Below are 57152 nucleotides of genomic sequence, written 5' to 3'. Positions count from 1 at the left end.
TAGCGTCACGTTTTCGACTCGGGAACTCAACGACGGGGATCATCGTGGCCTTCGCGAGTGGCAGGATGCACTGGGCATCACGTTTTCGGACAGCCCGCTTGGTACGGCCCGACTTGGCTACAACGCTGACGATCATGAGATGCATGAGCCCGGCCAGTGGTGGGCATCGTTCCATGTGCCCGCAAGCAGCATGCAGGGCCTCATCGAAGGCATCGACGCTGCGCGACTCACAGACGTCAAACTCGCGTTATCAATGAAGCGTCTTTATTCAATAACGCCGGAAGTCGCGGTTGCGCAGGGTAACCCTTGCGTGTTTCTCCGGCCAGACAGCGTCAATGAAACCGGCTTGCCCGAAGTCGCGACCGGATACGTGACCCATATGGCTTTTGAGCAGGCCAGGATCAGGCTTTCCGATGCTGATGGCGTACATCTACGTGACGACAATGCCCTCCCCGAGCGCATTGGCATTCAGAAGGCCGACGCAGTTCGCGCGCTTGATGAGAAAGTGGGAAGTCTGATCGTTCTGGTGAAATGGCTTGCCGCACTTATCGCTGTGCTGCTGGTTGTTTTGGCAGTCGCACGACATTGACTGTGGGGCTGCCGCCTGCCGCCGTCTGTGGGTCACGGGTGCCACCCGTGACGATCATAGATAGACCAACGGTGAAAAACAGCCACCAGGGCTTGCCTTGGTGGCTGTTTTTTTGAGGCTAATAGTCGTGTCTGCCGACACCACGTAACGTGAGGGACGCTCGCCGTTTTGCCTGAAGCGGATAGCGCTACGTGTGCAGCAATTCGCTTACACCGCCATTTCCGGAGGCGCCTGGCGGAAGCAGCGCGTGATCCAGCCAAGGTACACGAGGCCCAGCACGAACCAGATCACACCGAGCACGATCGCCGTCTTTTCGAGGCTGCACAGCAGCCAGACATCGGTCACGGCGCCGATCAGCGGGAACACCAGGCCGCCGAGGACGCCGAAGCCGCGCGTGCCTGCCGCGCCGCTGAAGTACTGGCGAATCACGCACAGGTTCACTGAAGTGAACGCGAGGAACGCGCCGAAGTTGATGAACGAAGTGGACGTGGCCACATCGAGCTTCAGCGCGATCAAACCGACGACACCGGCAATCGCGATGTTGATCGCAGGCGTGCGAAAGCGCGGGTGAATGTAGCCGAAAATCGACTTCGGCAGCACTTCATCGCGGCCCATCGCATAGAGCAGACGCCCAACGCTCGCCTGCGCCGAGATGCCCGAGGCGAACTGCGCGAGGATCAGACCCGCGAGGAAGATCGTCACGAAGATGTCGCCGCCCACCTTGCGCGCGATTTCGAACGCGGCCGAATCGGGGTCCTTGAACACGGCGCCCGGATGCGCGAGTTGCAGCGTGTACGCGGCGATCACGAAGATCGCACCGCCCACCAGCGCGATCAGCACGATAGCGCGCGGAATGTTCTTTTCGGGCTCGATGGTTTCCTCGGTGAGCGTCGAAACGGCGTCGAAGCCGAGGTACGAATACGCGGCGATCGCAGCGCCCGCCATCGTGGCCGAGAGCGGCACGTGCGGCTGGAAGAACGGCTGCGCTGCAATGAGTCCGCCCGGACCCGCTGCCGCGGCGGCGTAGTGCAAACACAGGACTACGAACATTGCCGTGATGCCGAGCTGCACAATCATCAGCACGATGTTGAAGCGCGCCGCGAGTTCGATGCCGACGATATTCAGCGCGCTCGTGAACACGATGAACGCGACGATCCAGATCCACGTCGGCACGCTCGGGAACGCAGCGCCAAGATACGCCGCGCCGATCAGCCAGATCACCATCGGCAGGAAGAAGTAATCGAGCAGGGTGGCCCAGCCGATCATGAAGCCCAGGTGTGAATTGAAGCTTTTGCGCGTATACGTATAGGCCGAACCTGCGACCGGGAAAAGGCGCGCGAGCTTGCCGTAGCTGAGCGCCGTGAACACGATCGCGATGAGCGCGATGAGATAGGCGAGGGCGGCGGTGTCCTGGCTCGCGCCGGCGAGCACGCCATAGGTGCCGTAGACGATCAGCGGCGCCATGTAGGCGAGGCCAAACAGGAGCACGGACGGCAGGCCGAGCGTGCGCTTCAGGTGAGGTTCTTGAGTGCCGCGTTCATGCGACGGCGAAGCAGGCTTCATGCAGGTGTCTCCTGGGTGCAGCGGTTTTTGGCGGACGTGTCGGGGCCTGGCGAGCCGCAGGGGCGGCTTGCCGGATCGCTTGTTACACGGGACGGCTTACTGCGTTGCGCCTTTAACGCGAGCGCGGGCGAATATTGAGCGAGCGGCGGCCTTGCGCGTCGTTCTCGTCCACGAGATTGAGCGCAACGCGTGCGTCGTGCAGATAGCTGTAGTGCTCGCGGCTTTGCGCGAGGAGCGCGCGATCCATCTTCGCGTGCAGCACCGCGTCTTCGTTCTTCAACTCGCAAAGCACGTCGCCGAACGGGCTCACGAGCGCCGTTTCGCCGGGGAACGTGAGGTTGTCGTCGCCGTCACCGGTGCGGTTCACGAGCGCCGCGAACATCTGGTTCTCCATGGCGCGCGCGACGATCGCGCGGCGATGCACGGGGCCGAATGGATCCATATTGCCGTTCGTGACGACCAGCATTTCCGCACCGAGCGAGGCCACGGCGCGCGCCGTTTCGGGAAACTCGATGTCGTAGCAGATCAGCAGACCAACGGTCGTGCCCTTGTATTCGCACACTTCATAACGGTCGCCGGGCGTGAACACGCCCACGTCCGTAGCCCACAGGTGCGTCTTGCGATAACGCAGCGCGATGTCGCCGCGTTCGTCGATCAGAACGGTCGTGTTGTAGAAGCGATCGCCTTCGCGCTCGGCAAGGCCCACGGCCACGCCGATATTGGCCGCGTGTGCGGCGTCGCGCACTTTGGAGAGCGACGGACCTTCGAGCGTCTCGGCCACGTCGCGCACGTTCTGCCGCGTGGGAAAGCCCGTGAGCGTGGCTTCGGGAAAGACGATGAGATCGCTGCCTTCGCGGCGCTTGACGATCGCGTCGAGTACGCGGCCCAGGTTGGGAGCGACTGCGCCGTCCACGACCGGGATCTGCGCGAGTTCGAGTTGCATGCCTGTCTCCTTCCTTATGTATTACGTAAAGCACCGCGTGGGCGTCAGGAGCGGCTATTATCTCCACGTTATTTTTGTCGAGAAATTACCCTGCAGGGGTACCCCTGATCGGAGAAGCCATGGAACCGCTCATGGAACTGGACTGGCAGGACCGCGCGTTCCATCACCATATCGCGACGCTGATCGACGCTCTCGACGGACCCGATTTCTGGACCCGCATGACGCGTGTGATCGAGCGTTTCGTCGCGTTCGACAACTGGGTGGCGCTCGTCTTCCGGCGCGATCGCGCGCCACTCGTGTGCGCCGAATCGCCCATGCCCGACGGCACCGTGGATCTCTTGTTCCGCGCGTATCTGGAGGGCATGTACCTGCTCGATCCGTTCTATCTCAACGCCAGCGAAAAGCCGCGCGCGGGGCTCGTTACGCTCGCCGAAGTCGCGCCCGATAACTTCCGCATGACGGACTATTACCAGCGCTACTTCAAGAGCAACATCATCGGCGACGAAGTGCAGTTCAACTTGCCTGTGGATGACGAGCGCACACTGATTTTCTCGCTGGGCGCAAAGCACCATTACACGGAGCGCGATATTGCGTTGTTCGCGATGTTCGCGCCGTGGGTGGTGGCGCTCATGAAGCAGCGGCTTGCGTATGAGACGTTTGCCGAGGGCGTTGCCGAGGCGGTCGCGTCGGACCCGGCTGAAGCCGAAAGCACCGCGCAGCAAGGGCATTTGAGCGAGGCGGGCTTCGCGAGCCGAATCGAGGCGGTCACGCAGCAAAGCGGACGCGTGGCGCTCACCGCGCGCGAGATCGAAGTGGTGCGTTTGAGCCTGAGCGGCTTTTCCACGCGCGCCATTGCAGAGCGGCTCGAAATCTCGTTCGAGACCGTGCGTGCGCACAAGAAACATATTTACGCGAAGCTCGGCGTGAGTTCGCAGTCGGAGTTGTTTGCGCTCTTCTACGAGCCGCTCGGGCGCGTGGGCGTGTGAACGCCGCGCACGGTTAGCGGCGCGCGTGAGTTAGAACTCGACGAGCGCGAAGTCTTCCTTGCCCACGTCGCAGAGCGGGCAGCGCCAGTCGTCGGGCACGTCGGCCCAGCGGGTGCCGGGGGCGAGGCCGTCATCGGGGGCGCCTGCCGCTTCGTCGTACACCCAGCCGCAGATCACGCAGACCCATTGCTTGAGGCCGTCGTCGGCGCCGGCCGTTGCCGTTGAGGCGCTTGCGGGCGCATCGAGCGCGGCTGTTTCGTGCGGGGTATCGAGCGCGACGACGAGCGGTGCTGCGGTGCTTTCGCGTGCTGCGAGCTTTGTTTGCAGCGTCGCGAGCAGCGCGGCGGCTTCGTCGGCGGTGAGGTCGATCCAGTACGGGTCGCCTGCGCCGTCATTCAGGCGTTCGGGAGGGAACTGGATTTCGAGGGCGACGCCTTTCTTGTACATAAGCGAAAACGGTTGGCTTGATGCCCCGGACGCGCTGCGCTTACAGGAAGTAGCGGAACAGCAGCGAGGCCGCGATGCCGCCAGCGCCGATCAGCGCGAGCAATTGCAGGAGCGTGATGGACTTGCTGGACTTGGCGTTCGAAGCGGCGGGGCGGGTGGTGGTGTTCATAGGGTGATATTGCGGCGGCGTGGGTTGCGTTCTCGATTGCGCCCCTTAATGCCGTCATGATCGGCATGACGGCGGCAGAGCGCGGCGGGGGAGTTTCGCACGATTTCGAGTCGACAGGGGCATTTGCGCGGCGACTGCGCGCACGCGCCGCAGATTTCTCGCCTGGCAACTAACGCCGCACAGCGGCAGCAATTATCGCCGCAATTGCGGGCCGGATTCCGGAGCGCCCGGAGATGGATTATTTCGTGTGCGTTGAGAGACGGCGCTTACGCATGCAGCCAGCGCTGCTCGATATACGAGAACAGCCAGGACACCGGCACCGCGCAAGCCATGCCGATGGCGACTTGCGCCACGCGAAAGAGCGCAACGTCCCACACCGGCCCGTTCATCGGCACGAGGAGCACGATGGTCGTGGTGATCGCGCCTAGCCGCGCGGCCGTACTCACGCTCAGACACCAGCAGCCGATGATCACCACGCTCACCGCTACGAGGTACGCCGCGAGATTTTCCGGGAGGAACGCCGCCGTTGCGAGGCCCACTGCGCCGCCCGCAATCGCGCCGATGAACTGGTCGCGCGACTGCGCGAGCGTATCGGCGTAATCGTGCTGGGTGACGGCAATCGCCGTGATCGCGGCCCAGAACGCCTGTTCGGTGTGGAGCGCGCGGCCGATGCTGTACGCAAGACCTGCGGCGCATACGGCGCGCAACGCCATGAGCGTGCCTTGCGCGGCGCGGCTCTTGAGCGGCAGGCGCTTGAGCGCACTCAGCGCCGATTGCTGGAGCGAAGTGAGGTACGCGTAGAGGTTGTCTTGTGGGTCGTGCATCGCGCGTTATGGATCGTAAGGAGAACGTGAGGATAAGCGGGTGCGCTGCCAAGCATATCAAGCCGTGTCCATGATGTGCGGATCAGATCCACGAGCGGCCTCGAGCGATAGCGCATGAGATGGAAGGCCTGGTTGGCGTCGAGGAGCACAAAAAAGGCGCAATGCCATCAAGCATCGCGCCTTTCTGCAGCCCGGAAAACCTGTGCGCTACTTCCTGTCGATCGAGATCCGTCCCGGACCCGTCACCGCGAGGGCGAGCAAGCCGCCGGCGATGCTGATGTTCTTGTAGAAGTTGATCATGTTCGCCATTTGATCGGCGCCGGTCATGGTCCAGAAGTGATGGCCGATGAAGGCCGTCGCAACGGTATAGATCGCGAGCAGCACGGCGAGCGGCCGCGTGTAGAAGCCCACGAGCAACAGAATGCCAACCGCGAATTCCATGACCACGGCGATCACGGCCGACAGCATCGGCACGGGCGCGCCAACGTGCGCCATGTAATCGACGGTGCCCGAAAAGCCCGTGATCTTGGACCAGCCGAACAGGATGAACAGCGAAGTCAGCAGAACGCGGGAGACCAGCAGCACGACGTCGTTGCCCGGCCCGAACAGGTTGTATCGCATGGTTTTTCTCCGATGAAGAATTAAGCAGTTCACTACGTATCAGTTCGCGCTTTGCCGGGCGGGGGCCCGCTTTCAGTGTGCGGGCCGCCGCGCGCCGGACTGCGCAAGCATAAGTTAAGACCAGAGCTCCGACACTTCGATATTACGCAGATCGAACACCAGGACCTCTGCATCGTGTCCGTCGCTGAAGCTCAACTCGCGCTCGGAGCGGATGCGCGCGCCGTCGCCTTCGCCCAGTTCCACGCCGTTGAGCTTCACACTGCCGCGCGCCACGTGAACGTAAGCGTAGCGGTCGGCGCCCACTTCGACCTTCGCCGTTTCCGTGCCGTCCAGGCGGCCTGCATACACGCGTGTGTCCTGGCGCAGGAGCAGCGAGTCTTCGGCGCCGTCCGGCGAGAGGATCAGGCGGAACCTGCCGCGCTTTTCCTCGTCGGCGATGTTCTTCTGCTGGTAGCGCGGCTGCGCGCCCTTCACGTTCGGTGCAATCCAGATCTGCAGGAAGTGCACGCCATCGTCGGCCGAGTGGTTGAACTCGCTGTGCGCGACGCCGGTTCCGGCGCTCATCAGCTGCACGTCGCCGGGGACGATCACCGAGCCGGTGCCCATCGAGTCCTTGTGCTCGAGCGCGCCTTCCAGCACGTACGAGAAGATTTCCATGTCGCGGTGCGGGTGCTTGCCGAAGCCGCGCGCCGGGGCCACGCGGTCGTCGTTGATCACCAGCAGGTCCGAAAAGCCCACTTGCTTCGGATCGTAGTAGTTGGCAAAGGAAAACGTATGACGCGAGCTGAGCCAGCCATGTTCACCGCGGCCGCGTTGGTCTGCCTTGCGAAGTTCGATCATTTTGTTTCTCCGTGTGAATCGTTTCGATTCGGTTGTTTGGTTGCGATGGAAGAATTCTAGGTCAATCAAATCGAATCGAATGACCGTAAAATACGACTCACTGTCACATTTAAGTGGACAATTGGAATGCAACTCGACGACATGCGGATCTTCATGAACACCGTGGATGCCGGCAATTTCACGGCGGCGGCCCACCGGCTGCGGCTTTCCAAGCAGTTCGTGAGCCGGCGCGTGGCGGCGCTGGAGGCGGATCTGGGCGCTCGCCTGCTCGTGCGCAACACACGCAAGCTGGCGGTCACGGACCTCGGCCAGGACTTCTACGAGCGCGCGAAGCGCATTCTCGCGGACGTGTCCGAGGCCGAGCAGGCCATGTCGGACCGGCGCAGCGAGCCGCGCGGCCTCCTGAAAGTGAGCGCTCCGATGTCGTTCGGCATGGCGCACCTTTCGCCGCTCGTCGCCGAATTTCTGCGCGAGCATCCGGACGTGCACTTCGACATGGATCTGAGCGACCGCAATGTCGACGTGATCGGAGAGGGTTTCGACATGGCGTTGCGCATTGGCCGGCTGGCGGATTCCACGCTGGTGGCGCAAAAGCTTGTCGACGTGCGCATGATCGCCTGCTGCAGCCCCGGCTACCGGCGCCGCCGCCGCGAGCCGCAAACGCCCGCCGAACTCGCGCAGCACGCCTGCCTGCCATACGGGCAGCAGGGCCGCGCGCCATGGGAATTCATCGTCGATGGCGTGCGCACGCCTTTCGAGGTGCACGGGCCGCTGCGCGCGAACAACGGCGAAGTGATCCGGGACGCGGCCATTGCCGGGCTCGGCATCTGCTATCTGCCGGACTTCATCGTGGCGGGATCGGTGGATGCGGGTTTGCTCGTCGAGGTGCTGGAGCCGTTCATGCCGCCGCCCAACGCGCTGCATGCGCTGTACCCGCAGCATCGTGAAGCTTCCGTGACGATCCGCGCGTTCACGCAATATCTGCGCGAGCGGCTCGCGGCGCGTGCGGCAACCGCGCGTGGCGGGGCGCTTTGACGCAGCAAGCCTGCGGCCCTTGCAGAAAGGCCGTTGCGCCTGCATCTAACGCGTAGAGCCTTGCGGATGCACCACGAAAGCGCAGGCACGTGAGGCGCATTGTCGCAGTTTCGTTGTATGCTCACCGCCCCGAGGGGTTGTTCGGGCCGCGTGATGCGGGCGCGGAACCCCATGCTGGCGGGCTTTGACGGACGCTATGGGGCCCGATAGGCAGGGTTAATACCTGCGATCAAAGCAACCAATTTTTCAAACGGACGCGGTTCCCGTAACCTTCGTCCATACCTTTTCCCAACCCAGAGCGAGGAAACAACGCATGTCTCTCATCAACACGCAAGTCAAGCCGTTCAAGGCGACCGCATACCACAACGGTAAGTTCGTTCCGGTCTCTGAAGAAAACCTGAAGGGCAAGTGGTCGGTTGTCGTGTTCTACCCAGCCGACTTCACTTTCGTGTGCCCGACGGAACTCGGCGACCTGGCTGACCAGTACGCTGAATTCCAGAAGCTGGGCGTTGAAGTCTACGGTGTGTCGACCGACACGCACTTCACCCACAAGGCATGGCACGACACGTCGGACACGATCGCCAAGATCAAGTACCCGCTGGTCGGCGACCCGACGGGCGCAATCACGCGCAACTTCGACGTCATGATCGAAGAAGAAGGCCTGGCACTGCGTGGCACGTTCGTGATCAACCCGGAAGGCGAGATCAAGCTGTGCGAAATCCACGACAACGGCATCGGCCGTGACGCCAAGGAACTGCTGCGCAAGGTGCAAGCGGCTCAGTACGTGGCAGCGCACCCGGGTGAAGTCTGCCCCGCCAAGTGGACGCCGGGCGCAGAAACGCTCAAGCCGTCGCTCGACCTCGTCGGCAAGATCTAAGCGTCGCTGTCTAAATGCGATCGCCCTGATCGCATGACGCTGACGTCTCACTAGCTGTATTTCCGGGCCGCGCCCACGCGGCTGCGGCCCGGACACCCTGCTCGCCTCGTAACGCCATAAGCGGAACGGCGAAATTGCCAGGCAATACTTAGAATTCCCCGCTTCTTCTCTAGCCGGAAAAAACGCCATGCTCGACGCCAACCTCAAAGATCAACTCAAAAGCTACCTCGAAAAAGTCACGCAGTCGATCGAGATCGTTGCGTACCTGGACGATGGCGAGAAGTCGCAAGAACTGCAGCAACTGCTGCAGGACATCGCATCGCTTTCGAATCGCATTGCCTACGAAGAACGCCGTGGCGCCGCAGCCGGCGACGCGCGTACCCCTTCGTTCGAGATCAAGCGCGCGAACTCCGACGTGAAGGTCACGTTCGCGGGCATTCCGATGGGCCACGAATTCACGTCGCTCGTGCTGGCGCTGCTGCAAGTGGGCGGCCACCCGGTCAAGCTCGAGAACGATACGATCGAACAGGTGAAGGCGCTCGACGGCGTGTTCTCGTTCGAAGTCTATATGTCGCTGTCGTGCCAGAACTGCCCGGAAGTCGTGCAGTCGATCAACGCAATGGCTGCGCTCAACCCGAACGTGCAGATCGTCACCATCGACGGCGCACTGTATCAGGACGAAGTCGAGAAGCGCCAGATCATGGCCGTGCCGACCATCTACCTGAACGGCGAAGTGTTCGGCCAGGGCCGCATGGGCGTGGAAGAGATTCTCGCGAAGCTCGACACCGGCGCATCGTCGCGTGCCGCCGAAAAACTGAACCAGAAGGATGTTTTCGACATGCTCATCGTCGGCGGCGGCCCCGCTGGCGCGGCTGCTGCGATCTACGCGGCGCGCAAGGGCATTCGGACCGGTGTGCTCGCGGAGCGCTTCGGCGGCCAGGTGCTCGACACCATGTCGATCGAGAACTTCGTCTCGGTCACGGAAACGGAAGGGCCGAAATTCGCCACGGCGCTGGAGCAGCACGTGCGCGCCTATGACGTCGACATCATGAATCTGCAGCGCGCCGAAGCGCTCGTGCCCTCGGGCAACGGCTTCGAAGTGCGCACGCAAAGCGGCGCGACGCTGCGCGCGAAGAGCGTGGTGCTCGCCACGGGCGCGCGCTGGCGCAATGTGGATGTGCCGGGCGAGCAGCAGTACAAGAACAAGGGCGTGGCCTACTGCCCGCACTGCGACGGCCCGCTCTTCAAGGGCAAGCGCGTAGCGGTGATCGGCGGCGGCAACTCGGGTGTGGAAGCGGCAATCGACCTGGCCGGTATCGTGAGCCATGTCACGCTGCTCGAATTCGGCGCGCAACTGCGTGCGGACGAAGTGCTGCAACGCAAGCTGCGCAGCCTGCCGAACGTCACGGTGCACGTGAACGCGCAAACCACGGAAATCGCCGGCGACGGCCAGAAGGTCACGGGTCTTGCGTATCTCGAACGCACGTCGGGCGAGAAGCATCATCTCGAACTCGAAGGCGTGTTCGTGCAGATCGGCCTCGTGCCGAACACCGAGTTCCTCAAGGGCACGGTGGCGCTGTCGAAGCACGGCGAGATCGAAGTGGATGCGAAGGGCCAGACGTCGGTGCCGGGCGTGTTCGCCGCGGGCGACGTGACGACCGTGCCGTTCAAGCAGATCGTAATCGCCGTGGGCGAAGGCGCGAAGGCTTCGCTGGGTGCATTCGACTACCTGATCCGCTCGTCGGTGGAGCAGGAAGAAGACGCAAAGGCGGCTCAAGTGGCCGCCTAAGCAAAAGGTTTAAAGCAGTCTCTCTTCACGCCGGCTTTCGCCGGCGTTTTTTTATGCCTTCGCGAGATGCGAGGGCTCAGTCCTGCACGAGAGGGCTGCCATACGGGAAGTCGGTTGCCGGTTCCGCATGCTTCTGGCGATGTGCGTTGCGCATTGGCTTGAGCACGAACACGGCGAGCAGCGCGGAGACCGCCGCCATGCCCGATGCCAGCATGAACACCGCGTGCCAGCTGCCGGTTGCCGCGGTGATCACACTCGTGAACGGCACGAGCAGCGCGGCCGTGCCCTTCGCGGTGTAGAGCAGGCCCGCGTTGGTCGCGGCGAACTTCGGCCCGAAAGTGTCGCCGCAGGTGGCGGGGAAGAGGCTGTAGATCTCGCCCCACGCGAAGAACACGATGCCCGTGAGCACGACGAACGCGGTCGGGCTGTGGCCGTATTGCGAGAGCAGCACGATGCCGATCGCCTCGATGCCGAACGCGATGAACATCGTGTTCTCGCGGCCAATGCGGTCCGACACCCAGCCGAAGAAAGGTCGCGTGAGACCGTTGAGCACGCGGTCGATGGTGAGCGCGAACGTGAGCGCGGGCAGCGTGAGGCCGAGGAGCGACACGGGCGAATCGTGCAGGCCGAAGTCCTTCGCGATCGGGCCGAGCTGCGCGGTCGCCATCAGACCGCCGGCGGCCATCATCACGAACATGGCGTACATCACCCAGAAGATGGGCGACGCAATCACCTCGCGCGGGCCCGCGTTGTAGACGGCGCTGGCACTCTGCGCGACTTGCTTCGCCGCATTTCCAATCGCGCGTTTCGCTGCGGCGACGCCATGCGAGGCGGGCGCGCTGAGCGCGAAGCCGAGCACGAGCACGACGATCCCTTGCCCAAGACCGAACCAGAGGAACGTGGACTCATAGCCGCTGCTCTTGATCATGTTGGCGATAGGCACGACAGTCGCCGCCGACCCCGCACCGAAACCCGCCGCTGTAATGCCGGCCGCGAGCCCGCGCCGGTTCGGAAACCACTTGAGCGCATTGCCGACGCAGGTGCCGTACACAGCCCCCGCACCGAGCCCGCCGATTGCCGCCGCGATATAGAGCACAGGCAGGGAAGCCGCGATCGAGTTGAGCACCCACGCAACACCGCACAAGAGTCCGCCGGCCACGACCACGGGACGCGGCCCGTACTTGTCGACGAGCCAGCCTTCCACGGGCACGAGCCAGGTTTCGGTGACGACGAAGATCGTGAACGCGACCTGAATCGCAGGGCGCCCCCAGTGGTACTTCTCGTTGATTGGATTGACGAACAGCGTCCAGCCGTACTGCATGTTGGCGATCATCGCCATGCAGATGACGCCTAACACGAGCTGTGTCCACGGCGACGCGAATCGCGACGCCCCTCCTTGCCGATGCTCCATGTGTGTCTCCGGTTTCTTCGAATGAATGGCCTTCTGCGAGGGGCGCTTTTTGCCCGAATCGCGGTCCGCTTATCCTGTCGTTTAGCTGACAGTCGTTTACACAATATGTAATATATCAACGGAGTCAAGCGAAAGCCATCTCGGTGTTTCCACTAGCACGGCGTATTGATGAGTATGGTTTTTGAAAGCTTTGGATCGATGCTGGGTGCGCTCAAAAAAAAGCCCGCCGGTTAGGCCAGGCGGGCTGAGGCATGCGCGAGATAGCGGAAATCGCGACATGTGATGTCGTTATAGTTGAAAGCTTTTGGTAATGTAAGGAGAATTTTTTCTGGAGCCTTTCATGTAGATTTTGATGAAAGGTTGGTCGGCATTCTTGCGCGCGACTGTCGGCCCGGCAGGAAGCGAGGGCGTGCATGGCCGTGACGCGCGTGCCAAACTGCCTGCTGACGGGTCGGCATCGTCGAACGAGGAGACGATTCATGCAGCGCGAAACATTCATCCGCGGCCTGGCCGATGAAGGCTTTCCCGAGCCCGTTGTCGTGACGCGCGAGGCCGGCGTCATGGAGGTCCACTCGCATCCGTTCGAAGCGAAGGCGCTGGTCATCGAGGGCGAGTTGCACATCCGCGTCGGCGACGAGGAGCGGCACTACAAGGCCGGCGACGTGTTCCATCTCGCCGCCAACCTGCCGCACGCCGAGCGTTACGGGCCGCAGGGCGTGCAGTATCTCGTGGGGAGGAAGTGAAGGCGGGCGCCTCACCCCCGCGCCGCAATCTCCTTCTTCCACCCCGCGATGATCTTTCCGGCCAGCGCGTTGTAGTCGCCGTCGAAGTGGTGATCGCCGTCCGTCTTGACGACGTCGATGCCGGTGTTGACGAGCGCTGGGCACAGCGTGTCTTTCTCGCCCGCGCCGTACACGCACTGCACGATCGAAGGCGGCACCTTCGCGAGTTCCGGGCGCACCTGCAGCGCCTTGTCGCTGGCGGGCATGCCGAGCCAGCCCGTCACGCGGATCTGGAAGTCGGCGTCCGGCGCGAAGCCGAGCAGCGACATGTACGACACCTTCGCGCGCAGCGGGTCGGGCAGACGGTTGTAGGCGAACGGCATCACGTCCGCGCCAAACGAGTAGCCCACGAGCGCGATGTGCTGCGCATGCCAGCGCGAGCCGTAGGTCTTCAGCACGCGGGCGAGATCGTGGCTCGTTTGCGCCGGCGTCTTTTCGCTCCAGAAGTAGCGCAGCGCGTCCCAGCCGATCACCGAAATACCCTGCTTTTGCAGCGCTTCCGCAATCGTCTTGTCGAGATCGCGCCAGCCGCCGTCACCCGAGATGACCACCGCGAGCATGTCGGTGGGATGCGCCGCGGGCAGTTCGACGAGCGGCAAGTCCGACACGTCCTCTTCGCTTTCCGTCGCGACGCGCAGATGATTCGATGTGAGCGCAACGATCTTGTCGGCATCGGCGACGCTGGGGGCGAAGGCGCGCGGCGTGCCGGAACGGGTTGCTTGCACATCTTTCGTCGTCACGCCCTGCTCGAAGAAGCCGGGCAGGCCATTGCCGCGCGAGAGCGTGGGATCGGCAGGGCAAGGTGCGAAGCGCGCATCGAGCTTCGCAGCCGGATCGAGCGACACGGCACCCGCCATCGTGTTGGCCGGCGCCTGCGAGAGCATGCGTTGCGCGATGAGCGCACCTTCACCGCTGCCGATGGCGATCGGCGCGTAGTACTCGCTGGACCCCTGTTGGCGTTCGAGTTGGTGGCTCAGCGCTTCGGCATCGCTGTAGAGCTTGTGGCAGGTTTCGTTCTTCACTGCCGCGAGGTTCGTTGCGTAGCGCTCCGTATCGACACCCACGACGAGCGCGCCATGCTGCGCGAGCGCGTCGGCGCGCGTCTGGTCTGCGGCGCTCCAGTGCTTGTCCGCCGAGAACAGCACGGTGAAGCCGCGCATCGCGCCACTCGGTTTCGTCACCGCGACTTCGCCATAACGGCCGCCGGAAACGTGCATCGTCGCGGCGGAAGCGGGCGTCGAAGCGGGATTCGAAGCCGCGTTGGCGTGAGCCGCGCAAAACGTGAGCGCAGCGGCGCCCACTGCCGTGCCTGCAATGCGCGGCAGCCTGGAAATACGGAATGTCATGAGCGCCAGCCTCCTGCCAGCAGCGATAGATCGGCGAGGGTGATGAACACGCTGATCGAGCCCGAAGCGGCCAGATAGCGCGGTTCCCAGCGCGGCGCGAACTTGTTCTTGAAGCCGCGCAGCCCCCGGAAGTTATAGAAGCGGCCGCCGAAGCGCCAGATGAAGCCCGCGAGCCGGTGCCACGACGAAGCGAGCGGCGAGGGGCCCATGCCCGAGAGCGGCGCCATGCCGAGCGAGAGCGACTGGTAGCCAGCGGCCTTCAGGTGCAGCGCGAGCTGCGTGAACAGATACTCCATCGCGTAGGGCGAGGCGCCCGGCAGATGGCGCATGACGCCCACCGTGGCGTCGGTATTCAGATCGGTCGTCATGAAGGTGACGAACGCAAGCGGCTCGCCGTTCTGGCGGATGACCAGCACCGACTGCGCGGCGAGATAGTCGTCGTCGAACGCGGCCACCGAGAAGCTCTTTTCGCGCGCTTCGCGGTCCTGCAGCCAGGCGTCGGAGATTGCGCGCAGCACCGGCAGGCTCGCGCCCATCTGCGTGGGCTCGATGTGTTCGATCGAAAAGCCGTCGCGTTCGCCGCGCTTGAGCGCGTAGCGCAGATGCGCGCGCTGCGGTCCCTTCAGGTCGAATTCCTGCAGCATCACGCGCGCTTCCTCGCCGAGCTTCATCAGCGTGAGGCCGGCGTCGAGATAGAGCGGCAGCGCGTCGGCGCGCACCTGGTAGAACGCCGCGCGGCCGTTGTGCGCGTGCGCGAGCGTGACGAATTCGCGGATCAGCGCCGGCCACTCTTCGCGCGGACCCACCGGATCGTGCAGCGCGGCCCAGGTGCGGCCGCGCTTCGCGTACATGAGGAAGGCCTTGCGCGAGGCGGAGAAGAGGAAGCTCTTGTCGCCCATCAGCGCGAGGCCCGCGTCGCTGCGCTCCTGCGCGCGCACGATGCGCCCGGCTTCTTCGAGGTCCTCGCTCGCGGGCATCACGAAGCGCCCGGCGGCGGGGCGCAGCAGTTGCCACAGCGCGAGCGCGGCGGCGAACACGCCCGCGCCGAGCGTGGCGCGCAGCGCGCGCGGGGCGCGGCTGTGGAAGGCGAATTGCCACCAGAGGCTTTGCGAGTACTGCACGTCGCGGAACGCGAACAGCAGCACCCACACGGCGAGCGCGATCACGCAGCCGACCGAGGCGAGCCAGGCCGGCGTAAAGCGCTCGCTGAACATCGACGAGTGGCGATTGAAGCGCTTGCGCGTACCGAGCAGCAGCACGATCAGCACGCACAGCACGCCCGCCTCGACGAAGGCGAGGCCTTTGGCGAGCGAGAGCGCCAGGTTGGCCACGGCGATCACGAGTGCGAGCCACCATGCGGCGTCCAGACGGCGCAGCAGACCGCGCGCGACGAAGAGGAGCAGCACGCCGAAGAGGCTGCCCATCAATTGCGAGCTTTCGAGCACCCAGAGCGGCAGGATGGTCTGCAGCAGCGCGATGCGCTTGGAGAACGCGGGCGTGGCGCCCGAGATCACGAGCATGCTGCCCGTCACGAACGTGACGATGGCAAGGAAGAGCGGCGCGAGTTGCGAGACGCCGTCGGCGCCGCGCTTTGCAAAGCGGGCGCTGAGCGGCGTCTTGAGCGCGCGGCCCTCGAATACGGCGAGCACGGCCGCCGCGAGCGCGAGCGGCGCGCCAAAGTAGATCGCGCGATAAGCGAGCAGCGCGGCCAGCACCTTGGAAGTCGGCACGCTCGGGCCGAGCGCGTAGACCATCGCGGCTTCGAATACGCCGATGCCGCCGGGCGTGTGGCCGATCAGGCCGAGCAGCATGGCGGCGCAGTAAACAGTGAGGAAATCGGCGAAGCCGAGGAGCGCGTGCGGCATGACCGACCAGAGCGCGAGACCGGCGCCGACCACGTCGAGCGCGGCCAGCAGCAACTGCGCAACGAGATCGCGCCGCGCCGGCACCGAAAAGCGCAGCCAGGCGCGTCCGAACGGCTCGATTTCGCGCGCGCGGGCGGGGCAGAGGATCACCAGCACCGCGCCGCAGCCGAGCACCACGCCGCCGATCAGGCGCAGCTCGTCGGGCGAGAGATGCAGCAGCCCGGAGAGCGTACCGGCGGCGCCCACCATGCCGAGCGCGGTCATGAGCACGAGCGCGAGGGCGAGCGTGACGCTCGTGAACACCGTCATGCGGCCGATCTGCGCGGCGGTAACGCCCGCGCCGCCGTACACGCGGCAGCGCACGGCACCGCCCGTGAGCGCGCCGAAGCCGGTGACGTTGCCGAGCGCCGAGCCGGCGATCGCGCCGGCCCAGAGCGCGCCGCGCGAGACGCGCGCGCCGAGGTAGCGCAAGCCCACGGCGTCGCGTCCGACCAGGGCGACGAAGCTCACGGCCGTGGCGGCGAGCGCGCCTGCCCATTGCGCGGGCGTGAGCGTCCAGAGCTGGCGGATCACCGAGTGGTAGTCGACCGTGCGCGAGAGGTGCTGGAACACGACCAGCAACAGCGCGCAGATGCCGAGCGCGAGCACCGGCGCGACAATGCGCTGCAGGTGCAGGGCTCCGGCACGGCGGCGCAGCGCCTCGAGGGCGCGCGCCGCGCGCGAAGAATGCGAGTAAGACATGGATCGGTCTGGTGGCTCTCTGCGATGTCGCCGTATCGACTGTTACAGCTTCCCCGGCGGTGACATCGCGTTTATTCGCGTTTTGCGCTTACGTTCTTCCGAGACCGGCTCTCGCGCACCTCGCGCCGCGAACCGGAAATTCGAGCCGAATCGTAATCGTTCGGAAAGGACTGGTTAAGCTCAGCAAACGCATAGGACTACCCGCCGGTTGACGCCCCGCTGCAAGAAACCGCTATTGGGTGCGGATCAACTGGGCGCAATGACGCGTCGTAACTAGCGGATTTAATTGGGGAATACTCTCCTGGCGATTAATGTTTGGAAAACCTGATTAACAGCTGCGTTGAACGGCAAGGCAATCGTTAAGTTATGAGTAATCGGTGCGTGTCGATGTGTGCACCGATATGGTCAGTTTGCCGAAAGCCTTGTGTGACCGGGGTTCAGGGCGGATGGACTGTGCATTGTTTCGCCGCGAGAGATAATGTTTCGGCAGTTAGCCAGGCGCTTCCTGAAATCGCTGTCACTAATTCGAGACAGCTTGTTTATTCCTTTTACAATGCGCGACGGGCGAGTTAGTCTGCCTTGGTCAAGAGTTGTTTTACTGCGCCGGGAGAATGACGTGAAAAGACTAGCCTTGACTTCCCTTTCGCTGGCCGCGCTCGGGGTTGCCGGCACCGCTCAGGCACAGAACAGCGTGACGCTGTACGGCACCATTGACACGTCGATCACCTACGTCAACCACGCCCAAGGCAGCAACAGCCTCTGGACGCTCGGCAACAGCAGTTACGGCAATCTCTCCGGCTCGCGATGGGGTTTGAAGGGCGCCGAAGATCTCGGCGGCGGCCTCAAGGCGATCTTCCAGTTGGAAAGCGGCTTCAACCCGTCGACGGGCTCGCTCGCGCAGGGCGGCAGGCTGTTCGGCCGACAGGCATATGTGGGTTTGACGTCCGAGCAGTACGGCTCGCTCACGTTGGGGCGGCAGTATGACCCGCTCATCGATCTCGTGCAGGGCATTACGGCCGACAACTATTTCGGCTCCGTGTTCGCAACGGCGGGCGACGTCGACAACTACGACAACAGCTTCCGCGTGAACAATGCCGTCAAGTACACGACGCCCGTGTGGAGCGGCCTGCAGGTCGCGGCGATGTACTCGTTCGGCGGCGTGGCGGGCTCGACGGGCGCCGAGCAGTCGTACTCGGCGGCGATCAACTACACCAACGGTCCGCTCGCGCTGGCAGGCGGCTACTTCTACGCGACGAACAGCCAGGCCGTGAACGGCATTCGCACCGACGGCTGGACGAGCACCTCGGACGGCACCTTCGACGGGCCGATCAACTCCGGCTATGTCACGGCGCACTCGCTCGCCATTGCGCGCGCGGCGGGACAGTACCAGTTCGGCAAGTTCACCTTCGGCCTCGGGTACAGCAACGCGCGCTACGCCCCGGATGGCAGCTCGGTGTTCCACGATACCCAGAAGTACAACACCGGCCAGGGCTTCCTGAACTATCAGTTGAGCCCGTCGCTGCTGCTCGGCCTCGGCTACAGCTATACGCACGCCAATGGCGATACGACGGCGAGTTACAACCAGGTGTCGCTCGGTGCGGATTACAGCCTCTCGAAGCGCACCGACCTCTACATGACGGCAGCCTGGCAGCATGCAAGCGGCGATACAGGCAACGGCACGGGCGGCTCGATGCCGGCCGAGGCTTCGGTCGGGTCGTATGGTTACGCGGGGACGTCGAACCAGACCATCGTGAACCTCGGGTTGCGGCATAAGTTCTGATTCAGCACTTTGCAGTTACGCGACGCCGGATGCGCCTGTTGGGCGGTGCATCCGGCGTTTTGGCGTGTGCGGCTTTGACTCCGGTTCAAAGCGCGTCGAGCGCCGGGGTTTTACGCTTCACGCCTCGCGCGAGCGCCGTAGCGTGAGTAACGCGAGCCACGCGGCGAGGCGCTCCATACAGCGCCGCACGCCTGCAAACGGCGGCTGCCATGCGCTCGTGATGCTCACGCGCGCCGGCAACGCGGCCTCAGTGCTGAGCCAGATGCGCTCGCCGCGCTCGAGCCGAAGCGTCTCGCCCGGTTGCAGCCAGTGGTCGTAGGGCGAGCGGGCGCGCGTGATCCACACCTGGGCTGCTTGAACACGCAGCGTGGCCGACGCATTCACGCGCCAGGTGAGCGTACGCATGGGCGGCACGGCGAAGTGGACCGATTGTGCGGGCAACGGATCGTCGAAGCGGTCGGTTGCGTCTGCAACGGCCGGTGCGAGGGGCTGTGAAGCGGTCAGTGAAGCTGCCTGAAAAGCGTCATCCATCGTTTTCTCCAGTTTTTGGAGCCGACGAACGGAGCGCTGTCACCCAGAAAAACAAAAAGCCCCGTCGATGCCGGCGGGGCTTGTGATTTGCGTGACGACAGACTGCTAGTACGCACACCATCCCCGTGGGTTACCCGTATGGGTTTTCCACGGATGATTCATCGTGTTCGCGATGATGAGGAGGGTGGAAGAGGTGTGCATGGATCGAGTGTGCGGGCCGCCTTGCGGCGCTGTCAACCTGAAATGCTTAAATGGCTTTGGAAGCCGCGGTTTGTGTTGCGTGCGAGTCTCGTTCGCCGCTTTGCATGACGCGATCGTGCCCTTCGATGGCATATCCCCTTGCGGGCGGTACCGGTTTCTCACTAGCATTGGTTGTTTTCACAGATATCCGGTTGGCCGTGCCCACAATGTGGGAGTGAGCCGCTGATAAGCCCCCAAAGCGTCGAACTGTTGTGTGGAAGCGACTGCATCTGATATATCACATACAGAATATTGATTTTTGTCGCGACGCAGCATATGATTGAGTCATTCGATTACTCAATCATGCGGAGCTTCAAATGGATTTCGTTTCTCTCGCACTTTTCAGTGCAGCGGTGGTGGGTTTGGGTGCAGCGGCTACGGTCATGATCGCCAGGTGGCTGCCGCAATCTGCTATTGAGCAGGCCGCACAGCATGGCCGGTACGCTGGTTTGGGCGAAGCGCCGCGCGTGAGAGCGGTTCGTCGTGCACAATTCGGTCCGCGAATCCGTCCGCAGGTCGGAAAAGAGGTAATCAATGTCGTCAGAACAAACTGAAGTTGTAGCAAGCCGGGAAGCGGCGCCCCTCAAGCTGGCGCTGCAGCCCATCAACGCAACACTGAGCCTGCGCGATCAGGCTTACGCCATGCTGCGCCAGGCCATTGCCGACGCCGACATCTACCAGTCGCGCGAGGAAATCCGGCTCGACGAGCGCGTGCTGAGCGAATCGCTCGGCGTGAGCCGCACACCGGTGCGCGAGGCCATGACGCTGCTCGAGCAGGAAGGCTTCCTGCGCATGGTGCCCCGCCGTGGCATCTATATCGTGCGCAAGAGCAAGCGCGAAATCGTGGAGATGATCCAGATGTGGGCCGCGCTCGAAAGCATGGCCGCACGCCTCGCCACGATCCACGCCACCGACGAGGACATCGCGCGTCTGCGCCACATGTTCGACGACTTCCGCGACAGCACGCCCGCCGAGCATATCGCCGAGTACTCGGACGCCAACATCGCGTTTCACCAGGCGATCGTCGAGCTCTCCCGGTCGCAAATCATCCTCGACACCATCAAGAACATCTTCGTGCATGTGCGCGCCATTCGCCGCATGACGATTTCGCAGAGCGACCGGGCTTCGCGCTCGATCGTCGACCATCTGCGCATTATCGAAGCGCTCGAGAAGCGCGACACCGAGTTGGCGGAAAAGCTCGTGCGGCAGCATTCGCTGGATCTCGCGATCTACGTCGAGAAGAACTGCGATTTCCTTGACTGAGACGGGCAGTCAGCGCCGCTAAATCCGGGAGAAACGGGAGACCTTTGGTCTCCCGTTTTGCGTTTACGCTCCTTCGCGACCCGTCGGCTGAGGGCCTCCGACGCCGACTTTATGCGCATCAACCCCTGGCATCCCTGACCAAATCGCGGTCTCTCACAGCCATCCTTCACACGGAATCTGGCATATCAGACACGGAAAATGCTCGGGGTTTTCCCTCGTGTGCGCCGCGTCAACGCCGTCGAATTTGCACCGAAGCCGTACTGGATAAGGCTTCGACGCGATTCTAGTGGCATTCCCGAAGAGCAATTCCCCTCTTGCTTCACGCTGATATATCACATACCGTATTGCTCAAGGACGCAGATGTCGCGCCATAGCGCGAAACGCCTCTGCCCACGCAACCCCACCGATTTTCGAAAACTCGCCCGGCCACGATTAGATAAGGAGACATGACATGGGCAAGGCATTAAACGGCGTGCGCATCCTCGATTTCACGCACGTGCAGTCGGGACCCACCTGCACGCAACTGCTCGCCTGGTTTGGCGCGGACGTGATCAAGATAGAGCGCACTGGCGCCGGCGACGTCACGCGCGATCAGCTGCGTGACCTGCCGGACGCGGACAGCCTCTACTTCACGATGCTCAACGGCAACAAGCGTTCGCTCACGCTCGACACGAAGAACCCGCAAGGCAAGCGCGTGCTGGAGCGGCTCATTCGCGACTGCGATGTGCTGGTCGAGAACTTCGCACCTGGTGCGCTCGAGCGCATGGGCTTCAGCTGGGAGCGTATACAGGAGCTGAACCCGCGCATGATCGTCGCCTCGGTGAAGGGCTTCGGCCCCGGCCCCTATGAGGACTGCAAGGTCTACGAGAACGTCGCGCAGTGCGTGGGCGGCGCGGCTTCGACGACGGGTTTCGACGACGGCCCGCCGGTCGTTTCCGGCGCGCAGATCGGCGACAGCGGCACGGGCCTGCATCTCGCGCTCGGCATCGTCACGGCGCTCTATCAGCGAACGCATACGGGACGCGGCCAGAAGGTGCTCGCGGCCATGCAGGACGGCGTGCTCAACCTGTGCCGCGTGAAGCTGCGCGACCAGCAGCGCCTCGAGCGCACCGGCGTCATGAAGGAGTACCCGCAGTACCCCAACGACGGCTTCGGCGAGGCCGTGCCGCGCGCCGGCAATGCGTCGGGCGGTGGCCAGCCGGGCTGGATTCTCAAGTGCAAGGGTTGGGAGACCGATCCGAACGCCTATATCTATTTCATCGCGCAGGCGCCTGTGTGGGACCGCATCTGCAAGCTGATCGGGCGCGAGGAGTGGATCGACGATCCGGACTACGCGACGGCGAACGCGCGCCTGCCGCGCCTGAAGGCGATCTTCGACGAGATCGAGCACTGGACCATGCATCGCACGAAGTTCGACGCGATGGCGGTGCTCAACCGCTACGACATTCCGTGCGGCCCGATTCTCTCGATGAAGGAGATCGCCAGCGACGAATCGCTGCGCGCGAGCGGCACGATCGTCGAGGTGGACCACCCGGTGCGCGGCAAGTACCTCACGGTGGGCAACCCGATCAAGCTCTCGGACAGCCCGACCGAAGTCACGCGTTCGCCGATGCTCGGCGAGCACACCGACGAGGTGCTCGCCGAATTCGGCTACACGAAGGACGAGATCCACTCACTGCGCGATGCTGGCGCGGTTTGAAACCAGGGAGCGAAACATGGAAACGTGGATGCGTTTGATGGCGAGCGACGGCAGCATTGTGTTCGGCCGCGTCGAAAACGGTTACTTGCACGAATACGAAGGGCTCGATCAGCCGGTGCCGACTGGCGCGGTGCTGTCGCTGCGCGCACTCACGCCGCTCGCGCCCTGTGCGCCCGGCAAGGTGGTCGCGCTCTGGAACAATTTTCACGCGCTCGCCGCGAAGCTGGAAAAGCCGGTGCCTTCGCACCCGCTCTTCCTCATCAAGCCGGCGGCATCGGTAATCGGCTCTTCGGAATTGATTCGGCGTCCTGCCCACTATGCGGGAAAAATCGTCTTCGAAGGCGAGCTCGGCATCGTGATCGGCAAGCGCTGCCGCGATGCGAGCGTCGAAGAGGCCGCTTCGGCGATCTTCGGCTACACGATCGTCAACGACGTCACGGCGGCGGGTCTTATTACCGAGAATCCGCACTTCCCGCAATGGTGCCGCGCCAAAGGTTTCGATACGTTCTGTTGTTTGGGCCCGGCGATCGTTTCCGGCTTCGACTGGCAGCGCGCGCGCGTCGTCACGAAACTCGACGGTGTGGAGCGGCAGAATTATCCGCTCGACGACATGGTGTTTTCGCCGGCGCAGCAGGTGAGCCTCATTTCGCAGGACCTGACGCTCGAGCCGGGCGACGTGATTGCATGCGGCACGTCACTCGGCGTAGGCTCGATCGTTGATGGCGCAACCGTCGAGGTCACCATCGAAGGGATCGGTACGTTGAGCAATACGCTGGGCGCCGTATGCGCGCAATCCGAGTCGCTCGCGGCCGTAGAGGGTGCGGCTTGATGACGTAAAACCAGAGACGCGCGCGGCAGCGATGCCGCGCGAGGAGGAGAGATGCCGGAGCAACTGGCTGGCGACCTGGCGTGGCTAGGCGCCGGCGTGCTGTTTGCATGGCTCGGCTGTGCATTTGCACAACTGGCGGCGCTCGCGCCGTTGCGTGCGTGGCCTTCGCCGCGTTCTCGCGCCGTGCCGCGCTGCGCGAGGCGTGCTGGTGCGCCGCACAAACATCGCATCGCCTTTGCCATTTCGTTCGCATTGCTACTGACCGTGCCGCCCGGCGTGATCGCTGCAGGCGGGATGCATGCGCCCGACGCGACGGTTGCCGTCGAAGCTGGCGTGTTGGCCGGTTTGTGCCTTGCGGGCCGACGTGACCTCACGCGGCGCGCGCGGACGGCGGCGCTGCTGGGTGGCGTGTCGGGCGCGAGTGTCTTGACCGGCGCGTTCATTGGCTACGTGTTGCAGCCGGAGCGTGGTCCGATCGAACGTGTCGCGCTGTTCGTCGCGGCGGCGACCGGCGCGCTGTTGATTGGCGGCGCGCTGAGTTTGTTCAGCCGTGGCGCGCGAGCGAGCGGCGCGGTGCGCAGGCGCGAGCCGTTCGGCCGCGGCGACCGCGTCATGCATGGGATGGCGCTGTTGCTAGGCGTGGCGCTCGGCTATGGGTTCCTGAGCGCGCATGCTTCCCCCGAATTCGAGATCTCCATACTGGTTGCAGCGAGCGTGCTCTGCGCGGCGCTGGGCGTGCGGCTCATGAGCGGCGCGCGGCTACCGCGGCTCGCGCGGACAGGCGCCGTCGAGACGTTGACGTCACACGAGCCCTTCGCCGCGACTTTCCACGCGAGCTTCGCGGGTGTGCCGGACGAACTGCTGGTCGCGGCGTGCGGCAGCGGTGCGTTCGAACCCGCCTGGCTAACCGCGAGCGACACGCCACACGGCGGCGGACGCGCGGGTCATCACGCCTCGCAGGATTTGCCGCGGCGGCGGCGCAGCCGGGGCGGCGCGTTGCGTCAGCGACAAGGGCCGCACTAAGGCCTTACTGAAATACCGTGCGCGCTGCCACCGGCGAAGGTGGCAACTGCACGAGACTATTTGCGGGACCCCACGGGGAAACAACAACAGAACGCGCAATACGACGCGAATGATTAGCCATGCCTGATGGTTTTTGCTGGCGTCATAAAACCTTACTTATGCAAACTCGCTTCTGACACTTTTGTAATGTTCTCGATGAGCGCCGCGCCTTCCTCCATGAGGAAGCGCTTGAACGCGAGCGCGACGGGCGGCAGACGCTTGTTTTTCCGGTGCACGACGTACCAGTTGAGCATGACCGGGAAGCCTTCCACGTCGAGCACCGTGAGGTGACCGACCTGCAATTCGAGGCTGATGGTGTGCGCCGAAAGAAAGGCGATACCCATGCCCGCGATCACGGCCTGCTTGATCGTCTCGGTGCTTTGAATCTCCATGGCGATCTTGAGGTTCGTGATCTTTCCGGCGAAACCTTCTTCCATCGAGTTCCAGGTGTCCGAGCCGCGTTCACGCACGATGAACGCCTCGTTGGCGAGCGTGCTGAGCTTGATGGCGCGCTTGTTCGCGAGCGGGTGCGAGGGCGCCGCCACGATCACGTACGGGTGGGGCGCAAACGGCTCGTTGATGGCGTCGGTCGCATGCGGCGGACGCACCATCACCGCGAGATCGGTCTGGTTGGTGGCGAGTTGCTGAAGCAGCTGCTCGCGGTTGTGCACGGAGAGATTGAGCGCGACGCCCTTGTAGCGGCGCGTGAACTCGGCCAGCAGCCGCGGAAAGAAGTAATCGCCCGCGCTAATGACGGCGACGTTGAGCTTGCCGCCCGAGACGCCCTTTAGCTGGCTCATCGCCTCGTCCACTTCGTGGAACTGCTGCATGATCGCGCGGCTGTAGTGAAGCATCTCCGTGCCCGCGGGCGTGAGATAGATCTTCTTGCCGAGCTGCTCGAAGAGCGGCAGGCCTGCGTGATCTTCGAGCTGCCGAACCTGCGTGGAGACGGCCGGCTGGGTGAGATGCAGTTCTTCCGCAGCACGCGAAAAACTGAGGTGGCGCGCCACGGTCTCGAAGACCTTGAGCTGGCGCAGCGTGGCGTTTCGCATCGTCATGGCCGAACCATAAAGGATACTGAATCCACATAATAACAAACTTTAATTGTGAGTAATTCAGCAATCACCCTAGCATAAGTTGAAAGGCATCCGAATGCCGCGCGATGCGCTCGAAGCTATGTTCGGGTTAACGCTCGGAAATACGATTTCATAAGGGACAACGCGTAGAAAGGCCCTTGTTTAACGGTGTTTTAAGGGACATGCAGCAACGTCAGGGTGAATGAGGATTGACGAATTTCTATTCGATTTTTTCATTCATTCCAAGAATAAAAACAGACGTAACGAAGCACAGAGCTAAAACCATAAGTTGGAATTTATGCACGCCCGTAATCACGCAGGCTGCAATGAATAGATAGCGGAGACAAGCGATATGAATGCAATCGGTCAGAGGAGCGAGAGCGGTCCGTTCTGGACGAACCGCTGGTTTCAATTGGTGGTGGGCATGCTATGCATGGCGCTCGTTGCCAACCTGCAATACGCATGGACGCTGTTCGTCGCACCGATGAACTCGCGCCACCATTGGGGCCAGGCAGAGATTCAACTGGCGTTCTCGATTTTCATCCTGACCGAAACCTGGCTCGTGCCGGTGGAAGGCTGGCTCGTCGACAAGTTCGGCCCGCGTCCGGTCGTGGCGGGCGGTGCGGTTTGCGCAGGCCTTGCCTGGGTGATCAACTCCTACGTCACGACGCTGCCGATGCTCTACGTTTCGGCCGTGATCGCAGGCATCGGCGCGGGCGGCGTGTACGGCACCTGCGTGGGTAACGCGCTCAAGTGGTTCCCGGACCGCCGCGGCCTCGCCGCGGGCCTCACGGCCGCGGGCTTCGGCGCCGGCGCCGCCGTGACGGTGATTCCGATTGCGAACATGATCACGCGCTCGGGCTACGAGCACACGTTCTTCGTGTTCGGCGTCATTCAGGGCGTATCGATTCTCGCGCTCTCGTTCCTGCTCGTAAAGCCGGTACCGCGCGCCGTAGCCGTGGCTGGCCGCCGACTCGTCTCGCGCGTCGACTACACGCCGGGCCAGATGATCAAGCAACCGGTGTTCTGGGTGATCTACATCTGCTTCGTCGCAGTGGCCGCTGGCGGCCTGATGGCAACGGCGCAGATCGGACCGATCGCCAAGGACTGGGGCCTCGCTCGCATCCCGATGACGGTGTTCGGCATGACGCTGCCGCTCCTCACGCTCACGCTCTCGATCGACAACATCTGCAACGGCTTCACGCGTCCGCTGTGCGGCTTCATCTCCGACAAGATCGGCCGTGAGAACGCGATGTTCCTGATCTTCGTGGGCGAAGGCCTCGCGCTGCTCGGCATGATGCAGTTCGGTACGAACCCGTATGCGTTCATGGTCTTCGCCGCACTCATCTTCCTGTTCTGGGGCGAGATTTTCTCGATCTTCCCGGCCATCTGCGCGGACACGTTCGGCAGCAAGTTCGCCGCATCGAACGCCGGCACGCTGTACACGGCCAAGGGCACCGCAGCGCTGCTCGTACCGGTGGCCTCCGTGCTGTCTGCTACGGGCGGCTGGAGCGCGGTGTTTATCGCTGCGGCGGTCATCACCATCGCAGCGGGCGTGAGCGCCAAGTTCTTCCTCGCACCGATGCGCAAGCGCCTGATCGAGCAGAGCAGCGAAGCGAGCAATGAAGCGAGCAACGAGCCCAACGTCACGCTGGCGACGAATACGGGCGCGGGATTGCAGCAGTGGTCCAACCAAAGCGGCGAATGAGGCACGCGGGCCCGCCATGTCGATGAACGTATCACTCCAGCAGCTCAAGGTGTTCGTCGCGGTGGCGCGGGCGCGCAGCTTCACGCGCGCCGCGCGCGAGTTCGGGCTCACGCAGTCGGCGGTGAGCCGCTGCGTGCGCGAACTGGAAGAAGCGGTCGAGCTCAAGCTCTTCGACCGCACCACGCGCCAGGTCGAGCTCACACTCGCGGGCAGCGGCTTCGAGCGGCGCATCGGCCGCCTGCTCGACGAGATCGAGATGGCGCTCAACGAGGGCCGCGACGCGCACCAGGCGCATAGCGGCGTGGTGCTGGTGGCAAGCAATCCGGTGCTCTCGTCGACGTGGGTGCCCGCCGCGCTCGCGCGCTGCCAGGCGGCTTTTCCTTCGCTCACGCTGCAACTGCAGGACTTGCCGCAGGCGGCCGTGCTGCAGGCGGTCGAGCAGGGCGAGGCCGACTTCGGCGTGATCGCGGAAAGCGTGCCGTTCGCGAGCGGCAACCTCGACGTGCAGCCGCTCTCGGCCACGCCGCTTTGCGCGCTGTTGCCTGCACACCATCCGCTTGCGCTACAGGGGGCGCTGCGATGGGACGATCTCGCGCGCGAACCGCTCGTCACGCTCAATCGCGATGCGGGCTGCCGCGGCGCGGTGATGCGCGCGCTGGACGGTCTGCGGCCCGAGGGGAGGCCGCTGCAGGAGTTCGCGCACGTGGCGGGCGTGGCGCGCATGGCGCAGCTCGGCATGGGCATTGGCGTGCTGCCAGTGTGCGTGGACGGCGCGCGCGGCGGGCTTGCGCATCGTGCAGGGGAGGTTGCGCACGCAACGTGTCACTGGCCCGCGCCCGCGGGGCCGCTCGTTACGCGCTTGCTGCATCCCGTCGTGAACGTGACGACGATGCTCGTGCGCCGTCGCCATCGTTCGTTGCGGCCTTGCGCTCAGGCGGCGTGGTCGCAATTTATGCCGGACGGGGCAGTCGCCGATAGCCCCGTCTCAGCGGATTCGGGTGTGGAGGACGCTCTGTCGCGGGACAACGAAGCGCTGCCGGAAACATCCATCGACGGCTCGCCTTTGCGTGGCACGAACGGCGCGCCGAAGCGCGTCGCATTGCGCGGCGCGGATGCACCGCCGCCGCTCCAGGTCACCCGCACACACGCCCGCATCGAATAGCGCGTGTTTCCTTCCGCTCCAAAACAAAACGGATCGCTCCAAGCGATCCGTTTTGTTTTTTCCAGCACCTGCGCCAGCCACCCGCATTGCCGCCGCAAAAAAAAGCGGCGCACGCGCCGCCTTTTCGCCGTGGCTTACGCCGCCTGCATCGCCATCCGCTCCCGCAACTTGACCAGCGCGAGCACGGTATCGATGGCCGGCGTCGGCTCGCCAATCAGCTTGCCCATTTCCTGCACGACAGTGATCAGCGGATCGATCTCCATTGGCCGGCCGGTTTCGAGGTCGACAAGCATCGAGGTCTTGTGCGCGCCAACCGCGCCTGCGCCGTCGATGCGACGCTCCACGTCCACGCGGAAGTTCACGCCGAACTGCTCGGCAATGCGCTTGCCTTCGAGCATCATCGTGCGCGCCACGGCGCGCGTGGCCGGGTCGCTCGTGATGACGTCGAGCGTGCCGTGCGTGAGCGCGCTGATCGGGTTGAAGCAGAGGTTGCCCCACAACTTGAGCCAGATTTCGTCGCGGATGTTCTCGCGGATCGGCGCGTCGAACCCCGCGGCCTGCATGGCTTCATGAAGCTGGACAATGCGCGGCGTGCGCTCGCCCGAAGGCTCGCCAATCGGAAACTTCTTGCCGTACACATGGCGGATCACGCCGGGCGCGTCGATTTCGGCGGCCGGGTAGAGCACGCAGCCGATCGCGCGTTCGGGCGTGAGACGGTTCCATTGCGCGCCGTCCGGGTCGATGCTTTCGAGCCGCGTGCCCGCGAACTTGCCGCCATGCTGGTAGAAGTACCAGTAGGGAATACCGTTGGTGCCCGTGACGATGGCCGTATGCTTGCCGAGGAGCGGCTGCATCGCGTCGATCACGCCGGCCACCGAATGCGCCTTGAGCGTGATGATGACGACGTCCTGCACACCCAGTTCGCGCGGGTCGGAGGTGCAACGCACCTTCGCCACGTACTCCTCACCGTCCATCAAGAGGCGTGCGCCATTCTCGCGCATGGCGGCCAGATGCGGGCCGCGAGCCACGAAGCTCACGTCGGCGCCCGCGCGCGCGAGCTGCACGCCCATCATGCCTCCAATGGCGCCCGCTCCAAAGATGCAGATCTTCATGTTGAAACCCCAATGACGTTGAAAACCGCTTGTCCGCAGGGTGTTTTCGCGAGCGTCGGGGAAAAGCTACCCGCTCGCCGCGACCCCGGACGATGGTTTGAGCATAGGGGGTGCTGTCGATTAACGACAGTTAAAGTTTCTCGCGAAAATCATCAAGAGAAGCTTATGGATTAAGAGTGCGCGAGAAGGGGATTCAGGCGCGCCGCACGAGCAGAAAACTCACGCCAATCAGGCCGAGAAACGCGCCGCAGGTGCGATTGAACCAGCGGCGCACGGCGGTGCGCGTGAGCCAACGTCCGAGGTACATGCCGGCGAGCGAATAGAGCGCGATGGCTACGCATTCGAGCACGAGAAAACTCGCGCCGAGCACGCCGAACTGCGGCGCGATGGGTTTGGCCACATCGACGAATTGCGGCAGGAAGGCCGTGAAAACGAGAATCGCCTTGGGGTTGCCCGCCGCCACGAGGCACTCGCGCCACGCGAGGCGCGCGAGCGAGGCGTCGCTATCCATGCTCTCGCCGATGGGATTGGCGTCGCTGCGCCAGAGCTGCACGGCAAGCCACACGAGGTAAGCGGCGCCCGCGAGCTTGATGACGAAGAAGACCGCCTCGGAAGCGCGCAGCACCACGGCAAGGCCCGTGGCCGCGAGCGCGATCATGGCCGCGAACGACACGAGCCGGCCCGTGCCGCCAAGGAACGCGCGCAGGAAACCGTGCCGCGCGGCCACGTTGATGGAGAGCAGATTGTTCGGCCCCGGCGCCATGTTGAGCGCGAAGCAGGCGGGCAGAAAGAAGAGCCAGGCGGTGAGGGACATGATGACGCTCGAAAGTAAGCGCCGTGCGCGGCGCGCCGTGAATCGCGCCATTCTAGCGCGCCTCGCGCACGGCCCCCTGCCGCTCAATGGAAAATCGGCAGCATGAGAAAGAGCTTGATGGTGATGGCGTTGGCAATGTCGATGAAGAACGCGGCCACCATCGGCACCACGAGAAACGCGAGATGCGAGTGGCCAAAACGCGCCGTGACCGCCTGCATGTTCGCAATCGCCGTGGGCGTCGCGCCGAGGCCAAAGCCACAGTGGCCCGCCGAAAGCACGACGGCGTCATAGTTAGCGCCCATCGCGCGGAACGTCACGAAGATCGCATAGACCACCATGAGCAGCGTTTGCGCGGCGAGGATCGTGAAGACGGGCAGCGCGAGCGACGCGAGGTCCCACAGGCGCAGCGTCATGAGCGCCATGGCGAGAAAGAGCGCGAGGCTCACGTTGCCGATCAGCGCGACGGCATGCTCGGCCACAGGGCGCCCGACGAGCGCGAGCCCATTGGCGAGCAGCACGGCCACGAACAGCACGCATACGAACGTCGGCAATTCGAATGCGGTGCCCGCGATCAGCCCGGAGAGGGCGTCGCCCAAGGCGAGGCTGATCGCGATGAGCGTGAGCGTATTGATGAACGCGCCCGGCGTGGTGGGCTGCTCGGCTTTCGGTTCTTCGAATGCGTAGGGATCGGGCGTTGCCGCTCCGGGAGCAACGTCTCCATCCTGCGCGCCGATGCGCTTCATGAGGTGCTGCGCAACCGGGCCGCCGAGAATGCCGCCCATGATCAGCCCGAACGTGGCGCACGCAATCGCCGCTTCGGTGGCGGACTGCAGCCCGTGATGCTCGGTGAACACCGCGCCCCACGCGGCGCCTGTGCCATGCCCGCCCGCGAGCGACACCGAACCGCCCAGCAGCCCGAACAGCGGATCGACACCGAACGCCATGGCGAGCGCGATGCCCAGCACGTTCTGCAGCACGAGCAGCGTGACCACCACGGCGAGAAAGCGCACGAGCACAGGGCCGCCGTGCTTCAGGTTGGCGAGGTTCGCGTTGAGCCCGATAGTGGCGAAAAACGCCTGCATGAGCGGCGCTTGCAGCGAGGTGTCGAAGACCACGTCCACGTGCGCGCCGCTGTGCAGGCCGAACACGATCAGCGCGGCGACGATGCCGCCCGCCACGGGCTCCGGGATCGTCCATTTGCGCAAGACCGGCACGGCGGCAACGAGCCACTGGCCGACCAGCAGCACGAGCGATGCGACGACGAGCGTTCCGTAGACTTTGACGTTCATGGCGGGTGTCCGGCGGGGCGGTGAGGGCGCAAGGCTGGCGGCGCATCTTTCGCGCACGGTACACCAGGCGTTCGCGCGTTGCGCGCATGGTGCGCAGCGATCCGCAGCCGAAGGCCGGTGCCGGCCACGTTGCTTGCACGAAACGGGGCCCCACGCTTAAATAGGCACGCGGTGCGACGCCGCGGCCACCGCGCGCGAGGCCGCCGCTCATGCAGGACGAATATCCGCCGCGTTTCCCCGTTTGTCATGATGGCGCGAGACCGTACAAGAACCGGAGAAGGTCATGAATGGGAGCACCATTGCTGAACGCGAGGCGGCCGGGCGTGCCGCGCGCGAGCGCTCGAAACGTTCGAGCCACAAGGAAACCGGCACCATCAAGCGCGATCCGCTCGCCTTGCTGCACGCGAGCAGCGAAGGCCGCGTGCCGAACCTCGTGCAATTGCGCTACGGGCGCATGATCGTCTCGCCCTTCACGTTCTTTCGCGGCAGCGCGATCCTCCAGGCGCACGATCTCGCGGGCGTGCCCAACACCGGCATGGCGATGGAGATTTGCGGCGACGCGCATCTGCTGAACTTCGGGGCCTTCGCCACGCCCGAACGCCAACTCGTGTTCGATCTGAACGACTTCGACGAAGTCGCGCCCGGCCCGTGGGAGTGGGACGTGAAGCGCCTCGTGGCGAGCTTCGTCGTGGCGGCGCGGCACATGCGCTACTCGCGCGGCGTGGCCGAGGAACTGGTGATGACGGCCGTGACCAGCTATCGCGATCGCCTGCGCCAGTACGCTGAGTACGGCGCGCTCGATCTCTGGTACGACAAAATCACCTTCGACCGCATGGTCGAGACCGCGCTCACGCCCGAAGGCCGCCGCCTGATCCGTCGCGGCATGGAGAAGGCCGCGAACCGCACGCACGAGAACCTGCTCGAAAAGCTCGCGGAGCGCGACGGCGAGCATTGGACGATTCGCGACGCCCCGCCCGCGCTTTTTCACGTGCACGGCGCGAACACGCTGTTCGAACCCGAAGACGACTGGTTCACGCTTGGCGACTGGCGCACGCTGATCGAGCCGATGTACCAGGATTACGCGAAGACCCTCGCGCCCGACCGGCGCGAACTGCTCGATCACTTCGCCATTCAGGATATGGTGTTCAAGGTGGTGGGCGTGGGCAGCGTGGGCACGCGCTGCCTCGTGATGCTGCTCGTCGATCATCACGAGAAGCCGCTCTTCCTGCAGGTGAAAGAGGCGCGGCGCTCGGTCATTTCGCAGTACTTCAAATCGCCTTCGATCAAGCACGAAGGCGCGCGCGTCGTGCACGGCCAGCGGCTCCTTCAGGCGGCGAGCGACATCTTCCTTGGCTGGACCACGGGGCCCGCAGGGCGTCACTTTTACGTGCGCCAGTTGCGCGACATGAAGCTCTCAGTCGATCTTCAGTTGCTCGACAGCACGCTGCTCTGCGGCTATGCACGTTTGTGCGGGTGGGCGCTCGCGCGCGCGCATGCGAAGTCGGGCAGCGCGGCCATCGAAATTGGTTCGTACATTGGCCGCAGCGACCAGTTCGCCGAGGCGCTTACGGGCTACGCGTTCGCCTATGCCGACCAGGTGGAGCGCGATTACGACGTGTTCATCAAAGCCGCGCGCAGCGGCGCGATCGTCGCGCGCAGCGACGAGGACATGGCGGCCGATTTCCGCGTTTGAGCGCGCTTGACTAGAGGCCGCATGCGAGGCGCGCAGCCGAACGCGCTATCCTTGCGCTTTTCTTTCGTCCCGCTGCGCATGTGCCTCGTCCACATGCCCGGCACGCGCCCCATGCGTCTACGTCATATCGAAGTCTTTCACGCGATCATGCGCACCGGCTCGCTTTCCAAAGCGGCCGAGCTGCTGTGCGTTTCGCAGCCCGCGGTCAGCAAGGTGCTCGCGCATGCGGAGCGCAGCGCGGGCCTCAAGCTCTTCAGCCGCGCGCACGGCCGCCTGCAGCCCACGCGCGAGGCCGAATTGCTGTTCGCCGAGACGCAGAAGCTGCAATCGAACCTCGACAGCATTCGCGATCTCGCGCGCAATCTCGCGCTGCGTCCGCAAGGGCTGTTGCGCATCGGCTGTCTCCCGAGCCTTGGCATGAGCCTGCTACCGGCTGCCGTGCAGACGTTTCGCGCGGGCTATCCCGAAGTGTCGCTCAAGATCCAGACGCGCCACACCGCGGAGCTGCTCAACGCGCTGCTTACGCGCGAACTCGATCTGGCCGTTGCGCTCAATCCGCCCGCGCGGCCGGGCATCGCCGCGGTCGAACTCGCACGCACGGCCGTGGTCTGCGTCGCGCCGCCCGATGACCCGACGCCGGAACATGCGCCGCTCGCGTTGCGCGATCTGGTCGACGGCGAGTGGATCAGCATTGGCAACGTCGATCCGCTTGGCGAGGCGATCGGCAACCTGCTCGAAGCCGAAGGCGTCGATGACCGGCTCGCGGTCGTCGAGGCACAGACGTGGCACGTCGCGCGCGCACTCGCTGCGCGCGGCATTGGGCGTGTGCTGCTCGACGAGCTCAGCGCGCGCGGGGCGGGCGAGCCGGTGGCGATCCGGCGCGTCGAACCGGCGCTCACGGTCGGCGTGTTCGCCATGTGGCGCGAAGGCGGCATGGACTCGCAGGCCGGCAACGCGTTCGTGGAAGTGCTGCGCGGCTGCCTCGCCGCTACGTGTACGGCGTGAGCGCGCGAGCGCCTGGACACGCGGCGTAATGTGAGCCGACAGGGGCCGCCGGTACAATCGCGCTCAGAGGGGAGCGCCGCTGTGCGCGCGCTTCGTGCGAACGAATGAGGGATTCAGGGGAGAAGGGGTTGAAGCGCGATTCAGAGCCATTGGGTTTCGCCGGAAAGCTGCGTGGCCGTGCGCTTCGCAGCCGCCTGGCACGCGCGCTCATGGCCATGGGTTACGTTGCGCTCGCCTGCGCCTGCACGTTTGCGGGCGCGGCGCATGCCGATGAACTGGAAAGCCCCACGCTGCGCAAGATTCGCGACACGGGCACGATCGTCATCGGCGTGCGCGAAGCGACCGTGCCATTCTCCTATATGGCCGGCGGCGAGCATGCAACGGGCTACTCGTACGAGATCACCCAGCGCATCGTCGAAAACGTGCGCGCGACGCTCAAGCTTCCCGCGCTGCGCGTGCGCGAACTCGTCGTCACGCCGCAAAACCGCATCACGCTCGTGCAGAACGGCACGATCGATCTCGAATGCAGCACCACGACGCACACGCGCGAGCGCGAGAACGACGTGGCGTTTTCCAACAGCATTTTCGAGTACGGCGTGCGCATGCTCGTGAAGCGCGGCTCGCCGGTGAAGGACTTCGGCGATCTTGCGGGCCGTACCGTGGTCACGACCGCGGGCACCTCGGAAGAGCGTTTGCTGCGCCGCTGGAACATGGAGCGCGAGATGAACATGCACATCATCGTCGCGAAGACTCACGGCGATTCCGTCGAAGCCGTGCGCTCGGGACGCGCCGTCGCCTTCGTCATGGACGAGCCGCTTCTGCACGCCGCGCTAGCGACCGGCTACATGGCGAGCGAAACGCCGGGTGCGCCCGTGGCGCAAAGCGCGCACGCCATGAGCGATGCGCACGCTTTCGCGATCGTAGGCAGCCCAGCCAGGGCGGAGGTGTACGGCTGTATGTTCCGGCGCGGCGACACCGCCTTCAAGCGTATTGCCGACGACACCATCGCGAAGATGCAGCGCTCGGGCGAAGCGCTCGCGCTTTACCGGCACTGGTTCGAGTCGCCCATTCCCCCCGCGGGCGTGAGCCTCGACTATCCGATGTCGGAGCAGATGAAGGCGCTTTTCGCGAATCCCAACGACCAGCCGCTCGATTGATGGCTCAACCGAAAGAAAGAGGCAACGATGAGTGACACGCAACAACGCAAAATTGCTCTGGTGACGGGCGCGGGCAGCGGCATTGGCCGCGCGTGCGCGCGCAAGCTGCTGGCCAACGGCTTCGCCGTCGTGCTGGCGGGGCGCCGGGCCGCGCCGCTCGAAGCGCTCGCCAATGAGGCCCGCACGCGCGGCGAAGAGGCGCTGGCGGCGCCCTGCGACGTGACCGACGCGGCGGCCGTCGAGGCGCTGTTCGAGACGATCCGCACGCGCTACGGCCGGCTCGATCTGCTCTTCAATAACGCGGGCCGCAACGCGCCCGCCGTGGACATCGACGAGCTTTCCGTGGACGACTGGCGCGCCGTGGTCGATACCAACCTCACCGGCGTATTCCTGTGCACGCGCGCGGCGTTCGGGCTCATGAAGCGGCAGACGCCGCGCGGCGGGCGCATCATCAACAACGGCTCGATTTCGGCGCACGCGCCGCGGCCGTTCAGCATTGCCTACACGGCGACCAAGCACGCTATCACCGGCCTGACGAAAACCGTTTCGCTCGATGGCCGCCGCTACGACATCGCGTGCGGGCAGATCGATATCGGCAACGCGGCCACGGAGATGGCCGAGCGCATGGCGCGCGGCGTGCCGCAGGCGAACGGCGAGATCGCCGTCGAGCCGCTGATGGATGTGGAACTCGTGGCCGACGCGCTGCTGCACATGGCGCAACTGCCGCTCGAAGCGAACGTGCAGTTCATGACGATCATGGCGACGAAGATGCCGTTCGTGGGGCGCGGCTGAGCACATCGGAAGGGCGCGGGCTGCCGGGCGCGTTCGCGCAGTGTCCCGTATACTGGCCGCTGAACCACCACGACGCCTGAGCGCCCATGTCTTTGCCCCCGCGTCCGGACGACGATCCGCGTCCCCAGCCGCCCGAACGTCCCGATGACAATGCCTGCTGCCAGAGCGGCTGCGACCCCTGCATCTTTGACCTCTACGCCGAAGAACTGGGCCTCTACCGAGCCGCACTGGCCGCCTGGGAATTGCGCGAAGCGGAGCGCCAGGCGCAGGTGAAAGCGCCTCGCAAGCAAGCCGCGAATCTGGCCTCGCATTCGGACTCAAAGCCGGCCGCGACAACGCGCGGCAAGTCCTCGCGCTGAATGGCACTGAACCGCCTTGCCCCTGCCGCCATGACCGAATCCATCCTCGTTCCCAACGCGCCCGCCCTCGAAACCGCAGCCCTCGACGCGCTGCAGGCGTTCGTCGAGCGTCATCCGCGCCTGTTCGTGCTGACTGGCGCGGGCATCAGCACGGATTCGGGCATTCCGGGCTATCGCGACGAGAACGGCGCCTGGAAGCGCTCGCCGCCCATCACGCTGCAGGAATTCCTGGGCTCCGAGAGCATGCGGCGTCGCTACTGGGCGCGCAGCCTGATCGGCTGGCCTACGGTTGGCCTCGCGCAGCCCAACGGCGCGCACCGCGCGCTCGCGCGCCTGGGTGCGGCGGGCTACGCGCGTACGCTCGTCACGCAGAACGTGGACGGCTTGCACCAGCGCGCGGGTAGCCGCGACGTGATCGAGTTGCACGGCAGCATCGCGCACGTGCATTGCCTCGATTGCGGCGCGCAGTATTCGCGCGCCTCGATCCAGCCGGAACTCGAGGCGCGCAATCCGGACATTGCGAGTGCGAGCGCGGAACCCGCCGCCGACGGCGACGCCCATCTCGACTTCGACGGCGCCAATGCCTTTCACGTGCCCGCGTGCGCGGCGTGCGGCGGCATGCTCAAGCCTTCGGTGGTGTTCTTCGGCGAGAACGTGCCGCGCGAGCGCGTGGCCAGCGCCTCGAACGCGCTCGACGAGGCCGATGCCGTGCTCGTGGTCGGCTCGTCGCTCATGGTGTATTCGGGCTACCGTTTCTGCGCCTGGGCGCAGCAGCGCGGCAAGCCTGTGGCCGCGATCAACATGGGCAAGACCCGCGCCGACCCGCTGCTCGCACTCAAACTCGAAGCCCCCTGCGCCACCGTGCTCGACGCACTGGGCGTGCGCCTCGTGCCCTGACACTCCACGACCCCACGGAACCGACGACATGCTGACCACGCTAGCCGACCTCGAAGCGCACTACGGCACGCCGCACGAACGCGCGCTGCGCAAGGAAATCGATCACGTCAACGCGGACTACCGGCGCTTCATCGAAAGCTCGCCGTTCGTCGTGCTCGCCACGGGCGGCCCGGAAGGCCTCGACTGTTCGCCGCGCGGCGACGCGCCCGGTTTCGTGCGTATTCTCGACGAGCACACGCTCGCGTTGCCCGACCGTCCCGGCAACAATCGCGTGGACAGCCTGCGCAACGTGGTCGCTTCGTCGCAGGTGGGGCTGCTGTTCATGGTGCCGGGCGTGGGCGAGATGCTGCGCGTGAACGGACGCGGACGTGTGAGCACGGACCCGGCGCTCGTCGAGAGCTTCGCCGTGGATGGCAAGCCGCCGCGCTCGGTGCTCGTGATCGACGTGGAAAGTGTGTATTTCCACTGCTCCAAGGCCATCGTGCGCTCGAAGCTGTGGGACCCATCGCACCACGTCGAACGCTCGCACCTGCCGAGCGCGGGTGAGATGCTGCGCCGCGTGAACGAGGAGGAATATGGCGAGACGTTCGACGCCGAAACCTATGAGGCAGGTCTCGCCGAACGCATCAAGACCACGCTGTACTGATCGAACCTTGATTGAACGCTGAAGAGAAACGCAAGACGATGAACGACCCGCAAGCTGCCCAACGCCTTTGCGCGCCCGCTGCCGAGCGCAATGCCGCGCCGATTCTGGAGGTGCTGCGCGGCGCACTGCCCGCGCGCGGCACGGTGCTCGAAATCGCGAGCGGCACCGGCCAGCATGCGGTGCATTTCGCGGCCGCATTTCCTGACCTCACGTGGCAGCCAAGCGATGCCGACGCGCGGGCCCGCGCCTCGATCGACGCCTGGCGCGAGCACACGGGTCTCGCCAACCTGCGCGCGCCGCTCGATCTCGACGTGCGCCGCGAGCCCTGGCCGATCGACGCGGTGGACGCCGTCGTCTGCATCAATATGATTCACATCGCGCCGTGGGAAGCGGCGCAGGCGCTCATGAAAGGTGCGGGCGCGCGCGTTGCTTCAGGGGGCGCGCTCGTGCTCTACGGGCCGTACCGGCGCGAAGGCGCGCACACGGCGCCGAGCAACGAGGCCTTCGACGCCGACTTGCGTTCGCGCGATCCGTCCTGGGGCGTGCGCGACATGGAAGCCGTGGAGGCGCTGGCGCAGGCCCAGGGCTTCGAGTGCGAGGCCCGCGTGGCGATGCCGGCGAACAATTTCAGTCTGGTGTTCAGAAAACAGTAAGCCAAGTCGGGAAACATGAGTCGCGATGCGCCCGTTAGCGCAGCGCCAGGGCGTTTCCCTTATGCTTGCACGGTTGGCGCCCCGTTGCGGCGCCGTCTATGAATGAAGTGGAGAAACAACATGAGCAAACAGCCAATCGGCGTGGTGGGTCTGGCCGTGATGGGTAGCAATCTGGCGCTCAACATCGAAAGCCGCGGCCATGCGGTCTCGGTGTTCAATCGCAGCCGCGCCAGAACCGACGAGCTGATCGCTGAGTATCCGGATCGCAAGCTCGTGCCGGCTTACACGCTCGAAGAGTTCGTGGATTCGCTGGAAAAGCCGCGCCGCATTCTGATGATGGTGAAGGCCGGCGCGCCCACCGACGACACCATCGCCGCACTCAAGCCGCTGCTGGAGAAGGGCGACATCCTGATCGACGGCGGCAACACGCACTTCACGGATACCATCCGCCGCAACCAGGAACTCGCGAAGTCGGGTCTGCATTTCATCGGCACGGGCGTGTCGGGCGGCGAGGAAGGCGCGCTCAAGGGCCCGTCGATCATGCCCGGCGGCCAGCGCGATGCTTACGATCTGGTTGCGCCGATCCTCACTGAAATCGCGGCGAAGGCGCCGGACGGCGCGCCCTGCGTGGCCTACATGGGCCCGGACGGCGCTGGCCATTTCGTGAAGATGGTGCACAACGGCATCGAGTACGGCGACATGCAGCTGATCGCCGAAAGCTACGCGGTGCTCAAGCAGGTGCTCGGCCTCTCGAACGAGGAGCTGGGCAAGGTCTACACCGAATGGAACGAAGGCGAGCTCGACAGCTACCTGATCGAAATCACCTCGAAGATCTTCGGCAAGAAGGACGAAGAAACGGGCAAGGATCTCGTCGACGTGATTCTCGACCGCGCCGCGCAAAAGGGCACCGGCAAGTGGACGAGCCAGAACGCACTGGATCTCGGCGCGCCGCTGCCGCTCATCACCGAAGCCGTGTTCGCGCGCGTGCTCTCGTCGCTCAAGACGCAGCGCGTGGCCGCGAGCAAGGTGCTCACCGGCCCGGATGCGAAGCCGTTCTCGGGCGACCGCAAGGCGTTCATCGAGGCGGTGCGCCGCGCGCTGTACTTCTCGAAGGTCATCTCGTACGCGCAAGGCTTCGCGCAACTGCGCGCCGCCTCCGACGAGTACAAGTGGGACCTCCAGTACGGCACGATCGCCAAGATCTTCCGCGCGGGCTGCATCATCCGCGCACGCTTCCTGCAGAAGATCATGGACGCCTACGCGAAGAACCCGCAGCTCGACAATCTGCTGCTCGACCCCTATTTCCGTGATATCGCGGCTAACTATCAGTCCGCGCTGCGCGACGTGGTGATCCAGGCGGTGAGCGCGGGCGTGCCGGTGCCGGCGTTCTCGTCGGCTGTCGCGTACTTCGACGGCTACCGCTCGGAGCGCGTGCCTGCCAATCTCGTGCAGGCGCAGCGCGACTTCTTCGGTGCGCACACGTTCGAGCGCATCGACAAGCCGGGCAGCTTCCACGCCGACTGGTCGTAAGGTAATGGAAAGACAAAAGGCCGCACTGTCGTTGCGGTCTTTGTTGGAATCGAAAGGTGAGTCCCGGGGACTCACCTTTTTTTATTGCTGAAATTGCAACGGTGTTTTGATGAATAAGGGTTTTCCCTAGCGAGGCCGGACGCCTACACTGTATTCAACGGCTGACGAACACGGTGTTCCGAAGCTGACATAAAACAGATGGAGGTCCGATCATGAACAAGCTTATCCCCGCAGTTGTCGTTGCCGCCGCTCTTGCCATTCCGGCAATCTCGTTCGCCCAGTCGAGCCAGCAAGGCCTGACTCGCGCTCAAGTGCGCGCCGAACTGGTCGAACTCGAGCACGCTGGCTACAACCCGTCGGCTGACCACGTGAACTACCCGGAAAACCTGCAGGCCGCGCAAGCTCGCGTGACCCAGGAAAAGCTCGCCGCCGGCGACACCAGCGGCTACGGCGCTCCGGCAGTGGGCACGTCGCAGTCGGGTGCAGCGGTGCAACCGGCGCAAGTCGCACCGAACCAGCGCATTTACTTCGGCCACTAAGCCCTGACCGAACGGAACCGCTTCAGGCGGTTCCGGCAAGCTACCCCCTGTAGTGAGTTGTCGCTGTACGTAGTGAGTTGGAAGTAGCAGAAGTTGCAGAAGTTGCAGTGCGAGTAGTTGCAGTCGCAGTACGCAGAGAGCAGAGAGTTGTTGCGGTAGAGGTTGCAGTCGTAGTTCGCAGAGAGAGGTTGCAGTAGAAGTGGCAGTGTGTAGTGAGTGGTTGCAGTGTGCAGTTGCAATACGCAGTACGCAGTGAGTTGTTGCAGTGAAGCAGTTGCAGTATGCAGAGAGAGCAGAAGGTAGTTGAAGTTGGCTGGCGCAGTGAGAGGTGCAGCCGTGCAGTAGCAGTAAGCAGTACGTTGTTGCCGTTGTCGCAGTAAGCAGTCCAGCGCGGGCCGGTTCTCCACCGGCCCGTACTTTTTTGTGCCGCGATTTGTCCATATCCAAGGACGCCTTACCAAACATTGACGGGTCCGGACGTCACTCCTATGATCGGGCGGCAGTTTCCATGACAGTTGCCCAGCTACAGGAGACGCCCCGCCATGACCCGCTCCACCCGCAAGCCCTTGCGCAGCCAGGCCTGGTTCGGCAAAGCCGACAAGGACGGCTTCATTCACCGCTCGTGGATGAAGAATCAGGGTATCCCTCACGACGCATTCGACGGCCGCCCGGTCATCGGCATCTGCAATACGTGGTCCGAACTGACACCTTGCAACGCGCATTTCCGCGAGCTGGCGGAGTACGTGAAAAAGGGCGTCTATGAGGCTGGCGGCCTGCCGCTCGAATTTCCGGTGATGTCGCTCGGCGAATCGAATTTGCGTCCCACCGCGATGCTGTTTCGCAACCTCGCTTCGATGGACGTCGAGGAGTCGATCCGCGGCAATCCGATCGACGGCACGATTTTGCTCGTCGGCTGCGACAAGACCACGCCCGCCTTGCTGATGGGCGCGGCGTCGTGCAACTTGCCCGCGCTCGCCGTCTCGGGCGGCCCGATGCTCAACGGACGCTTCCGGGGCCATGAGATCGGCTCGGGCACGGGCGTGTGGCAAATGTCCGAGGAAGTGCGCGCTGGCACGATGTCCCAGGCCGAATTCGTCGAGGCGGAGTCGTGCATGAACCGCTCGCGCGGCCACTGCATGACCATGGGCACGGCGTCCACGATGGCCTCGATGGTCGAATCGCTGGGCATGGGGCTGCCGCACAACGCGGCCATTCCGGCTGTCGATGCGCGCCGCCAGGTGCTTGCGCAACTGGCCGGGCGGCGCATCGTCGAGATGGTGCGCGAGGACCTCACGATGTCGAAGATCCTCACGCGCGCGGCGTTCGAGAACGCGATCCGCACCAACGCGGCCATCGGCGGCTCGACCAATGCGGTGGTGCATCTGATCGCGCTGGCACGGCGCATTGGCGTGCCGCTTTCGCTCGACGACTGGGAGCTTGGCTCCGATGTGCCTTGCCTCGTGAATCTGCAGCCATCGGGTCATTATCTGATGGAGGATTTTTATTACGCGGGCGGCTTGCCTGCGGTGCTGCGGCAACTCGGCGAGCAAGGGCTATTGCATCGTGACGCGTTGACGGTCAACGGCAAAACCATCTGGGAAAACGTGGCCGACGCGCCGAACTACAACGCCGAAGTCATCACCTCGTTTGCGCAGCCGTTCAAGCCGAAAGCCGGCATCGCCGTGCTCAAGGGCAACCTCGCGCCCGACGGCGCAGTGATCAAGCCTTCTGCCGCCACGCCCGCGCTGTTGCGCCATCGCGGCCGCGCGGTGGTGTTCGAAAACGTGGAGGAACTGCACGCGAAGGTCGACGACGACTCGCTCGACATCGACGAGCACTGCGTCATGGTCCTCAAGGGCGCCGGGCCAAAGGGCTACCCTGGCTTTGCCGAGGTCGGCAACATGCCGCTGCCGAAGAAGGTGCTGCAAAAGGGCATTACCGACATGGTGCGTATTTCGGATGGACGCATGAGCGGCACGGCGTATGGCGCGGTCGTGCTGCACGTGTCGCCCGAAGCGGCTGCGGGCGGTCCGCTCGCGCTCGTGCGCACGGGCGACATGATCGAGCTGGACGTTGCGGCGCGGCGCCTGCATCTGGAAGTCTCCGACGCGGAACTCGCGCGCCGCAAGACCGAGTGGAAGGCGCCCGAGTTGCCCGAGCGCGGCTATTACCGGCTGTATGTCGAACACGTTTTGCAGGCCGACAAGGGCGCCGACCTGGACTTTCTCGTCGGCGCGAGCGGTGCGGACGTGCCGCGCGACTCCCACTGATCGTGTCGGAGAACGCGATGAGCGCGCCAGCCAACGCCGCCGGCGCCATTGCCGGCATCTACCCGATCCTCTATGCGTTCTTCGATCGCGACAATCGCCTCGACCGCTCCGCCATGCGGCGTCAGGTCGAAGCGGCGGTGCGCGGCGGCGCGCCTGGTCTCGCGGTGCTCGGTCTTGCGACGGAGGTGAACAAACTTTCGCGCGCCGAACGCGAGCAGGTGATCGACTGGGCACAGGAGGACAGCGGCGGCGCGCTGCCGCTTGCCGTCACGGTGAGCGGTCCCACCATCGAGGCGCAGCGCGAATTCGCGCAACACGCCATCGAGCGCGGCGCGGCGTGGCTGATCCTCCAGCCGCCCGTGCGCGCGCCGGGCGAGCCTGCGCAACCCGAATCGTTCTATTTCGACTTCTTCGCCGGGGTGATGGCGGGGCTCGACGTGACGGTCGGCATTCAGAACGCGCCGGAGTATCTGGGTGTCGGGCTCTCGCCGGGCAGTCTGCGCGCGCTTGCCGCGCAATGCCCGAACTTCCGTGTGCTCAAAGGCGAAGGCCCTGCGGTCACGATCGCCGAAACGATCGCGCAGATCGGCGACCTGATGCCCGTGCTCAACGGCCGCGGCGGCATGGAATTGCTCGACAATCTGCGCGCCGGCTGCGCGGGCATGATCGTCGCGCCGGATTGCTTCGACTGGCAGCAGCAGATTTACGCCGCGTTCCGCGCAGGCGACATCGAGCGCGCGCAATCGCTGTACCAGCAGGTGCTGCCCGCCATCGTCTTCGTCATGCAGTCGCTCGATACGCTGATTGGCTACGGCAAGCGCATTGCGGCGTGGCGCATGGGCATCGACGTCGAATACGAACGCGATGTGAAGCTGGCGCCGAACCGCTTCGGCCTCGAAGCCGCGCGGCGATTCGCGCGGCAACTGGGCCCGCTTGCCTGATCAGCGCGCATGCAGATGCGGTACGCCCTCGCTCGTCGCGACCTTGAGTTGATGCAGCGCCCGGTGCGCCTTGTTCAACTGGGCCTGCGCGGCAATGCGCTGCGCCTCCAGCTGCGCCACTTCCTTGCGCACCTGACTCTGGCGGCCCGTCACCGTCTGCTCCTGTTCCGCGTGGCGCTGCAGATCCACGCGCAGCCGTTCGGCATGGGCCTCCGATTCTTCGATTTGCCGCGTGAGCTCCGCGTTTTGTGCGACGAGCTGCACTCGTCGCGTTTCGCCGTCGGCGAGGCGCGTGGCTTGCTCCTGCATGAGATGAAACGCCGAGCCGGCCGCGTCGAGGTCGTTGGCTTTCAGCGCGCGCCAAAGTACGCTTTCCTGATGGAGCGCAACGAAGTAGCCGAGCGTGGGCGGATGGAAGAAGAGGCTTACCGTATAGGCGAAGCAGCGATAGACGCGGAAGGTCATGAACTCGTCGGAGGCGTGGAGTGCTTCGAATACGGCGCCGTCGGCGATCTGTACCGGGCGGCCGTTCAGGTGCGCGGGCATGACCGGAACCGGATGAAGCGTGGACACCGGCCGCGGCCCGCCGGCGCCCTCGGGCATCACGGTCGCACCCGCCGCGGGCTCCGCGCGAGACTCGATCTCGACAGCGCTCTCAGGCGGCGTGGCTGCGGAATCGGCAGGCTCGGCCGGCGCTTGCGGGACGCGGCTCGCGGCAATGCTCGCAGCGGCGCGCTGCGTGGCCGCGTCATGGGCCACGGCGAGAATGCGTGATGGAGCGCCAGAAAGCGCGGTGTTACGGCGGTTCAGAATGGACTTCACGGCGGTTCCCCCAGTTTGGCGCGCCAGAAATAAGGCGCTGCAGCGCGCGGCAGCGTGGCACACGGGCGCCGGCGCGCAGGCAAATGGGGCGGGCGATGCGGGTAGGGCGCCGTCCGCTCCGGTTTCGCGTACTAGTGAAGCAGGCGAGGCCGGCGTGCAATGTCGTCGAAGAGCGCACGGCCGGGTTCGAGCGCGAAAAGCCAGGTTTCGTCATAGCCGCTTAGCGTGTCGAGCGCATCGCGCAGACGCTCGATGACTACAGCGGGAATTTCTACGGACGCCTCGGTGGCGCCGGTAAGCCGTGCGATGCTGGCATGCTGAACCAGTTCGTCGGCAGCTTCGGCCACGTCGGCCGCGAAGATGAGATGGTTGTTCAACAATTCGACGAGGCCCGGCGACGACGTGACATCTTCGACGTTGAGCTGCAGCGAAAGAAAGGTGGCTTTGTTCATTCTCGGATCCCTCAGGGCCATGGGACTGCAGCGAGAGGCCTTTCATCTGATTATCGGGTGACGCGTGAACCAGTATAGGCGTTGACCCGTGCGAACGCAGGACGCTCGCGCATGCCGGCGAAAAAAGGCGGTTTGAGCATGAACGATATAATGGGGGACGTTCGCCATTTCCGGCTTAATTCGCGGAAGGTGGCGCGCAAGCGAACGCCTGCGGCCCGCCGCGCATCCCATCTGCGTATATTTTTCGTCATACGCGAGGACCAAGCGAGGAACAGCAAGATGAATCGACAACGGCGAAACCCGGGCGCGTATGCGGCGCTGGCCGCCCTCACGCTCGTCTGCAGCGCCTGTAGCAGCACCTTCACGCCCTGGGCGGAGTCGCCGAGCGCGCCCGCCATGTCCACGAGCGGCGTGCCAGCGGGCTACTACCGCGTCAATCCGGGCGACACGCTCTCGCGTATCGCCGGGGCCTTCGGCCAGCGCCCGCAGGACATCGCGAGCTGGAACCAGCTGCCTTCCGCCAACGCACAGATCCTGCCAGGCCAGGTGCTGCGCGTCGCGCCCCCGCCCAACTACGCACCGACTGCACCACAGGCGCAAATGCCGGGCGGCGCGCCCGCCGCCGCCGGCGTAGCCATGCCGGCGCCCGTTGCGCCCACCATCGCGCTCGCGTGGCCCGTGCGCGGTCCGATCCTGCAGCGCTTCGTGCCCGGCAAGTCCACCGGCATCGTGATCGGCGGCCAGCCCGGCGAGGAGGTCAAGGCCGCTGCCGCTGGCCGCGTGGTCTATGCGGGCACGGGTATCGAGGCCTACGGGCCGCTCGTGATCATCAAGCACAACGACCAGGTCGTGACGGCTTATGGCCGCAACGGCAAGCTGCTCGTGAAGGAAGACGACGCCGTCTCGCAAGGCCAGCCCATCGCGGAAATGGGCACCGGCGGCGTTCAGTTCGAAGTCCGTAGCGACGGCAAGCCCGTCGATCCGCTGCCGCTCCTCGGGCGCTAGCCACGGCGGGAGCGCGCCTTGCGCTCGGCCCGGCATTGCGCTGGGCCGCTGTTTGAAAATACACTCGATGGTTCTCACGCCGCGCAGCGCGCGCCCGACACGGCGCGCGCACGTCCGTCCCGCACGTGCATTAGTGTGCTTTAGCGTGCCTTGGCGTGCATTAACCACGAGGATTTCATCGCAATGATCGACCTGCGCAGCGACACCGTCACCCGTCCGAGCGAAGCCATGCTCGCCGCCATGACCCGAGCCGAAACCGGCGACGACGTGTGGGGCGACGACCCGACCGTGCTGCGCCTGCAGGCGCGCGTGGCGCAAGAGGCGGGCAAGGAGGCGGGGCTTTTTTTCCCGAGCGGCACGCAGAGCAACCTCGCCGCGCTGATGGCGCATTGCGCGCGCGGCGACGAGTACATCGTCGGCCAGGCGGCGCACACCTATAAGTACGAGGGCGGCGGCGCGGCCGTGCTCGGCAGCATCCAGCCGCAGCCGCTCGACAACGCCGAGGACGGCACGCTCCCGCTCGAGCGCATCGCCGCGGCGATCAAGCCGCTCGATGACCACTTCGCGCGCACGCGTTTGCTCGCGCTAGAAAACACCATCGGCGGCAAGGTGCTGCCGGCGGATTACGTCGCGAAGGCCACGCAGCTCGCGCATGAGCGCGGGCTCGCCACGCACCTCGACGGCGCGCGCGCGTACAACGCGGCGGTCGCCTCGGGCCAGCCGCTCGAGGCGCTCACGGCCGGCTTCGACTCGGTGTCGATCTGCTTTTCGAAGGGCCTGGGCACGCCGGTGGGTTCGGTGCTGGTGGGCAGCCGCGCGCTCATCGACTCCGCGCATCGCTGGCGCAAGGTGCTGGGCGGCGGCATGCGCCAGTCGGGCGTGCTCGCGGCCGCGTGCCTCTACGCGCTCGATCACAACGTCGCGCGTCTCGCCGACGACCATGCGAACGCCGCGCGTCTCGCCGCCGGTCTCGGGCAGATCGATCAGGTGAAGGTGATGTCGCAGGCCACGAATATGGTGTTCGTGCAGTTCCCGCAGGAACACTGCGCGCCGCTGGAGGCGTATCTCAAGGAGCGCGGCATCCTCACGCAGATGCTGTACGCGTCGCGCTTCGTCACGCACCTCGACGTGACGGCCGCCGATATCGATACGTTCGTGGCGGCAGTGAAGGGTTACTTCGCACGCTGAACGGTGGAAGGGCAAGGCGCGCTTCTTCAGCGCGCCTTTGCCTCAGACCTCCTTAGCCGAGCGCATCGCCCGCATTACCCGCGCTGCACTGCCCGGTGCGACGGCGCGAAGAGCCGCAGCCCGCTCGCAATGGCCGCCGCGCCCGCAAAGGCGCAGCCCAGGCCCAAGGCGAGCGTCGGGCCGTGCCGGCCCACGATCCCGAAGCACAGCGCCACCAGCGCCGCGCCCGTGGTCTGCCCGAGCAGACGCGAGACGGCGATGGTGCCGCTCGCGCCGCCGCTGCGCTCGGGCGGCGCGCTCGCCATGATCGCCCGCAGGTTGGGCGACTGGAAAAAGCCGAAGCCCGCGCCGCAGATCGCCATGCGCACGACGATGTCAGTCACGTTTGGGTGCGCGGGCAGCAGCGCGAGCGACGCCATGCCCGCCGAGAGGATGGCGAGCCCGATCGCGCCGAGCAGGCCCGGCGGATAGCGGTCGGAAAGGCGTCCCGCAATAGGCGCCGCGGCGGCCACGACCACGGGCCAGGGCGTCATCAGGAAGCCGGTTTCCACCTGGCTGCGCATCAGCACGGTTTCGAAATAGAACGGCAGCGAGACGAACGCGAGACCCTGGGCCGCGAACGAGCAGATGGCGGTGACCGAAGAAAGCGCGAAAACCGGCCGGCGGAACAGATCCACGGGCAGCATCGGCGCGGGATGCCCGGCCTCGCGCCGGATCAGCAGCGCGCCGAACACCAGCGCAACAACGGCCGCAATGCCCACTTCCACGCCGGGCGCGCGCTGCGCGGCCTCGCCGAGCGCGAAGATCAGCGCCGCGAAGGTGATCACGTTGAGCACCGCTGCGACGGGATCGAAGGCGTGCTTGCCGCGCGCCGTCTGCGGTAGCGCGGGCAGCGCGAACACGAGTGCGACCACCCCGAGCGGCACGTTGATCGCAAAGAGCCAAGGCCAGGTGCCCGCGGAGAGGATCAGCGAGGCCATGGTCGGGCCCACGGCGAACGAAACGCCCACGATCAGCGCATTCATGCCGAGGCCGCGCCCGAGCCGGTGCGGCGGGTAGAGAAAGCGGATCAGCGCCGTGTTCACGCTCATGATCGCGCTGGCGCCGAGCCCCTGCAGCACGCGCGCCCCGGCGAGCGCGGTGAGCGTGGGCGCCAGCGCGCAGGCAAGCGATGCGACCGTGAAGATCGCGAGTCCACTGATATAGATGCGCCGGTGGCCGATGATGTCGCCGAGCGCGGCGAGCGGCAGCAACGTGGCGACCATCGCGAGCTGGTACGCGTTGATGATCCACACCGAGGCGGCGGGGGCCGCGTGCAGGTCGGTGGCGATGGCGGGCAGCGCGGTGTTGGCGATGGCGGTGTCGAGCGTTGCGAGCGCAACGGCGAGCATCACCGCGCCCATGGCGCGTCGGTTCTTCGCCGACATGGGCGCGTCAGGAGGCTCGGTATGGCCGGAATTGCGGGTTTCGCGCGCCGCGGAAAAGGTTTCGGACAAGACAGTCTCGGGCGGGTGGACGATGAAGGCTGCGGCGCGGGCCGCGCGGACGAATCTTGCGATTGTTACAGAGCCCGCCCGGTTTTGCAGGAGACGCTTCAAAGCGTGGGGAGACTGTAAGGCTTCGTGCTGCGTTCAATGACCATCGGCCGACGGAAAATCGCAACTAACCGCCAAGCCCGTCAAGCGCACGTATGCCGCCGCGCTGCGCGCGCGGAACCGTCCGCATGGCAAGGGATCGAGGCAGCCGTCAAGTTTCGCGTGCGTGGCGCCCGTGTTCCGCGCGTGATTGGCGCGCCGCCGCACGCCGTTTGAAAATGCACTACTCTGCAAATTGATCTGCGCTCGCTGGCGAGCGGCAGGCCCAGAACAACCGCGCGCCCGTGCACCTTTTATGGGCGCGCCGCCATTTCCGGGAGTCGTAAATGACAGCCATCGGTCTAGAGTTCGATCAGTTGCAAAGCAGCGTCGAAGCGCTGCGCCGTTCCCTCTCCAATCGCCTGATGTACGGTGTCGGCAAGGACGCGGTGACGGCGCGTCCGCAAGACTGGCTGCATGCCGCGGCGCTCGCCGTGCGCGACCGTCTCGTCGAGCGCTGGATGATCACCACGCGGCGCCAGTACGACCAGGACGTCAAACGCGTCTATTACCTGTCGATGGAGTTTCTCATTGGCCGTACGTTCTCGAACGCGCTGATCGCGCTCGGCATCCACGACGAGATGAAAGAGGCGCTCGCGAGCGTGGGTGTCGATATGGACACCGTGCTCGACTACGAGCCCGACGCCGCGCTCGGCAACGGCGGCCTCGGCCGGCTCGCGGCCTGCTTTCTCGACTCCATGGCGACACTCGGCATTCCGGGCTTCGGCTATGGCATTCGCTACGACTACGGCATGTTCCGCCAGCAGATCGTGAACGGCGAGCAGGTCGAAGCCCCCGACTACTGGCTGCGCTACGGCAACCCGTGGGAGTTTCCGCGGCCGGAGGTCCAGTATCCGGTGCATTTTGGCGGGCGCACGATGCAGCGCAATGGCCATGTCGAATGGGTCGACACGCAGCACGTGAACGCCATGGCGTACGACACAGTGATTCCCGGCTACGCCACGAGCGCGACCAACACGTTGCGGTTGTGGTCCGCACGCGCGGACGAAGAACTCAATCTCTCGGCGTTCAATCAGGGCGACTATCAGCGCGCGGTGGAAGCGCGCAACATCTCCGAGAACGTCTCGCGGCTGCTCTATCCCGACGACTCGACGATGGCCGGGCGAGAGTTGCGCCTGCGCCAGGAGTACTTCTTCGTCTCCGCGACGATGCAGGACCTGATTCGCCGCTATCTGCGCACGCACAGCACGTTCGGGCGCTTCTCCGAAAAGGTCACGGTGCACCTGAACGACACGCACCCGGTGCTGGCTATCCCTGAGTTGATCCGCCTGCTCGTGGACGTGCATCACCTGCCGTGGGACGAAGCGATGGAGCACGTGAGCCGCGTGTTCTCCTACACCAACCACACGCTGATGCCCGAAGCGCTGGAAACCTGGGACGTCGAACTATTGGCGCGCCTCCTGCCGCGCCACCTCGAGATCATCTTCGACATCAACGCGGCGTTCCTGCGCGAAGCGAGCGACCGCGGCGCGCACGACCTCGACCTGATCCGCCGCATCTCGCTCGTGGACGAATACGGCCAGCGCCGCGTGCGCATGGCCTATCTCGCGATCGTGGCGAGCCACAAGGTGAATGGCGTCTCGAAGTTGCACTCGCAACTGATGACGCGCGATATCTTCGCCGATTTCGCACGTCTCTTTCCCGACCGCTTCACGAACGTGACCAACGGCATCACGCCGCGCCGCTGGCTCGCGCAGGCGAGCCCGCCGCTCGCGCGCCTCGTGGACGATGCGATCGGGCCGCGCTGGCGTAGCGATCTGTTCGAACTGGGCGCGCTGCGCAAGCTGCGCGGCGATGCTTCGTTCGAAGCCGCGTTCCGCGCGGCCAAGCGCAGCAACAAGGTGCGTCTGGCACACCGGGCCCTTGAGCGCACAGGCATTGTCTTCAATCCCGATGCGCTCTTTGACATGCAGGTCAAGCGCATTCACGAGTACAAGCGCCAGTTGCTCAACGTGCTGCACGTGATCACGCGCTACAACCGCATTCTCGAAGCGCCGGAGCGCGACTGGGTGCCGCGCGTCGTGCTGTTCGCGGGCAAGGCCGCCTCGGCCTACCGCATGGCGAAGATGATCATTCACCTCATCAACGATGTGGCCACGAAGATCAACAACGATCCCGTGGTGGGCGACCGCCTCAAGGTGGTGTTCGTGCCGAACTACGGCGTGAGCGTGGCCGAGGTGCTGATTCCCGCAGCGGACCTGTCCGAGCAGATCTCGACTGCGGGCACCGAAGCGTCGGGCACCGGCAACATGAAGCTCGCGCTCAACGGTGCGCTCACCATGGGCACGCTGGACGGCGCGAACATCGAGATTGGCGAGGCCGTGGGGCAGGACAACATCTTCATCTTCGGCCACACGTCCGACCAGGTGGACCAGTTGCGCTGCGTGGGCTACCGGCCGCGTCAGGTCTACGAGGAAAACGCCGAGTTGCGCCGCGCACTCGACCAGATCCGCACGGGCTTCTTTTCACCGCACGATACGGCGCGCTACACGGACATCTTCCACACGCTCGTGGACTGGGGCGACCACTACCTGGTGCTGGCCGACTACTCTGCTTTCATCGAGGCCCAGGAGGCCGCCGACCAGCGCTTCATGGATGTGCCGGCGTGGACCGCGAGCGCGATCGAAAACGTGGCGGGGATGGGGAAATTCTCTTCGGACCGTGCGATCGCGGAGTATGCCCGCGATATCTGGCACGTGAAGTCGATCGAGATGGAGTGAGGGGCGAGCAAGCGCAGTGCTTGCGGCTGAATCAGGGTGCTGCGGGCCGCGTCGCGCCGCCCTCGGCCTGCGCCGCTTGCGCGGCCTTGGCGGTGCGCACGGCCTCTGCCACGCGTTCGAGAAATGCAGGGTCGAGGCTCGTGACCGCCTCGCGCGATTCGCCTCCCGTCACGACATACAACCGGTGTATCGCTTCCTGCCAGAGCCACGCGAGCCAGCCCACCACGATCACCATCACGCCGCACGCGAGACCGGTCGCAGAGCCGAGCACGCCGCCCACGACAGCGCCAGCGGCGCCGGCGAGGCTGATCGCGATGGGCACGACGCGGCTGCGCCGCCCGATGACGATGCGCACGTCCTCGATGTCGCGCATGGGGAAGACCTGGCCGGCTGCGGAGAGCGCGTTGCGCGTGACCGAGACGGCGGCTTCGTTGAAAGGGAGTTCCATCGGTTCGATAGCTGCGAGGTGAGAGAGCGCAGCGTACCAGAAGCGGGGCCAGGGCGGGGCGGTGAAGGGCATAACGTCGCAGGCCGGGCGGGGGCAGGCCGGGCAGCCTGCGGGAGCCGCTATACTTGCGCGCTTTTATTACCCCTGTCAGCACCAAGGATTTCCCATGAGCGCATTGCCACGCTGTCCGAAATGCAATTCCGAGTTCACCTACGAAGATGGAGACGTCTACGTCTGCCCGGAGTGTGCGCATGAATGGTCGGGCGAGGCCACCGCGCCGGCTGAAACAGCGGGCAAGGTCTATCGCGATTCGGCCGGCAATATCCTTCAGGACGGGGATACCGTCACGGTCATCAAGGACCTGAAACTCAAGGGTTCTGGAGGCGTGATCAAGATGGGCACCAAAGTGAAAAATATCCGCCTGGTGGACAGCGACCACGATATCGATTGCAAGATCGACGGCTTCGGCGCCATGAGCCTCAAATCGGAATTCGTCAAGAAGGCGTGACGAAGCCCGTCGCACATCGGCTGCGACGAACCAAAAAAAAGCGGGACATCCCAAGGGATGCCCCGACCGGTAAGGCGCGGCGTGCAGCATGGGCTGCGGCGCGCCGAGCAGAGCCAGCGGTTTGCACCGCCGGCTGCCGCTGTTGCGTTTGTTGCGCTGCTTAGAACTTGTGGCGGATACCGACGCGAACCGCGACTTGATCCTGCGAACCCGTGCCCGACGGCTGGTAGATGCTCGAGCTCGAGTCGCCGATCTGCGCCTGAACCTTCTGACCGTTCGCGAGCGTGCCCGAAGCGTCCTGGTACGACACGAGGCCGTAGACGTCGGTGCGCTTGCTGAGCGCGTAGTCAAGCGATGCGTTGACCTGGTTCCAGTGGGCGCTCTGGCTGCCCGACGAGCGCGAGTACGTGTAGCCGAGACCAGCCGCGAGAGCCGGCGTGAAGGCGTACTTGCCGCCCACTTCATACGCGTTGTAGAGCGTCGACGACGTGGCGATCGGCGAGAGCAGCGTGTTGGTCCACAGGGCCCACAGCGTTGCCGGGCCGACGATGTAGCGGCCACCAACGCCGAACGAGCGCAGGCCCTTCAGCGCGACGGTGGTCTGCGTCGCCGGCAGGTTGGCGATCGAGGTCGTCGTCGACGGCGTGGTCTGGCCCGGGTACGTGATGTTCGTGTAGGCAGCGCCGAGGCTGAACGGGCCGTAGCCGTAGTTCGCGCCGAAGCTGTACGCGCGCGACGAGCCGGCGACCGGGTTAGCCGTCGTGCCCGTTGCCGGTGCGCCGGCGAACGACGTCGAGTTCGAGAAGCCATACAGGCCGCCGAACGTGAAGCCCGAGTAGTTCACGCTCTGGAACTTGACCGCGTTGTTGATGCGGCTCGACGTCAGCTGGTCGACGTCGTTGAAGTGGTAGGCCCAGTTACCCGAAACCGTGTTGCCACCGGTCGAGTACTGCGAACCGAGAATGTCCGTGCTGAACGAGTATTGACGGCCGAACGTCAGCGAACCGATGTTCGATTGCGAGAGGCCGACAAAGGCTTGACGGCCGAACATCGCGCCGCCCTGGCCTGCCGTGCCGTTACCGCTGTTGAAGCCGTTTTCGAGCACGAAGATCGCCTTCAGGCCGCCGCCCAGGTCTTCCGTGCCGCGCAGGCCGAAACGGCTGCCTTGGGCCACGCCGTCACCGTACGAGAACTGATGCGAGCTGCCACCCGTCGCGTTCTTCACGTTGCTGATGTAGTTCACACCCGCATCGATCACGCCGTACAGCGTCACGCTGCTTTGTGCGTGGGCAACGCCTGCGATCGAGGCAAGAATAGCGGTGGTCAGAATTTTCTTTTTCAACTGTTTCTCCGGGTAAAGGAAAGATGACTACTCCGGCCTCTTATGGGCCGGTCAATGTGACGGCCTGCAATTTAAGGGTCGTCAACGAAAGGAATGTGACAGTAAGGGTTTGTAGGCAAAATGTCGCCATTCTGTTGTGTGAATGCGACACACGGGTTGCGCGCGGGGAGAACGGCGCCCGAGGCCCGCTGGTACTGGATTTGCGGGCGATTTACCTGTCAATTTGAAAGGCCGGATTGCGACAATCGGCCATATAAAATTTTTTTCTAAGCTTTCTTCTATTTGCCCGGTTAATCGATCTTTTGAATCCGGCTTCAAGCTGAAATTGATTAATCTCGAGAGCGCATTAACGGTCGATCAATGCGTGTTTTACATGGCTGATTGCCATCGATTCAAAGAAATGGAAAATTAGTTATCCGAAATAATCGGAATGGCGGCAAAAGCCCATGAAAAAAGGGCTCGCACCCATGGTGCGAGCCCTTTTATGGTAAGACGTCGCCGTTACAGCGAGAGGAGCGAGCCGCTGCGAATGGGCTTTTCGCCGGCAATGCGCGCGACTTCCATGCCGGCTGTGGCGAAGCGCGCGCTATGGCGTGCGTACATCACGCCGCTCACGCCAGCGTGCAGCGTCGTCACGGTGTCGGCGAGCGGGTCGATCACATCGGCAATGGCCGCGCCGCGTTCCACCCATGTGCCGCAATCCACGCGGTACACGAGCACGCCGCTCGCAGGCGCCACGATCGGCTCCGTGCCCGCGAGCGGCGTGGCCGCATGGGCGAGCGGCGGCAGCGGCGCGGCGGTGCCTTCGATCACGCCGCGCCCGATCAGATAGTCGACGATGGCCTGGGCGTCGTGTTCGGCCAGCTCGTGCGAAACGTCGCGCTGGCCGCGCAGCTCGACCGTCACCGAAATCGAGCCGTACGGAATGGGGAAGCGCGTGCCGAAATGTTCGCGCAGCTCCGACCAGCAGAAGCTGTGAATTTCGTCGAACGGATTGCCGATCGAGTTGAGCGCGAGCAGCGACGCCTTGGCGTCGAGATAGCGCGCGAGCGGCTCGACGTCGGGCCACAGCTCGGGGTTCGTGTAGATGTGCATGGCGGCTTCCCAGTCGCAATGCAGGTCCAGCACGATGTCGGCGTCGTACGAAAGGCGCTGGAGCGCGAGGCGCATCGAATCGAGTTCGGTCCTGGGCTGCTGCGCGCCCAGCGCTTCGCCCATTGCCGCGCGGATGGCCGTGCGGTTCGCGGCTTCGTCGGGCCCAAGATGCGCCTCGATGTTGGGCAGCACGAGCGCGGTGAGCTCGTGGAAATTGCGGTTGAAGTTCTGCGCCGTGTTCGACTCGAAGCGGCCGATCATATGCCCGAGCCAGTGCTGGTTCAGGCCCACGGGGTTGGGCACCGGCACGACCACGACCTCGCCGCGCAGGCGCCCCGCGGCTTCCAGCTCGGCGAGCTTGCGGCGCAGCGCCCACGAGACGAGCATGCCCGGCAGCTCGTCGGCGTGCAGCGAGGACTGGATGTAGACCTTGGGACCGCCGGCTTTGCCGTAGTGGAAACTGGCTAGTTCCCGCGCGGTACCGAGGGCGGGCGCGATCAACGGATGGTTTCGGGTTTGCATGATGGATGCGCGCGGCGCGGCGGCCCGCAAAAGGTGTAGGAGTGAATGATGGCCCCATCAAAACACGCTGGGGCCGTAGCCCGATCTTAGCCGATTCGACGCGGCGCCGGAACCAGCCTGCCCGTGCGTACCGCGGGCATCGCCATAAAATACGGAATCCGAAATAAAAATCCGGAAAAGAAAAAGCCCGGACGCAAGCCCGGGCTTCGCGCGCCGTGATGCAGCGCCGGCGCGGTGTGGTGCGATGTGGTGCTTAGCCGCCGTACACGTCGAAGTCGAAGTACTTGGCTTCGATCTTCTTGTACGTGCCGTCCTTGATCATGTCGGCAATAGCCTTGTCGATCTTGCCCTTCAGGTCGGCGTCTTCCTTGCGCAGGCCGATAGCGGCTGCACCCGTCGGGATTTCCTTGCCGGCGAACTGGAAGCCAGCGCCGCGCGGCGTCTTCAGGAAGCCCAGATCGGCTTGCACTTCATCCTGCAGCGCAGCGTCCAGACGGCCCGAGATCAGGTCGGCGTAGACCTGGTCCTGGTTCTGGTAAGGAACGACGTTCACGCCCTTCGGCGCCCAGTTGTCCTTGGCGTAGGTTTCCTGGATCGTGCCTTGCTCGACGCCAACCGACTTGCCCTTGAGCGAGTCAGCCGTCGGCGCGAGGCTCGAGCCCTTCTTGGCAACGAGGCGCGTCGGCGTGTTGAACAGCTTCGCCGAGAAGGCGATTTGCTGCTCGCGCTGCGGGGTGATCGTCATCGACGAGAGCACGCCGTCGAACTTCTTGGCCTTCAGGCCCGGAATCATGCCGTCGAAGTCTTGCTCGACCCACACGCACTTCGCGTTCAGGCGCTTGCAGATCTCGTTGCCGAGGTCGATGTCGAAGCCGACCAGCTTGCCATCGGGTGCTTTGGATTCGAACGGTGCGTAGCTGGCGTCGACGCCGAAACGCACGGTGGACCAGTCCTTCGCATGGGCGACGCCGGCCGAGACGGCGAGCAGGGCAACCGTGAGGGTGGCAAGCAGTTTCTTCACTATGGGTACTCCTCGAGATGGTTCAGGGCGCGCCGCGTGCGGTTGTGCCGCCGAGGCGCATTTCCGGTGCGGCTCGCGCCGGATTATTGTTGGACCCGCCAGCCTGCGGCCAGCAAAGCGCGGCAAGCTTACCAGGTCAAATTTGCTGCGTCGCTAGTGTAATACCGGATGGCGGGAAAAGGACCGGCTAAGTGTACGCCCGTGCGCTTGTACGATTTAACGCAGAGCCTTGCTTGGCAAGGCGCACAGGGCAATGCAGACGGGCAGTTGCGGCGTGCCTGAGACGGGGCGTGCGATGCTGGGCCGAAACAGTAGGAAGAATGCCGTGTGGTATTCGAATTGATTTGTTTGTGATTTGAAATAAAAACGACGGCGTACCGTTGGTTTTCGGCCTGGATCTGATCAACCCGTGAGGCCGAACCGGTACGCCGTCGTTGCTGCGATGCAGCCGCGGATGTCCGCCTTAGACCACGCGCACGCCCGCGCGCCACGTTGAGCG

The 57152-nt window shown here is 64.7% G+C and carries 52 protein-coding genes (1 of these 52 running past the window's edge); 30 read left to right on the top strand and 22 right to left on the bottom strand.

From position 1 onward, the window contains the following. Positions 1–589, top strand: partial view of a Na/Pi symporter gene (locus tag VSR72_RS33730; RefSeq protein ID WP_342956590.1) — the end only. The gene continues 1505 nt to the left of window position 1, outside the view; 589 of the gene's 2094 nt are visible here — the last part of the coding sequence; the start codon falls outside the window, past its left edge; its stop codon occupies positions 587–589. A 207-nt stretch (positions 590–796) separates the two neighbouring features. On the opposite strand, the gene VSR72_RS33725 is transcribed toward VSR72_RS33730, so the two are convergent. Together VSR72_RS33725 and VSR72_RS33720 are read right to left on the bottom strand one after the other, a co-directional pair. Beyond that, on the bottom strand, positions 797–2152 hold the full coding sequence (locus tag VSR72_RS33725) for an APC family permease (protein WP_342956589.1): 1356 nt from the start codon (positions 2150–2152) through the stop codon (positions 797–799). 112 nt (positions 2153–2264) lie between these two features. Continuing rightward, positions 2265–3095, bottom strand: a complete 831-nt coding sequence (locus VSR72_RS33720) for a carbon-nitrogen hydrolase family protein (RefSeq protein ID WP_342956588.1) — start codon at positions 3093–3095, stop codon at positions 2265–2267. 131 nt (positions 3096–3226) lie between these two features. On the opposite strand from VSR72_RS33720, the gene VSR72_RS33715 reads away from it, so the two are divergent. Then, entirely contained in the window at positions 3227–4081 is an 855-nt protein-coding gene (locus VSR72_RS33715; RefSeq protein ID WP_342956641.1) for a LuxR C-terminal-related transcriptional regulator, read from the top strand. Positions 4082–4111: 30 nt separating this feature from the next. On the opposite strand, the gene VSR72_RS33710 is transcribed toward VSR72_RS33715, so the two are convergent. The 5 genes from VSR72_RS33710 to VSR72_RS33690 form a co-directional block, all read right to left on the bottom strand. Then, entirely contained in the window at positions 4112–4528 is a 417-nt protein-coding gene (locus VSR72_RS33710; RefSeq protein ID WP_342956587.1) for a rubredoxin, read from the bottom strand. A 40-nt stretch (positions 4529–4568) separates the two neighbouring features. Further along, a complete protein-coding gene (locus VSR72_RS33705; RefSeq protein ID WP_302058828.1) occupies positions 4569–4697 on the bottom strand; it encodes a hypothetical protein in 129 nt (42 codons plus the stop codon). A gap of 266 nt (positions 4698–4963) precedes the next feature. Beyond that, positions 4964–5521, bottom strand: coding sequence for an FUSC family protein (locus tag VSR72_RS33700; RefSeq protein WP_342956586.1), 558 nt, complete (start codon positions 5519–5521; stop codon positions 4964–4966). A gap of 207 nt (positions 5522–5728) precedes the next feature. Then, positions 5729–6142 carry a DoxX family protein gene (locus VSR72_RS33695; protein WP_342956585.1) on the bottom strand — a complete coding sequence of 138 codons (414 nt, stop codon included), beginning with the start codon at positions 6140–6142 and terminating at the stop codon, positions 5729–5731. 114 nt (positions 6143–6256) lie between these two features. Beyond that, a complete protein-coding gene (locus VSR72_RS33690) occupies positions 6257–6982 on the bottom strand; it encodes a pirin family protein (protein ID WP_342956584.1) in 726 nt (241 codons plus the stop codon). Between the two features lie 126 nt (positions 6983–7108). On the opposite strand from VSR72_RS33690, the gene VSR72_RS33685 reads away from it, so the two are divergent. From VSR72_RS33685 to ahpF, 3 genes are all read left to right on the top strand, one after another. Then, positions 7109–8017: a LysR substrate-binding domain-containing protein gene (locus VSR72_RS33685; RefSeq protein WP_342956583.1), complete on the top strand. Its 909-nt coding sequence runs from the start codon at positions 7109–7111 to the stop codon at positions 8015–8017. A 313-nt stretch (positions 8018–8330) separates the two neighbouring features. Then, positions 8331–8894 (top strand): alkyl hydroperoxide reductase subunit C, encoded by a 564-nt coding sequence (gene ahpC, locus VSR72_RS33680; protein WP_321926040.1) that lies wholly within the window; start codon positions 8331–8333, stop codon positions 8892–8894. A 187-nt stretch (positions 8895–9081) separates the two neighbouring features. After that, positions 9082–10683 (top strand): alkyl hydroperoxide reductase subunit F, encoded by a 1602-nt coding sequence (gene ahpF / locus VSR72_RS33675; RefSeq protein ID WP_342956582.1) that lies wholly within the window; start codon positions 9082–9084, stop codon positions 10681–10683. 76 nt (positions 10684–10759) lie between these two features. On the opposite strand, the gene oxlT (VSR72_RS33670) is transcribed toward ahpF, so the two are convergent. Continuing rightward, on the bottom strand, positions 10760–12094 hold the full coding sequence (gene oxlT, locus VSR72_RS33670) for an oxalate/formate MFS antiporter (RefSeq protein ID WP_342956581.1): 1335 nt from the start codon (positions 12092–12094) through the stop codon (positions 10760–10762). A gap of 479 nt (positions 12095–12573) precedes the next feature. Between oxlT (VSR72_RS33670) and VSR72_RS33665 the strand changes: the two genes are divergently transcribed. Then, complete coding sequence (locus tag VSR72_RS33665) at positions 12574–12837, top strand: cupin domain-containing protein (protein WP_342956580.1); 264 nt, start codon at positions 12574–12576, stop codon at positions 12835–12837. 11 nt (positions 12838–12848) lie between these two features. Here VSR72_RS33665 and VSR72_RS33660 read toward each other — a convergent pair whose 3' ends face one another. Further along, positions 12849–14222 (bottom strand): AcvB/VirJ family lysyl-phosphatidylglycerol hydrolase, encoded by a 1374-nt coding sequence (locus tag VSR72_RS33660; RefSeq protein ID WP_342956579.1) that lies wholly within the window; start codon positions 14220–14222, stop codon positions 12849–12851. Further along, positions 14219–16828: a bifunctional lysylphosphatidylglycerol flippase/synthetase MprF gene (gene mprF, locus VSR72_RS33655; protein WP_342956578.1), complete on the bottom strand. Its 2610-nt coding sequence runs from the start codon at positions 16826–16828 to the stop codon at positions 14219–14221. Before mprF ends, VSR72_RS33660 begins: the two co-directional genes overlap by 4 nt. A gap of 616 nt (positions 16829–17444) precedes the next feature. On the opposite strand from mprF, the gene VSR72_RS33650 reads away from it, so the two are divergent. Next, complete coding sequence (locus VSR72_RS33650) at positions 17445–18608, top strand: porin (protein ID WP_342956577.1); 1164 nt, start codon at positions 17445–17447, stop codon at positions 18606–18608. Between the two features lie 117 nt (positions 18609–18725). Here the strand turns inward: VSR72_RS33650 and VSR72_RS33645 are convergent, their stop codons facing one another. Beyond that, positions 18726–19139, bottom strand: coding sequence for a DUF2917 domain-containing protein (locus tag VSR72_RS33645; protein WP_342956576.1), 414 nt, complete (start codon positions 19137–19139; stop codon positions 18726–18728). Between the two features lie 557 nt (positions 19140–19696). Between VSR72_RS33645 and VSR72_RS33640 the strand changes: the two genes are divergently transcribed. The 5 genes from VSR72_RS33640 (at position 19697) to VSR72_RS33620 (ending at position 24193) form a co-directional block, all read left to right on the top strand. Next, positions 19697–19933 carry a hypothetical protein gene (locus tag VSR72_RS33640; protein ID WP_342956575.1) on the top strand — a complete coding sequence of 79 codons (237 nt, stop codon included), beginning with the start codon at positions 19697–19699 and terminating at the stop codon, positions 19931–19933. Beyond that, entirely contained in the window at positions 19914–20642 is a 729-nt protein-coding gene (locus VSR72_RS33635; RefSeq protein WP_342956574.1) for a GntR family transcriptional regulator, read from the top strand. Before VSR72_RS33640 ends, VSR72_RS33635 begins: the two co-directional genes overlap by 20 nt. 451 nt (positions 20643–21093) lie before the next feature. Then, a complete protein-coding gene (frc, locus tag VSR72_RS33630) occupies positions 21094–22341 on the top strand; it encodes a formyl-CoA transferase (protein WP_342956573.1) in 1248 nt (415 codons plus the stop codon). Positions 22342–22357: 16 nt separating this feature from the next. Next, positions 22358–23170 (top strand): fumarylacetoacetate hydrolase family protein, encoded by an 813-nt coding sequence (locus VSR72_RS33625; protein WP_342956572.1) that lies wholly within the window; start codon positions 22358–22360, stop codon positions 23168–23170. 51 nt (positions 23171–23221) lie between these two features. Next, entirely contained in the window at positions 23222–24193 is a 972-nt protein-coding gene (locus tag VSR72_RS33620; RefSeq protein ID WP_342956571.1) for a hypothetical protein, read from the top strand. Positions 24194–24345: 152 nt separating this feature from the next. Here VSR72_RS33620 and VSR72_RS33615 read toward each other — a convergent pair whose 3' ends face one another. Then, a complete protein-coding gene (locus tag VSR72_RS33615; protein WP_342956570.1) occupies positions 24346–25290 on the bottom strand; it encodes a LysR family transcriptional regulator in 945 nt (314 codons plus the stop codon). A 370-nt stretch (positions 25291–25660) separates the two neighbouring features. Between VSR72_RS33615 and oxlT (VSR72_RS33610) the strand changes: the two genes are divergently transcribed. Beyond that, entirely contained in the window at positions 25661–27016 is a 1356-nt protein-coding gene (gene oxlT / locus VSR72_RS33610; protein ID WP_342956569.1) for an oxalate/formate MFS antiporter, read from the top strand. 22 nt (positions 27017–27038) lie between these two features. Continuing rightward, on the top strand, positions 27039–28178 hold the full coding sequence (locus VSR72_RS33605) for a LysR family transcriptional regulator (protein WP_342956568.1): 1140 nt from the start codon (positions 27039–27041) through the stop codon (positions 28176–28178). A 134-nt stretch (positions 28179–28312) separates the two neighbouring features. On the opposite strand, the gene VSR72_RS33600 is transcribed toward VSR72_RS33605, so the two are convergent. The 3 genes from VSR72_RS33600 to gltS form a co-directional block, all read right to left on the bottom strand. After that, positions 28313–29290 carry a 2-dehydropantoate 2-reductase gene (locus VSR72_RS33600; protein ID WP_342956567.1) on the bottom strand — a complete coding sequence of 326 codons (978 nt, stop codon included), beginning with the start codon at positions 29288–29290 and terminating at the stop codon, positions 28313–28315. Between the two features lie 193 nt (positions 29291–29483). Beyond that, entirely contained in the window at positions 29484–30104 is a 621-nt protein-coding gene (locus VSR72_RS33595) for a LysE family translocator (RefSeq protein ID WP_342956566.1), read from the bottom strand. Between the two features lie 83 nt (positions 30105–30187). After that, positions 30188–31393 carry a sodium/glutamate symporter gene (gltS, locus tag VSR72_RS33590; protein WP_342956565.1) on the bottom strand — a complete coding sequence of 402 codons (1206 nt, stop codon included), beginning with the start codon at positions 31391–31393 and terminating at the stop codon, positions 30188–30190. A 283-nt stretch (positions 31394–31676) separates the two neighbouring features. On the opposite strand from gltS, the gene VSR72_RS33585 reads away from it, so the two are divergent. The 12 genes from VSR72_RS33585 (at position 31677) to VSR72_RS33530 (ending at position 43875) form a co-directional block, all read left to right on the top strand. Beyond that, complete coding sequence (locus tag VSR72_RS33585; RefSeq protein WP_342956564.1) at positions 31677–33086, top strand: DUF2252 domain-containing protein; 1410 nt, start codon at positions 31677–31679, stop codon at positions 33084–33086. 111 nt (positions 33087–33197) lie between these two features. After that, on the top strand, positions 33198–34091 hold the full coding sequence (locus tag VSR72_RS33580) for a LysR substrate-binding domain-containing protein (protein ID WP_342956563.1): 894 nt from the start codon (positions 33198–33200) through the stop codon (positions 34089–34091). A 209-nt stretch (positions 34092–34300) separates the two neighbouring features. Then, positions 34301–35248 (top strand): transporter substrate-binding domain-containing protein, encoded by a 948-nt coding sequence (locus VSR72_RS33575; RefSeq protein ID WP_342956640.1) that lies wholly within the window; start codon positions 34301–34303, stop codon positions 35246–35248. A gap of 27 nt (positions 35249–35275) precedes the next feature. Then, positions 35276–36040, top strand: a complete 765-nt coding sequence (locus tag VSR72_RS33570; RefSeq protein WP_342956562.1) for an SDR family oxidoreductase — start codon at positions 35276–35278, stop codon at positions 36038–36040. 86 nt (positions 36041–36126) lie between these two features. After that, positions 36127–36399 (top strand): oxidoreductase-like domain-containing protein, encoded by a 273-nt coding sequence (locus VSR72_RS33565; protein WP_342956561.1) that lies wholly within the window; start codon positions 36127–36129, stop codon positions 36397–36399. Positions 36400–36429: 30 nt separating this feature from the next. After that, complete coding sequence (locus VSR72_RS33560; RefSeq protein ID WP_342956560.1) at positions 36430–37296, top strand: NAD-dependent protein deacetylase; 867 nt, start codon at positions 36430–36432, stop codon at positions 37294–37296. Between the two features lie 28 nt (positions 37297–37324). Further along, the gene (locus tag VSR72_RS33555) at positions 37325–37942 is read left to right on the top strand and encodes a pyridoxamine 5'-phosphate oxidase family protein (RefSeq protein ID WP_342956559.1); all 618 of its coding nucleotides are present in this window, start codon (positions 37325–37327) and stop codon (positions 37940–37942) included. 38 nt (positions 37943–37980) lie between these two features. Then, the gene (locus tag VSR72_RS33550) at positions 37981–38595 is read left to right on the top strand and encodes a DUF938 domain-containing protein (protein ID WP_342956558.1); all 615 of its coding nucleotides are present in this window, start codon (positions 37981–37983) and stop codon (positions 38593–38595) included. Positions 38596–38715: 120 nt separating this feature from the next. Next, positions 38716–40125, top strand: a complete 1410-nt coding sequence (gene gndA / locus VSR72_RS33545) for an NADP-dependent phosphogluconate dehydrogenase (RefSeq protein ID WP_342956557.1) — start codon at positions 38716–38718, stop codon at positions 40123–40125. Between the two features lie 212 nt (positions 40126–40337). Continuing rightward, positions 40338–40664, top strand: coding sequence for a DUF4148 domain-containing protein (locus VSR72_RS33540; RefSeq protein ID WP_342956556.1), 327 nt, complete (start codon positions 40338–40340; stop codon positions 40662–40664). Between the two features lie 542 nt (positions 40665–41206). Beyond that, positions 41207–42934 (top strand): IlvD/Edd family dehydratase, encoded by a 1728-nt coding sequence (locus VSR72_RS33535; protein WP_342956555.1) that lies wholly within the window; start codon positions 41207–41209, stop codon positions 42932–42934. A gap of 17 nt (positions 42935–42951) precedes the next feature. Then, entirely contained in the window at positions 42952–43875 is a 924-nt protein-coding gene (locus VSR72_RS33530; protein WP_342956554.1) for a dihydrodipicolinate synthase family protein, read from the top strand. Here the strand turns inward: VSR72_RS33530 and VSR72_RS33525 are convergent, their stop codons facing one another. Both VSR72_RS33525 and VSR72_RS33520 read right to left on the bottom strand, forming a co-directional pair. Further along, positions 43876–44697 carry a DUF2968 domain-containing protein gene (locus VSR72_RS33525; protein WP_342956553.1) on the bottom strand — a complete coding sequence of 274 codons (822 nt, stop codon included), beginning with the start codon at positions 44695–44697 and terminating at the stop codon, positions 43876–43878. A gap of 131 nt (positions 44698–44828) precedes the next feature. Beyond that, positions 44829–45149 (bottom strand): hypothetical protein, encoded by a 321-nt coding sequence (locus tag VSR72_RS33520; RefSeq protein ID WP_342956552.1) that lies wholly within the window; start codon positions 45147–45149, stop codon positions 44829–44831. A 279-nt stretch (positions 45150–45428) separates the two neighbouring features. On the opposite strand from VSR72_RS33520, the gene VSR72_RS33515 reads away from it, so the two are divergent. Together VSR72_RS33515 and ltaE are read left to right on the top strand one after the other, a co-directional pair. Further along, entirely contained in the window at positions 45429–46154 is a 726-nt protein-coding gene (locus tag VSR72_RS33515; RefSeq protein ID WP_342956551.1) for a peptidoglycan DD-metalloendopeptidase family protein, read from the top strand. A 183-nt stretch (positions 46155–46337) separates the two neighbouring features. Further along, entirely contained in the window at positions 46338–47342 is a 1005-nt protein-coding gene (gene ltaE, locus VSR72_RS33510; protein ID WP_342956550.1) for a low-specificity L-threonine aldolase, read from the top strand. 74 nt (positions 47343–47416) lie between these two features. On the opposite strand, the gene VSR72_RS33505 is transcribed toward ltaE, so the two are convergent. After that, positions 47417–48838 carry an MFS transporter gene (locus VSR72_RS33505; RefSeq protein WP_342956549.1) on the bottom strand — a complete coding sequence of 474 codons (1422 nt, stop codon included), beginning with the start codon at positions 48836–48838 and terminating at the stop codon, positions 47417–47419. Positions 48839–49263: 425 nt separating this feature from the next. Here VSR72_RS33505 and VSR72_RS33500 point away from each other — a divergent pair, with 425 nt between their 5' ends. Beyond that, entirely contained in the window at positions 49264–51717 is a 2454-nt protein-coding gene (locus VSR72_RS33500) for a glycogen/starch/alpha-glucan phosphorylase (RefSeq protein WP_342956548.1), read from the top strand. Positions 51718–51748: 31 nt separating this feature from the next. On the opposite strand, the gene VSR72_RS33495 is transcribed toward VSR72_RS33500, so the two are convergent. Next, positions 51749–52165, bottom strand: coding sequence for a DUF6232 family protein (locus tag VSR72_RS33495; protein WP_342956547.1), 417 nt, complete (start codon positions 52163–52165; stop codon positions 51749–51751). Between the two features lie 166 nt (positions 52166–52331). Here VSR72_RS33495 and VSR72_RS33490 point away from each other — a divergent pair, with 166 nt between their 5' ends. Further along, positions 52332–52673, top strand: a complete 342-nt coding sequence (locus tag VSR72_RS33490) for a zinc ribbon domain-containing protein YjdM (protein ID WP_342956546.1) — start codon at positions 52332–52334, stop codon at positions 52671–52673. Between the two features lie 160 nt (positions 52674–52833). Here the strand turns inward: VSR72_RS33490 and VSR72_RS33485 are convergent, their stop codons facing one another. The 3 genes from VSR72_RS33485 to VSR72_RS33475 form a co-directional block, all read right to left on the bottom strand. Further along, entirely contained in the window at positions 52834–54015 is a 1182-nt protein-coding gene (locus VSR72_RS33485; RefSeq protein ID WP_342956545.1) for a porin, read from the bottom strand. Between the two features lie 501 nt (positions 54016–54516). Next, positions 54517–55632 carry a succinylglutamate desuccinylase/aspartoacylase family protein gene (locus VSR72_RS33480; RefSeq protein WP_342956544.1) on the bottom strand — a complete coding sequence of 372 codons (1116 nt, stop codon included), beginning with the start codon at positions 55630–55632 and terminating at the stop codon, positions 54517–54519. Positions 55633–55885: 253 nt separating this feature from the next. Further along, complete coding sequence (locus VSR72_RS33475; protein ID WP_342956543.1) at positions 55886–56653, bottom strand: ABC transporter substrate-binding protein; 768 nt, start codon at positions 56651–56653, stop codon at positions 55886–55888. Positions 56654–57152: the final 499 nt, after the last annotated feature.

This window comes from Paraburkholderia sp. JHI869, assembly GCF_038900775.1.
Lineage (GTDB): Bacteria > Pseudomonadota > Gammaproteobacteria > Burkholderiales > Burkholderiaceae > Paraburkholderia.
Note: the sequence above shows the minus strand (reverse complement) of the source record. Positions and strands in the feature narration are given on the sequence as shown.

Coding starts and splice junctions, on each gene's coding strand:
- VSR72_RS33500 (WP_342956548.1), top strand. CDS start 49,264: ATGACAGCCATCGGTCTAGAGTTCGATCAGTTGCAAAGCAGCGTCGAA.
- ltaE (WP_342956550.1), top strand. CDS start 46,338: ATGATCGACCTGCGCAGCGACACCGTCACCCGTCCGAGCGAAGCCATG.
- VSR72_RS33725 (WP_342956589.1), bottom strand. CDS start 2,152: ATGAAGCCTGCTTCGCCGTCGCATGAACGCGGCACTCAAGAACCTCAC.
- gltS (WP_342956565.1), bottom strand. CDS start 31,393: ATGAACGTCAAAGTCTACGGAACGCTCGTCGTCGCATCGCTCGTGCTG.
- VSR72_RS33615 (WP_342956570.1), bottom strand. CDS start 25,290: ATGACGATGCGAAACGCCACGCTGCGCCAGCTCAAGGTCTTCGAGACC.
- VSR72_RS33720 (WP_342956588.1), bottom strand. CDS start 3,095: ATGCAACTCGAACTCGCGCAGATCCCGGTCGTGGACGGCGCAGTCGCT.
- mprF (WP_342956578.1), bottom strand. CDS start 16,828: ATGTCTTACTCGCATTCTTCGCGCGCGGCGCGCGCCCTCGAGGCGCTG.
- VSR72_RS33565 (WP_342956561.1), top strand. CDS start 36,127: ATGTCTTTGCCCCCGCGTCCGGACGACGATCCGCGTCCCCAGCCGCCC.
- VSR72_RS33570 (WP_342956562.1), top strand. CDS start 35,276: ATGAGTGACACGCAACAACGCAAAATTGCTCTGGTGACGGGCGCGGGC.
- VSR72_RS33635 (WP_342956574.1), top strand. CDS start 19,914: ATGTCGTCAGAACAAACTGAAGTTGTAGCAAGCCGGGAAGCGGCGCCC.
- VSR72_RS33685 (WP_342956583.1), top strand. CDS start 7,109: ATGCAACTCGACGACATGCGGATCTTCATGAACACCGTGGATGCCGGC.
- frc (WP_342956573.1), top strand. CDS start 21,094: ATGGGCAAGGCATTAAACGGCGTGCGCATCCTCGATTTCACGCACGTG.
- VSR72_RS33555 (WP_342956559.1), top strand. CDS start 37,325: ATGCTGACCACGCTAGCCGACCTCGAAGCGCACTACGGCACGCCGCAC.
- VSR72_RS33625 (WP_342956572.1), top strand. CDS start 22,358: ATGGAAACGTGGATGCGTTTGATGGCGAGCGACGGCAGCATTGTGTTC.
- VSR72_RS33695 (WP_342956585.1), bottom strand. CDS start 6,142: ATGCGATACAACCTGTTCGGGCCGGGCAACGACGTCGTGCTGCTGGTC.
- VSR72_RS33580 (WP_342956563.1), top strand. CDS start 33,198: ATGCGTCTACGTCATATCGAAGTCTTTCACGCGATCATGCGCACCGGC.
- gndA (WP_342956557.1), top strand. CDS start 38,716: ATGAGCAAACAGCCAATCGGCGTGGTGGGTCTGGCCGTGATGGGTAGC.
- VSR72_RS33710 (WP_342956587.1), bottom strand. CDS start 4,528: ATGTACAAGAAAGGCGTCGCCCTCGAAATCCAGTTCCCTCCCGAACGC.
- VSR72_RS33660 (WP_342956579.1), bottom strand. CDS start 14,222: ATGACATTCCGTATTTCCAGGCTGCCGCGCATTGCAGGCACGGCAGTG.
- ahpF (WP_342956582.1), top strand. CDS start 9,082: ATGCTCGACGCCAACCTCAAAGATCAACTCAAAAGCTACCTCGAAAAA.
- VSR72_RS33520 (WP_342956552.1), bottom strand. CDS start 45,149: ATGAACAAAGCCACCTTTCTTTCGCTGCAGCTCAACGTCGAAGATGTC.
- VSR72_RS33560 (WP_342956560.1), top strand. CDS start 36,430: ATGACCGAATCCATCCTCGTTCCCAACGCGCCCGCCCTCGAAACCGCA.
- VSR72_RS33550 (WP_342956558.1), top strand. CDS start 37,981: ATGAACGACCCGCAAGCTGCCCAACGCCTTTGCGCGCCCGCTGCCGAG.
- VSR72_RS33495 (WP_342956547.1), bottom strand. CDS start 52,165: ATGGAACTCCCTTTCAACGAAGCCGCCGTCTCGGTCACGCGCAACGCG.
- VSR72_RS33535 (WP_342956555.1), top strand. CDS start 41,207: ATGACCCGCTCCACCCGCAAGCCCTTGCGCAGCCAGGCCTGGTTCGGC.
- oxlT (WP_342956569.1), top strand. CDS start 25,661: ATGAATGCAATCGGTCAGAGGAGCGAGAGCGGTCCGTTCTGGACGAAC.
- VSR72_RS33585 (WP_342956564.1), top strand. CDS start 31,677: ATGAATGGGAGCACCATTGCTGAACGCGAGGCGGCCGGGCGTGCCGCG.
- VSR72_RS33665 (WP_342956580.1), top strand. CDS start 12,574: ATGCAGCGCGAAACATTCATCCGCGGCCTGGCCGATGAAGGCTTTCCC.
- VSR72_RS33490 (WP_342956546.1), top strand. CDS start 52,332: ATGAGCGCATTGCCACGCTGTCCGAAATGCAATTCCGAGTTCACCTAC.
- VSR72_RS33715 (WP_342956641.1), top strand. CDS start 3,227: ATGGAACTGGACTGGCAGGACCGCGCGTTCCATCACCATATCGCGACG.
- VSR72_RS33575 (WP_342956640.1), top strand. CDS start 34,301: ATGGCCATGGGTTACGTTGCGCTCGCCTGCGCCTGCACGTTTGCGGGC.
- VSR72_RS33540 (WP_342956556.1), top strand. CDS start 40,338: ATGAACAAGCTTATCCCCGCAGTTGTCGTTGCCGCCGCTCTTGCCATT.
- VSR72_RS33600 (WP_342956567.1), bottom strand. CDS start 29,290: ATGAAGATCTGCATCTTTGGAGCGGGCGCCATTGGAGGCATGATGGGC.
- VSR72_RS33705 (WP_302058828.1), bottom strand. CDS start 4,697: ATGAACACCACCACCCGCCCCGCCGCTTCGAACGCCAAGTCCAGCAAG.
- ahpC (WP_321926040.1), top strand. CDS start 8,331: ATGTCTCTCATCAACACGCAAGTCAAGCCGTTCAAGGCGACCGCATAC.
- VSR72_RS33480 (WP_342956544.1), bottom strand. CDS start 55,632: ATGCAAACCCGAAACCATCCGTTGATCGCGCCCGCCCTCGGTACCGCG.
- VSR72_RS33605 (WP_342956568.1), top strand. CDS start 27,039: ATGAACGTATCACTCCAGCAGCTCAAGGTGTTCGTCGCGGTGGCGCGG.
- VSR72_RS33690 (WP_342956584.1), bottom strand. CDS start 6,982: ATGATCGAACTTCGCAAGGCAGACCAACGCGGCCGCGGTGAACATGGC.
- VSR72_RS33595 (WP_342956566.1), bottom strand. CDS start 30,104: ATGTCCCTCACCGCCTGGCTCTTCTTTCTGCCCGCCTGCTTCGCGCTC.
- oxlT (WP_342956581.1), bottom strand. CDS start 12,094: ATGGAGCATCGGCAAGGAGGGGCGTCGCGATTCGCGTCGCCGTGGACA.
- VSR72_RS33530 (WP_342956554.1), top strand. CDS start 42,952: ATGAGCGCGCCAGCCAACGCCGCCGGCGCCATTGCCGGCATCTACCCG.
- VSR72_RS33640 (WP_342956575.1), top strand. CDS start 19,697: ATGGATTTCGTTTCTCTCGCACTTTTCAGTGCAGCGGTGGTGGGTTTG.
- VSR72_RS33620 (WP_342956571.1), top strand. CDS start 23,222: ATGCCGGAGCAACTGGCTGGCGACCTGGCGTGGCTAGGCGCCGGCGTG.
- VSR72_RS33645 (WP_342956576.1), bottom strand. CDS start 19,139: ATGGATGACGCTTTTCAGGCAGCTTCACTGACCGCTTCACAGCCCCTC.
- VSR72_RS33515 (WP_342956551.1), top strand. CDS start 45,429: ATGAATCGACAACGGCGAAACCCGGGCGCGTATGCGGCGCTGGCCGCC.
- VSR72_RS33700 (WP_342956586.1), bottom strand. CDS start 5,521: ATGCACGACCCACAAGACAACCTCTACGCGTACCTCACTTCGCTCCAG.